At 44.0% G+C, this 54,810-nt stretch carries 58 protein-coding genes and 1 tRNA gene; 9 read left to right on the top strand and 50 right to left on the bottom strand.

Annotation, left to right across the window (positions count from 1 at the left end; translation table 11 throughout):
• Positions 1-152 precede the first annotated feature (152 nt).
• From msbA to Q7V32_RS03280, 6 genes are all read right to left on the bottom strand, one after another.
• Positions 153-1,919, bottom strand: coding sequence for a lipid A export permease/ATP-binding protein MsbA (gene msbA, locus Q7V32_RS03305; protein WP_304895559.1), 1,767 nt, complete (start codon positions 1,917-1,919; stop codon positions 153-155).
• Positions 1,920-2,210: 291 nt separating this feature from the next.
• Positions 2,211-2,783: a YceI family protein gene (locus tag Q7V32_RS03300; protein ID WP_304895558.1), complete on the bottom strand. Its 573-nt coding sequence runs from the start codon at positions 2,781-2,783 to the stop codon at positions 2,211-2,213.
• 53 nt (positions 2,784-2,836) lie between these two features.
• Positions 2,837-3,622, bottom strand: coding sequence for a hypothetical protein (locus Q7V32_RS03295; RefSeq protein WP_304895557.1), 786 nt, complete (start codon positions 3,620-3,622; stop codon positions 2,837-2,839).
• A gap of 43 nt (positions 3,623-3,665) precedes the next feature.
• Positions 3,666-3,974, bottom strand: a complete 309-nt coding sequence (locus Q7V32_RS03290; RefSeq protein WP_370691409.1) for a YqaA family protein — start codon at positions 3,972-3,974, stop codon at positions 3,666-3,668.
• Between the two features lie 183 nt (positions 3,975-4,157).
• Positions 4,158-5,015, bottom strand: coding sequence for a copper oxidase (locus tag Q7V32_RS03285; protein WP_370691408.1), 858 nt, complete (start codon positions 5,013-5,015; stop codon positions 4,158-4,160).
• Positions 5,016-5,564: 549 nt separating this feature from the next.
• Positions 5,565-6,158: a hypothetical protein gene (locus Q7V32_RS03280; RefSeq protein WP_304895554.1), complete on the bottom strand. Its 594-nt coding sequence runs from the start codon at positions 6,156-6,158 to the stop codon at positions 5,565-5,567.
• Between the two features lie 307 nt (positions 6,159-6,465).
• Here Q7V32_RS03280 and pgi point away from each other — a divergent pair, with 307 nt between their 5' ends.
• Complete coding sequence (gene pgi, locus Q7V32_RS03275; protein WP_304895553.1) at positions 6,466-8,100, top strand: glucose-6-phosphate isomerase; 1,635 nt, start codon at positions 6,466-6,468, stop codon at positions 8,098-8,100.
• A complete protein-coding gene (gene mltF, locus Q7V32_RS03270) occupies positions 8,100-9,548 on the top strand; it encodes a membrane-bound lytic murein transglycosylase MltF (protein ID WP_304895552.1) in 1,449 nt (482 codons plus the stop codon). Before pgi ends, mltF begins: the two co-directional genes overlap by 1 nt.
• Before the next feature lie 21 nt (positions 9,549-9,569).
• Here mltF and tadA read toward each other — a convergent pair whose 3' ends face one another.
• From tadA to guaB, 3 genes are all read right to left on the bottom strand, one after another.
• Positions 9,570-10,034: a tRNA adenosine(34) deaminase TadA gene (gene tadA / locus Q7V32_RS03265; protein ID WP_370690788.1), complete on the bottom strand. Its 465-nt coding sequence runs from the start codon at positions 10,032-10,034 to the stop codon at positions 9,570-9,572.
• Positions 10,025-11,614, bottom strand: coding sequence for a glutamine-hydrolyzing GMP synthase (gene guaA, locus Q7V32_RS03260; protein WP_304895551.1), 1,590 nt, complete (start codon positions 11,612-11,614; stop codon positions 10,025-10,027). Before guaA ends, tadA begins: the two co-directional genes overlap by 10 nt.
• A gap of 72 nt (positions 11,615-11,686) precedes the next feature.
• Positions 11,687-13,153, bottom strand: a complete 1,467-nt coding sequence (gene guaB / locus Q7V32_RS03255) for an IMP dehydrogenase (protein ID WP_304895550.1) — start codon at positions 13,151-13,153, stop codon at positions 11,687-11,689.
• A 278-nt stretch (positions 13,154-13,431) separates the two neighbouring features.
• Between guaB and Q7V32_RS03250 the strand changes: the two genes are divergently transcribed.
• Positions 13,432-14,160, top strand: a complete 729-nt coding sequence (locus Q7V32_RS03250; protein WP_304895549.1) for a heme-binding protein — start codon at positions 13,432-13,434, stop codon at positions 14,158-14,160.
• Between the two features lie 276 nt (positions 14,161-14,436).
• On the opposite strand, the gene Q7V32_RS03245 is transcribed toward Q7V32_RS03250, so the two are convergent.
• On the bottom strand, positions 14,437-15,228 hold the full coding sequence (locus Q7V32_RS03245) for a sulfite exporter TauE/SafE family protein (RefSeq protein ID WP_304895548.1): 792 nt from the start codon (positions 15,226-15,228) through the stop codon (positions 14,437-14,439).
• A 165-nt stretch (positions 15,229-15,393) separates the two neighbouring features.
• Between Q7V32_RS03245 and Q7V32_RS03240 the strand changes: the two genes are divergently transcribed.
• Together Q7V32_RS03240 and Q7V32_RS03235 are read left to right on the top strand one after the other, a co-directional pair.
• On the top strand, positions 15,394-16,620 hold the full coding sequence (locus Q7V32_RS03240; protein WP_304895547.1) for a multifunctional CCA addition/repair protein: 1,227 nt from the start codon (positions 15,394-15,396) through the stop codon (positions 16,618-16,620).
• Positions 16,621-16,673: 53 nt separating this feature from the next.
• The gene (locus tag Q7V32_RS03235; RefSeq protein WP_304895546.1) at positions 16,674-17,156 is read left to right on the top strand and encodes a YajQ family cyclic di-GMP-binding protein; all 483 of its coding nucleotides are present in this window, start codon (positions 16,674-16,676) and stop codon (positions 17,154-17,156) included.
• Position 17,157: 1 nt separating this feature from the next.
• Here Q7V32_RS03235 and Q7V32_RS03230 read toward each other — a convergent pair whose 3' ends face one another.
• The 10 genes from Q7V32_RS03230 to rpsU form a co-directional block, all read right to left on the bottom strand.
• Positions 17,158-18,036: a type II CAAX prenyl endopeptidase Rce1 family protein gene (locus Q7V32_RS03230; protein WP_304895545.1), complete on the bottom strand. Its 879-nt coding sequence runs from the start codon at positions 18,034-18,036 to the stop codon at positions 17,158-17,160.
• On the bottom strand, positions 18,033-18,782 hold the full coding sequence (locus Q7V32_RS03225; protein WP_304895544.1) for a 16S rRNA (uracil(1498)-N(3))-methyltransferase: 750 nt from the start codon (positions 18,780-18,782) through the stop codon (positions 18,033-18,035). Before Q7V32_RS03225 ends, Q7V32_RS03230 begins: the two co-directional genes overlap by 4 nt.
• 111 nt (positions 18,783-18,893) lie before the next feature.
• Positions 18,894-19,745, bottom strand: a complete 852-nt coding sequence (gene metF, locus Q7V32_RS03220; protein ID WP_304895543.1) for a methylenetetrahydrofolate reductase [NAD(P)H] — start codon at positions 19,743-19,745, stop codon at positions 18,894-18,896.
• 59 nt (positions 19,746-19,804) lie between these two features.
• Positions 19,805-21,097 (bottom strand): adenosylhomocysteinase, encoded by a 1,293-nt coding sequence (gene ahcY / locus Q7V32_RS03215; RefSeq protein ID WP_304895542.1) that lies wholly within the window; start codon positions 21,095-21,097, stop codon positions 19,805-19,807.
• Positions 21,098-21,117: 20 nt separating this feature from the next.
• The gene (gene metK, locus Q7V32_RS03210; protein ID WP_304895541.1) at positions 21,118-22,278 is read right to left on the bottom strand and encodes a methionine adenosyltransferase; all 1,161 of its coding nucleotides are present in this window, start codon (positions 22,276-22,278) and stop codon (positions 21,118-21,120) included.
• A 60-nt stretch (positions 22,279-22,338) separates the two neighbouring features.
• Positions 22,339-22,415: transfer RNA gene (locus Q7V32_RS03205), tRNA-Ile, on the bottom strand.
• 11 nt (positions 22,416-22,426) lie between these two features.
• Positions 22,427-24,241: an RNA polymerase sigma factor RpoD gene (gene rpoD, locus Q7V32_RS03200; RefSeq protein ID WP_304895540.1), complete on the bottom strand. Its 1,815-nt coding sequence runs from the start codon at positions 24,239-24,241 to the stop codon at positions 22,427-22,429.
• An 84-nt stretch (positions 24,242-24,325) separates the two neighbouring features.
• Entirely contained in the window at positions 24,326-26,056 is a 1,731-nt protein-coding gene (gene dnaG / locus Q7V32_RS03195; RefSeq protein WP_304895539.1) for a DNA primase, read from the bottom strand.
• A 206-nt stretch (positions 26,057-26,262) separates the two neighbouring features.
• Positions 26,263-26,712: a GatB/YqeY domain-containing protein gene (locus Q7V32_RS03190; protein WP_304895538.1), complete on the bottom strand. Its 450-nt coding sequence runs from the start codon at positions 26,710-26,712 to the stop codon at positions 26,263-26,265.
• A gap of 21 nt (positions 26,713-26,733) precedes the next feature.
• Positions 26,734-26,967, bottom strand: coding sequence for a 30S ribosomal protein S21 (rpsU, locus tag Q7V32_RS03185; protein ID WP_125217524.1), 234 nt, complete (start codon positions 26,965-26,967; stop codon positions 26,734-26,736).
• Positions 26,968-27,068: 101 nt separating this feature from the next.
• Here rpsU and tsaD point away from each other — a divergent pair, with 101 nt between their 5' ends.
• Positions 27,069-28,109: a tRNA (adenosine(37)-N6)-threonylcarbamoyltransferase complex transferase subunit TsaD gene (tsaD, locus tag Q7V32_RS03180; protein WP_304895537.1), complete on the top strand. Its 1,041-nt coding sequence runs from the start codon at positions 27,069-27,071 to the stop codon at positions 28,107-28,109.
• Here tsaD and plsY read toward each other — a convergent pair.
• A complete protein-coding gene (gene plsY / locus Q7V32_RS03175; RefSeq protein WP_304895536.1) occupies positions 28,089-28,661 on the bottom strand; it encodes a glycerol-3-phosphate 1-O-acyltransferase PlsY in 573 nt (190 codons plus the stop codon). The two genes, tsaD and plsY, sit on opposite strands and share 21 nt — an antisense overlap.
• A 91-nt stretch (positions 28,662-28,752) precedes the next feature.
• Here plsY and folB point away from each other — a divergent pair, with 91 nt between their 5' ends.
• Both folB and folK read left to right on the top strand, forming a co-directional pair.
• Positions 28,753-29,106, top strand: coding sequence for a dihydroneopterin aldolase (folB, locus tag Q7V32_RS03170; RefSeq protein WP_159656800.1), 354 nt, complete (start codon positions 28,753-28,755; stop codon positions 29,104-29,106).
• 1 nt (position 29,107) lies between these two features.
• Positions 29,108-29,608: a 2-amino-4-hydroxy-6-hydroxymethyldihydropteridine diphosphokinase gene (gene folK, locus Q7V32_RS03165; protein ID WP_304895535.1), complete on the top strand. Its 501-nt coding sequence runs from the start codon at positions 29,108-29,110 to the stop codon at positions 29,606-29,608.
• A 25-nt stretch (positions 29,609-29,633) separates the two neighbouring features.
• Here the strand turns inward: folK and Q7V32_RS03160 are convergent, their stop codons facing one another.
• Positions 29,634-30,365 (bottom strand): pteridine reductase, encoded by a 732-nt coding sequence (locus Q7V32_RS03160; protein ID WP_304895534.1) that lies wholly within the window; start codon positions 30,363-30,365, stop codon positions 29,634-29,636.
• Between the two features lie 6 nt (positions 30,366-30,371).
• Between Q7V32_RS03160 and Q7V32_RS03155 the strand changes: the two genes are divergently transcribed.
• On the top strand, positions 30,372-30,977 hold the full coding sequence (locus Q7V32_RS03155) for a GDSL-type esterase/lipase family protein (RefSeq protein WP_304895533.1): 606 nt from the start codon (positions 30,372-30,374) through the stop codon (positions 30,975-30,977).
• A 24-nt stretch (positions 30,978-31,001) separates the two neighbouring features.
• On the opposite strand, the gene tatC is transcribed toward Q7V32_RS03155, so the two are convergent.
• The 28 genes from tatC to Q7V32_RS03015 all read right to left on the bottom strand — a co-directional run bounded on the left by tatC (position 31,002) and on the right by Q7V32_RS03015 (position 54,375).
• A complete protein-coding gene (gene tatC, locus Q7V32_RS03150; RefSeq protein ID WP_304895532.1) occupies positions 31,002-31,775 on the bottom strand; it encodes a twin-arginine translocase subunit TatC in 774 nt (257 codons plus the stop codon).
• Positions 31,768-32,088 carry a Sec-independent protein translocase protein TatB gene (tatB, locus tag Q7V32_RS03145; RefSeq protein WP_304895531.1) on the bottom strand — a complete coding sequence of 107 codons (321 nt, stop codon included), beginning with the start codon at positions 32,086-32,088 and terminating at the stop codon, positions 31,768-31,770. The genes tatC and tatB overlap by 8 nt, the downstream gene beginning before the upstream one ends.
• An 8-nt stretch (positions 32,089-32,096) precedes the next feature.
• Entirely contained in the window at positions 32,097-32,315 is a 219-nt protein-coding gene (gene tatA / locus Q7V32_RS03140; RefSeq protein ID WP_304895530.1) for a Sec-independent protein translocase subunit TatA, read from the bottom strand.
• Positions 32,316-32,349: 34 nt separating this feature from the next.
• Positions 32,350-32,670 (bottom strand): phosphoribosyl-ATP diphosphatase, encoded by a 321-nt coding sequence (locus Q7V32_RS03135; protein ID WP_304895529.1) that lies wholly within the window; start codon positions 32,668-32,670, stop codon positions 32,350-32,352.
• Positions 32,663-33,055, bottom strand: coding sequence for a phosphoribosyl-AMP cyclohydrolase (hisI, locus tag Q7V32_RS03130; RefSeq protein ID WP_304895528.1), 393 nt, complete (start codon positions 33,053-33,055; stop codon positions 32,663-32,665). The genes Q7V32_RS03135 and hisI overlap by 8 nt, the downstream gene beginning before the upstream one ends.
• Positions 33,055-33,828, bottom strand: a complete 774-nt coding sequence (hisF, locus tag Q7V32_RS03125) for an imidazole glycerol phosphate synthase subunit HisF (protein ID WP_304895527.1) — start codon at positions 33,826-33,828, stop codon at positions 33,055-33,057. The genes hisI and hisF overlap by 1 nt, the downstream gene beginning before the upstream one ends.
• A 2-nt stretch (positions 33,829-33,830) precedes the next feature.
• The gene (hisA, locus tag Q7V32_RS03120) at positions 33,831-34,565 is read right to left on the bottom strand and encodes a 1-(5-phosphoribosyl)-5-[(5-phosphoribosylamino)methylideneamino]imidazole-4-carboxamide isomerase (RefSeq protein ID WP_304895526.1); all 735 of its coding nucleotides are present in this window, start codon (positions 34,563-34,565) and stop codon (positions 33,831-33,833) included.
• 59 nt (positions 34,566-34,624) lie between these two features.
• On the bottom strand, positions 34,625-35,290 hold the full coding sequence (gene hisH, locus Q7V32_RS03115; protein WP_304895525.1) for an imidazole glycerol phosphate synthase subunit HisH: 666 nt from the start codon (positions 35,288-35,290) through the stop codon (positions 34,625-34,627).
• 12 nt (positions 35,291-35,302) lie between these two features.
• On the bottom strand, positions 35,303-35,896 hold the full coding sequence (gene hisB, locus Q7V32_RS03110) for an imidazoleglycerol-phosphate dehydratase HisB (RefSeq protein WP_304895524.1): 594 nt from the start codon (positions 35,894-35,896) through the stop codon (positions 35,303-35,305).
• 340 nt (positions 35,897-36,236) lie between these two features.
• Entirely contained in the window at positions 36,237-38,054 is a 1,818-nt protein-coding gene (gene typA, locus Q7V32_RS03105; protein ID WP_304895523.1) for a translational GTPase TypA, read from the bottom strand.
• Positions 38,055-38,176: 122 nt separating this feature from the next.
• Positions 38,177-38,767: a bifunctional 2-polyprenyl-6-hydroxyphenol methylase/3-demethylubiquinol 3-O-methyltransferase UbiG gene (locus Q7V32_RS03100; RefSeq protein ID WP_304895522.1), complete on the bottom strand. Its 591-nt coding sequence runs from the start codon at positions 38,765-38,767 to the stop codon at positions 38,177-38,179.
• Positions 38,755-39,675, bottom strand: a complete 921-nt coding sequence (locus Q7V32_RS03095; protein WP_304895521.1) for a LysR family transcriptional regulator — start codon at positions 39,673-39,675, stop codon at positions 38,755-38,757. Before Q7V32_RS03095 ends, Q7V32_RS03100 begins: the two co-directional genes overlap by 13 nt.
• Before the next feature lie 499 nt (positions 39,676-40,174).
• On the bottom strand, positions 40,175-42,163 hold the full coding sequence (locus tag Q7V32_RS03090) for a nucleoside-diphosphate sugar epimerase/dehydratase (protein WP_304895520.1): 1,989 nt from the start codon (positions 42,161-42,163) through the stop codon (positions 40,175-40,177).
• Between the two features lie 118 nt (positions 42,164-42,281).
• Positions 42,282-43,838, bottom strand: coding sequence for an ATP-binding protein (locus Q7V32_RS03085; RefSeq protein ID WP_304895519.1), 1,557 nt, complete (start codon positions 43,836-43,838; stop codon positions 42,282-42,284).
• 55 nt (positions 43,839-43,893) lie between these two features.
• On the bottom strand, positions 43,894-44,916 hold the full coding sequence (locus Q7V32_RS03080) for a glycosyltransferase family 4 protein (RefSeq protein WP_304895518.1): 1,023 nt from the start codon (positions 44,914-44,916) through the stop codon (positions 43,894-43,896).
• A 309-nt stretch (positions 44,917-45,225) separates the two neighbouring features.
• Positions 45,226-46,194 carry an NAD-dependent epimerase/dehydratase family protein gene (locus Q7V32_RS03075; protein WP_304895517.1) on the bottom strand — a complete coding sequence of 323 codons (969 nt, stop codon included), beginning with the start codon at positions 46,192-46,194 and terminating at the stop codon, positions 45,226-45,228.
• 213 nt (positions 46,195-46,407) lie between these two features.
• Complete coding sequence (locus Q7V32_RS03070; protein ID WP_304895516.1) at positions 46,408-46,539, bottom strand: hypothetical protein; 132 nt, start codon at positions 46,537-46,539, stop codon at positions 46,408-46,410.
• 80 nt (positions 46,540-46,619) lie between these two features.
• Positions 46,620-47,075 (bottom strand): HipA domain-containing protein, encoded by a 456-nt coding sequence (locus Q7V32_RS03065; RefSeq protein ID WP_304895561.1) that lies wholly within the window; start codon positions 47,073-47,075, stop codon positions 46,620-46,622.
• 43 nt (positions 47,076-47,118) lie between these two features.
• Complete coding sequence (locus Q7V32_RS03060; RefSeq protein WP_304895560.1) at positions 47,119-47,328, bottom strand: HipA domain-containing protein; 210 nt, start codon at positions 47,326-47,328, stop codon at positions 47,119-47,121.
• Positions 47,329-47,685 (bottom strand): HipA N-terminal domain-containing protein, encoded by a 357-nt coding sequence (locus tag Q7V32_RS03055; RefSeq protein ID WP_304895515.1) that lies wholly within the window; start codon positions 47,683-47,685, stop codon positions 47,329-47,331.
• A 112-nt stretch (positions 47,686-47,797) separates the two neighbouring features.
• The gene (locus Q7V32_RS03050; protein ID WP_304895514.1) at positions 47,798-47,998 is read right to left on the bottom strand and encodes a hypothetical protein; all 201 of its coding nucleotides are present in this window, start codon (positions 47,996-47,998) and stop codon (positions 47,798-47,800) included.
• A 316-nt stretch (positions 47,999-48,314) separates the two neighbouring features.
• Positions 48,315-49,073 (bottom strand): glycosyltransferase family 2 protein, encoded by a 759-nt coding sequence (locus Q7V32_RS03045; RefSeq protein WP_304895513.1) that lies wholly within the window; start codon positions 49,071-49,073, stop codon positions 48,315-48,317.
• The gene (locus Q7V32_RS03040; RefSeq protein WP_304895512.1) at positions 49,070-50,338 is read right to left on the bottom strand and encodes a glycosyltransferase; all 1,269 of its coding nucleotides are present in this window, start codon (positions 50,336-50,338) and stop codon (positions 49,070-49,072) included. The genes Q7V32_RS03045 and Q7V32_RS03040 overlap by 4 nt, the downstream gene beginning before the upstream one ends.
• Complete coding sequence (locus Q7V32_RS03035) at positions 50,335-51,177, bottom strand: bifunctional 2-polyprenyl-6-hydroxyphenol methylase/3-demethylubiquinol 3-O-methyltransferase UbiG (RefSeq protein ID WP_304895511.1); 843 nt, start codon at positions 51,175-51,177, stop codon at positions 50,335-50,337. The genes Q7V32_RS03040 and Q7V32_RS03035 overlap by 4 nt, the downstream gene beginning before the upstream one ends.
• A complete protein-coding gene (locus Q7V32_RS03030) occupies positions 51,177-52,097 on the bottom strand; it encodes a glycosyltransferase (RefSeq protein WP_304895510.1) in 921 nt (306 codons plus the stop codon). The genes Q7V32_RS03035 and Q7V32_RS03030 overlap by 1 nt, the downstream gene beginning before the upstream one ends.
• A complete protein-coding gene (locus tag Q7V32_RS03025; RefSeq protein WP_304895509.1) occupies positions 52,081-52,764 on the bottom strand; it encodes an FkbM family methyltransferase in 684 nt (227 codons plus the stop codon). The genes Q7V32_RS03030 and Q7V32_RS03025 overlap by 17 nt, the downstream gene beginning before the upstream one ends.
• 1 nt (position 52,765) lies before the next feature.
• Positions 52,766-54,118: a flippase gene (locus tag Q7V32_RS03020; protein ID WP_304895508.1), complete on the bottom strand. Its 1,353-nt coding sequence runs from the start codon at positions 54,116-54,118 to the stop codon at positions 52,766-52,768.
• A gap of 23 nt (positions 54,119-54,141) precedes the next feature.
• The gene (locus Q7V32_RS03015; protein WP_370691407.1) at positions 54,142-54,375 is read right to left on the bottom strand and encodes a hypothetical protein; all 234 of its coding nucleotides are present in this window, start codon (positions 54,373-54,375) and stop codon (positions 54,142-54,144) included.
• Positions 54,376-54,810: the final 435 nt, after the last annotated feature.

Raw genomic sequence — 54,810 nt, 5'->3', positions numbered from 1 at the left:
GTTTAGCCTGACTATTATACAGACTCGTTTTTCGTTGTCAACACCTTGTTTGGCTTTTCTTCCCTCCCTGACCCCTCACCGTCGTCCTGACCGCTGAAGAGCTGCACATTCTACAATGTTTATTTACTCTGTCAAGCTTTTGTTTGGGTTGTTTACTCAACTTGGCTGGCAATGGCTAAGCCATCGCTTTTATCTTTAAATTGCATATTATAAAGCTTGGCATAGACTCCCCCTTTCCTTAGCAATTCTTTGTGACCGCCCTGTTCTGCGATTTGTCCATTAGCCAACACAAGGATAACGTCTGCGTTTTCTATGGTTGATAATCGATGCGCTACAACGATAGTCGTCCTGTTTTTTAAAACCTGATTCAAGGCCGCCTGTATGTAATGTTCGGATTCCGTATCCAGTGCAGACGTCGCCTCATCCAATATCAAGACCGGCGCATCTTTCAAAAGTGCTCTAGCGAGGGCTAATCGTTGTTTTTGCCCGCCTGATAATTTAACGCCATTTTCACCAATTTCCGTATTAAGTCCATTTGGCATCTTTTCAATAAAGTTCATGGCGTAAGCTGCTTCCGCTGCACTTGTTATTTTTTCCAAGGCAACTCCTTCTAAATGCCCATAGGCTATGTTATTTGCTACCGTATCATTAAACAGCGTGACGTGCTGAGTCACCAAAGCAATGTGCTTACGAAGATTTTCCAGCGTGTATTGCTTGATATCTACGCCGTCCAATAATATCTGCCCCTCTAAATAGTTATAAAAGCGGGGCAACAGATTGATCAGCGTACTCTTTCCTCCACCCGATGCCCCTACCAGCGCTACCGTTTGCCCCGGCATGACGGTAAAACTTATATTTTTTATGGCATAAGTCTCCGAACCTTCGTATCTGAAGCTGACGTTTTTAAAATCGATTCTACCTTCACAATGATCTATGCTTAAAGGCCCTTCATTTGATTCAGGAGGCTCGTCCAGGATTACAAACAATGACTCAGCAGCAACCATTCCCTTTTGAATTTTCGAATTTGCATCGCTTAATTGCCGAATCGGCCTCGGCAGTAAAAATGCCGTCGTTAGAAACGCTACAAATTCTCCCGCAGTCGCAGTCTGCATCATTATCAACGACATATACATGAGACCGGCTAGTGCAATGCCAATAATCAATTGCATCAACGGCCCGTGAATTGCTGATGTAGCTTCTAATTTCAAGCTTTGACGCTTATGGTATTGACTACTTTTTTTAAACCGCTCCTTTTCGTATTCTTCCCCACCATAGCTTCTTACAATTCTGTGACCACTCACCAACTCGGAAGTGATATGCGTCATTTCTCCCACTGTGTCTTGAATCTTTCGGCTTAACGCTCTCAACCGTTTACTGACATAGGTCACTAGCCAGGCAATAAAAGGCGTTACCGACATAAATGCAAGTGCCAATAACCAATCTATATAGATAAGGTAACCAATGAGCCCAATGGTTGTTAACCCTTCTCTGATTATTGTTTTTACCGAATCAGTTGCCGCCTGAGTCACTTCTCCGACATTATGAGTAATTCGCGACATCATGTAGCCGCTATTATTTGAATCGAAATACGCGGTAGGCAACAGCGTGTAATGATCAAATATCTTACATCTGAGGACATGCACAACTGTGGTCGATACTTTTGCTATGAAAAAATTCCCCAAATAGGCTCCCACTCCCCTCACCAGCATGAGTCCAACAAAGATTAGCGGCATAACATGAATACTTTCGCGCGCGTTACCTTGCAGAGAATCAATAATGTGCTTTAGGATCGCGGCAAACATGGGTTGAGTCGCAGCATAAAGCATAAAACCGAAAACACTGATTGCGAACCAACGCCAATAAGGAATGACATAAGTTAAAAGTCTTTTATAAATCTTCAGCCCGCTTCTTTGCTTCATGTTTCCAGCTTTAGTTTGTGTCTTTGCCAAAATTGAGTGTCTCTTTGTGACGTAGGGATATTAGGAACCAGTTCTTTATTGTTGAGTAAAAAGCCAGATTAAGCCTAGTTCGACAGAATTTCGCTGGAATAAATTTATTGCTCGCTGATGGGGTCGGCTTAAAGCAATACGGACTTTACGTTAAATATGAATTAAGTCTTTTTGATTTATGAAAACTCGAAGATGAGCACCCATAATTTATGAAGCCAGGGAGAGCTCAAGTGAGTTCTCCCAATAAATAAAAAAGTATCTTTATTTTTTTTCAAATACCAGACTAAATGTAACAGGCACCGAATTGGTAATACTGTTTAGTTTGGCGATCTCCATTAACTTTTTAAGACCCGGTTCCAGGCCGAAATCACCCGGAATCAATAATATTGGTTCTAATGTGGAGGCAACAAACTTGTTATCGGCCAATTTAATAATTCTCAATTTCGCACTAATTTCTTTTTTCATGCCATGCAGACCTAAATTAGCCTTAACGGGCAGATCTGTCATTGATCCTGCTTTTTGCAACGATTCAAATACGTTGGGGGCGAGGTTAAGTTCAACGGTTGCTTGAGGAAACTGTTTAGTATCGAACAAATGTTCTTTCATTCGATCGTTTCTAATGGGTATCTGAGTTTCAACACTGGCTAAATCGATATTTAATTTGCCTTTATCCCCGTTTATTTCTCCTGATATATTCTGAAATGTATGCAATTCAGTCACTGCTGCATTTTTTGTGCTCATAAAATTAAATGTCGATTCTTTCGAACTCAACGTCCAATCAGCAGCAAAAAGCGGTGATGCAGTCAACAACATCAATATTAGTAATTTTTTCATCTCATATCTCCAGTCACTTGATTATTCCGAAATTTGCAAAAACCAGTTTTGTTTCATTCACTTTCCGTACTTTGACAGGCCTCAGGTGGTGACTTGCTCAAAAACGCGTACCCAAAGCATGCTTTTAACGCTCTCAATACAGGCGGAGCGCCCATCATTGCCACCGCATCCACCAAACAATACCATGCAGCGACCCCGCTTGGCGGATTACCTTGGGGCAAACTCAACACTGGGTCAATCGGCGCCCAAACCCAAGTACCCATAGCAGTTCCGATTAATTCCAGCCAAGTGGTTATAAAAAATGCCGCCAGATAAACCATTGGTGATCGGCCTTTAAACAAATAGCCTAAAAACACGCAGTACAATAAAGCACCTACCGAATCACCTTGCTCTGGCAAACCGCTAACGCCCCATACCGACCATAAACCACAAACGACAACAACAAAAGCTGCAATTTGCCTCGCAAAATACTGAAAAAAACCGGATCGGGCCAACGCCACCGCCGTTAGGTAAACCATTCCATGCCCCGGAGGAACATAGGCGGGTACATTTTCAAAACGATAGGTATAACCACCCATAAACGGTGAGGCGAAATGTTCGCCAATGGTAGCGAAAATGACTGCTATAAGTACTTGTATCCTGACTTCGTGATTCTCACCCAACAAAAGCCCTACTAAAAATACCCAGCCGCAAACACCCAAGGCATTCTGCTTTTCCAAGGTAGCGCTGGCGTCTGATATTAGACAGACGGCCACACAAAAGAAAGTAAATCCCGCTATGAAATAATCGCGTGTTCTATGCTCATAAATCACACCTGTTTTAGGAAAGTGTCTTAACATTTTTGACTCTAATTTTTTTACAACCTGGGGACAAACCAAAACATCACCCCTCGACAAGCAGCCAAGCAATTAACGCATAGCGGCAAAATTTACCCACAGTTACAAACAACACAAAAGTAATCAATGGATATTTCAACCAGCCGCTTGCAAAACAAAAGCCATCACCAACAACAGGCAGCCAAGAAAACAATAGAGACCATTTACCCCAGGATCTCATCCAATCAATTGCTCGCTGCTTGTTTTTTGGAAGTAAATTTTCCAATGGGAATTTTTTGGCGGCGCACAAGCCTAGAAACCACGTTGTTATTGCACCTAACGTATTTCCTATTGTTGCTATCAGGACCAACACCATCACATCGTAACTGCTGCCCAATACCAAATAACCAAGAACAATCTCTGATCCCCCTGGCGCGAGAGTGGATGAGATAAACGCGCTAAAAAAAAGACTTAACAACTCCAATAATAACGTCCCAATATATCGCCCATAAAAAAACCCCTGACAGTCCATGTAGCAGGGGTCTAATCGAATTAAAACTTATTTCTCAGGTAGTGACTTGTTTTTACTTGATGAAATAACATTAAGAAGCTTAGTCATCAATTTTGTTATAAAACCGATACCTTGCCCGATTAATTCAAACAAATAGGAAACCACCTCTGAAACACTCATTCCTTTAAATTTACGAGCCATAAATGGAGCAATCAGCAATCCTGCAGCCAAGCCGATAACCAGAACACCTGAAATTAAGGAGTCGTTTTGGTCTTGGGCAGGTGCTGTAGTTGACGGTTTAGATTCTATAGCTGCATTAGGATTGATATTCGGTTGCTGACTCACTGGAATATCAACTTTTGCCAACCCATAGTCATCGGGTATGACGTATGCTGTAACCCCCGGGATGCTCGGCAAATCACCGCTTCCTTTTCCAACCTTTAACTGGCCTTTCATGCCTTTTTCCATATGCTGAGCAATATCGCAATGAACCAGGTATGTTTTATCGCCTGGCGGCAAAATCAAAGTTCCGGAAATTTTGCCGGGTCCAGTCACCTCTAGGTGAAACATACCTTTAGGATATAAATATTTAGGTAAGCCATGCATCATCCATTGATGACGAATGCTGTCTTCATTAATGAAATGTACGGTCAACTTGGTACAAGGCTCGAACTGGTATTCCTGCGTATCAAAGGCAAACATACGACCTGGAAATTTTTCAGCATACTTATGACCAGCATGAACAGTAATTTCTTTTGTCGCAGCAATTTTATCGCAGCCACCAGGAAGGGTCTCTGTATTCTGCCCCATCACCATGCCACCACCCATATCCATAAGGTGACCACCGCCGTGATCCATAAGATTATTATGTTCTTCTATTTCCTTGGCATTACTCAAAGTTGCCATCAGCAACAAACTTAATGCCGAAACCGTCAAGATTCCAGACTTCATTATTACCACCTAATCGAATTTAAACTTCTTGGCCCATCTTATCAGTGACTTACACGATGTCCACAAGTATATATTTTGTAACTGAAGCACTATTCGCTTCACTGACTCATTATTAAATAATACAGCGATAGAAAGCGTAAAATTTTAACGCCTCTATTAGTCACAAGATGAATTAATAACACCTCACGTTGACCTAAGCTGCCCAGGGTAGTTCCCGCTCTCATTAGTATTTATTGGGGGTCGACTACATGATCATTCGCTAAAAGCTGACGCTTTTGTATTCTTCGTCACTTTTTTGTAGCGGGGTTATTTTGTTACTTAGGTACAGCTTAACAATGTTGGCTAAACTGCATGTTTATTCATCATCAATAAATATTAGTAATACTATTTTACTGGTTTTTTTATAAACAGCGATCAATTATCACGCATTGGGATGGCTTAATTTGACAGCACCCATGCTTTATTTAAAAGGGTGCTGTCAGAAAAAGCTAAATTGAATACTGATTAGGCGTTTTTCAATTTTGTTATTAGATCGTCTATTTTTTTCTTGAAGCCCGCATTAGACAGGTAAAAAACATACAAGCCCGCTAACAAGAAAAATGCGTATAGACCAATGCTTCCTTTACTTGCAGCCTTACCACCGCCCGCTGTAAAGCTCATGTGAGCATCCAGTCTTTCGCCTTCATCAGGAACCAAAGTAATATGAATCAGATATTTGCCTGGTTCAGGCACACCATTTTCCAAAGACAACACAACCGTTCCTGATTTGTGCTTTGCGGCTTCTTGAAAGAATACGCGTTTACCTTCAGGCTCTTTTGTTACTTCGAATTCAATTGACATGTTCCGGTAACGGACATCCTGATAATCAAAAACCAGCTGCGTCAAAGTACCGGTGCTGGGAATGTTTCCGCAAAAGTCTTCAGCAGGAAATGCTTTTGGCTGATAAGCAGTGTAATGAATCCAATGTGATGGCTCTAATTCAAATTTACACTGATCCGTATCGGTACCCGCTGCACCACCATGCGCCCACAACGTAGCAGAAAAAGCTAACCCTATAATAGTCAGCAGACCCTTTCTTACTAAACCTGATTTATTCATAGTACCTTCCAGTTGTAGTAGTTAATTATTATTGTCGATAATCGCTTTATGCTATTCTCAGACTTAATCTTAAAAATGGGGACCGAGATTAACAATTGTCATAAAACTTAAGTCCATCATGTATAATTTCGCCCCATAACGGCAATGAACTCTAACATATCACCCTATACAAATAAAGTTAATGCTATACGCACACCCATCGTTTAAAGCAAGTACATTACCAAAATCTAATATACTGGCAATCGTACCGATATGCATCTGTTTTTGAATTTTTTTTGACCACCTACCCACTCTGGAGCCAAAATAAATGCCTTCTCCTACAAGATCCCCTGCCTGGAAAGCACTGCAAAATCATTATTCATCGCTGCAGAACTTCCAACTCCGAGAAGCTTTTGCGTCAAACCCCAGAAGATTCAATGAACTTTCAATTCAGTTCAACGATATATTGTTCGACTTTTCTAAAAACCTGATTACACCCACAACACTTGATTTATTGGTTGAACTGGCAATCGATTCAAACCTGACCGAGAAAACAGAAGCCATGTTTTCCGGCCAAAAGATTAATCATACCGAACAACGGGCCGTACTTCATACAGCGCTTAGAAACCGGAGCAATTACCCGGTTTATGTTAACAATCAGGACGTCATGCCAAAAATTAATGCCGTCTTGAAACAGATGCGGCATTTCACCGACGAAGTCCGAAGTGGGAAATGGCTGGGATATACCGGCAAACGAATTACCGATGTGGTTAACATCGGCATTGGCGGCTCTAATTTAGGCCCCAAAATGGTATCAACGGCATTGACACCGTATGCATCCAAGTCACTTAAAGTTCATTTTGTTTCAAACATCGACCAAGCGGATTTGATTGAAACACTTAAACCTTTATCACCCGAAACCACATTGTTTCTTGTCGCCTCCAAGACATTCAACACACAAGAAACGATGACTAATGCACGCTCCGCAAGAAACTGGTTGTTGCAACATTCCAAAAATGAAAGTGCGATCAGCCAGCATTTCGTCGCCATTTCCACCCATACCGAGAACGTGACCGAATTTGGCATCAACCCTGATCACATGTTTGAATTTTGGGATTGGGTCGGTGGACGCTACTCCTTGTGGTCAGCCATAGGCTTATCTATTGCGCTAAACGTAGGCATGGATAATTTTGAGGAACTTCTACTGGGCGCTCATGAAGTCGATCAGCATTTCAGGACCACCCCTTTTGACAAAAATATTCCGGTAATCATGGCGCTGCTGGGTATTTGGTATAACAATTTTCATAATGCCGAATCTTATGCCATCCTTCCTTATGATCAATCCATGCGGCACTTTTCAGACTACTTGCAACAAGGTGATATGGAAAGCAATGGTAAAAGCACCGATATGCACGGCAATAGGGTTGATTACAGCACAGGGCAAATCATTTGGGGACAACAGGGAACGAATGGTCAACATGCTTTTTATCAGTTGATGCATCAAGGCACCAAATTGGTTCCTTGTGACTTTCTTGCCGCAGCCTACAGTCATTACGACTTACCTGACCATCATGAAATTTTAATTTCAAATTTTTTAGCTCAACCAGAAGCGTTAATGCGCGGTAAAACTGCAGAAGAAGTAAAAGCCTCTCTTTCTGATTCAGATAGAGAAAACGAAGCTTTAGTCGCATCAAAGGTATTTTCTGGCAATAAACCTTCCAATTCCTTTCTGTTCAAAAAACTGACCCCTAAAACGCTTGGCTCTTTGATTGCTTTCTACGAACATAAAATTTTTGTACAAGGCGTTATTTGGAATATCAATTCCTTTGATCAAATGGGTGTTGAGCTTGGCAAAGTACTCGCCAGAGCCATATTACCCGAGCTTCTATCGGATGAACTAAGCACTAGTCACGACAGCTCGACTAATAACCTGATTAACACGTACAAAAAATTACGTAGCTAGTGCGTATCATTGCAAGACTGTTAATTTGTTTCAGTTGGATTGCGCTTTTATCGACCTGTGATACGAACTTTTCCATGCTCAACAGGCTGGAACAAATTAAACAAAAAGGTGTTATCAAAGTCCTCACCCGCATCGACCCAACGACTTATTATGAAGGGCCTGATGGTTATACGGGACTGGAATACGATCTGGCGCTTTTATTTGCTGAGCATCTGGGCGTTAAAGCCCACTTTGTCATACCCGAAACTTTTGATGGGATTCTGGCCCGAATAAGCAGGGGAAAAGGTGATATAGCAGCGGCAGGCCTGACAATTACCAAGGAACGCCAGGAAGTTATGCGTTTCAGCTTGCCCTATGACGAGATTACCGAACAGCTTATTTACCTAGGAGACAAAAGACGCCCAAAAGATATTCCTAGTCTTAACGGCGGTGTCTTTGAAATTGTCAAAAGCACCAGTCACGAGCAAACGCTGCTTGATAATCAACTGACCTTCCCCGAATTAAAATGGGATATCAACAGCTATCTTGATACCAACGCTCTGCTCTACCTGGTCAATGAAGGACTTATCGACTATACCCTCGCAGATTCCAATCAGTTACAGTTGCTGCAGCGCATTTATCCCAAATTGGAAATCGCCTTTGATATTTCGGAGCCTCGACAGCTGGCCTGGGCGCTTGAAAATAGCCACGATTCAAGCCTTTATGACGAGGTCAATTCTTTTTTTAGCCTGATCAAACAAAATAAAACCCTGGAGCAGCTGTTGGAGCGTCATTATGGTCACGCCAACGTCTTGTCCTACCAAGGCAATTGCACCTTTCGTCGCCACATCAGGCAACGCCTCCCTAAATATCAGACGCATTTCATGAATGCAGCGGACCAGTATCATCTTGACTGGCGGCTATTGGCAGCCATCGGCTATCAGGAGTCTCATTGGCTTAAAGACACAACCTCACCTACTGGAGTCAAAGGCCTGATGATGCTGACCAACATAACGGCTTCGGAAATGGGCATCAGCAATAGAACCGACCCCTATCAAAGCATCGAAGGCGGCGCCCATTACTTTTCGTTAACCATTGACAAGATCCCAACTCCGATTCCTGAGCCGGATCGGACCTGGTTTGCTCTCGCCGCTTACAATGTCGGTAAAGCACATGTTGAAGATGCAAGAATCCTGACCGCTCAGCAGGGAAGCAACCCGGATAAATGGGTGGATGTCAAAAAAAGGTTACCTTTACTCAGCCAGCCCAAATGGCATAAAAAAACCCGGCATGGCTACGCACGAGGTAATGAGGCAACGCGTTATGTGGAAAATATCAGAAGTTATTACGACTTGCTGGTGTGGCTGACAGAAGAAAATATCATTGAGAAAAATGCCATGCAGATAGAAGCCCCCGAACCTGAGTTTCAAACACCTCCTATTATGCCGTTGCTGCCGCAAGCATTATAAATCGCTTAAATCGCGAAAAATTCAGCGTCTAGCCTTAAAAAAATCTTTTAACAATCCGGAACAAATATCCTCCAGAACACCTCCCGACCAATTTACTTTATGATTCAAAAAAGGGGCTTCAGCCAAATTCATGGCGCTACAAACGGCCCCCCTTTTTTCATCTCTTGCTCCAAAAACAAGCCGGCCAATTCGTGCATGAACAATTGCACCCATACACATCACACAGGGTTCCAGGGTCACGTATAAAGTGGCATCGATAAGCCGGTAATTTTGCAACTGTTTTCCTGCCTCGCGAATTACCAAAATTTCAGCATGGGCCGATGGGTCATGCGTCGAGATAGGGCTGTTCCATGCCTCTGCAATACAACGATCACCTTTGACAATGACGGCCCCGACAGGCACTTCTCCCAAAGTTTCGGCCCGCTGGGCCAACCTTAGCGCATGCCGCATCCAGGCCTCATCGGCTTCATTTATTTCTATTCCCACTCTATCGTTGCCGGAGGCTTTCCGGAAATATCATAAGTTACGCGCGAGATACCGGATACTTCATTGATGATTCTTCGCGAAACCAAATCAAGAAAATCATATGGCAAATGAGCCCAACGCGCGGTCATAAAGTCAATTGTTTCGACGGCCCGCAATGCAATAACATAATCATATCGCCGTCCATCACCCATCACGCCTACCGATTTGACCGGCAAAAAGACGGCAAATGCCTGGCTGACTTTTTCGTAAAGCTCGTGCCGGTAAAGCTCTTCAATAAAAATGGCATCCGCTTGACGCAGCAAATCAGCATAGCTTTTTTTGATCGCGCCAAGAATCCTGACACCCAAACCAGGCCCCGGAAAAGGATGTCTGTAGACCATTTCATAAGGCAAACCCAATTCCACGCCTAATTTTCTGACTTCATCCTTAAACAATTCACGCAGCGGTTCAACCAGTTTCAATTTCATATTTTCAGGCAAACCACCCACATTATGATGCGATTTGATTAAATGGGCTTTACCGCTTGTTGCCCCCGCTGATTCAATGACATCCGGATAAATTGTGCCTTGTGCCAGCCATTTGGCATCCTTAAGCTTGGCGGCTTCTTCATCAAAAATATCAATGAACAAATTACCGATAATTTTCCGTTTTTGCTCGGGATCGTCTATGTTTTCGAGCGCCGACAAATAGCGTTCTTCCGCATTGACTCTGATAACTTTGACACCCATATGTTCGGCAAAGGTTGCCATCACCTGATTACCTTCATTTAATCTCAACAGGCCGGTATCGACAAAAACACACGTCAATTGTTCACCAATGGCCTGATGCAGCAAAGCAGCTACCACAGAAGAATCCACGCCTCCGGAAAGACCTAAAATGACATGGTCAGTCCCCACTTTTTCACGTACTGCACGGATACTGTCTTCTATGATATTACCAGCCGTCCATAGCACTTCACAGCGGCAAATTTCATTCACAAACCGCGATAAAATCCGCCCACCTTGCCGGGTATGCGTAACTTCGGGATGAAACTGCAACGCATAAAAAGATCGAGCTTCATCGGCAATACCGGCAATGGGTGCGCCTTCCGAGCTTGCGATCAAGGCAAAGCCATCCGGCAATTCCACAACACGATCACCATGGCTCATCCAGACATCCAGCAACCCGTAGCCTTCCGGTGACAAATGATCTTCAATACCTTTTAATAATTTGGAATGGCCGCGAGCCCGAATTTGGGCATAACCAAATTCTCTATGATCAGAAGACTCAACTCTTCCGCCTAGCTGTTCGGCCATCGTTTGCATGCCATAACAGATACCGAGAACAGGCACACCTAACTCGAAAACAATTTGCGGCGCTCGTGGCGTATCATGCTGAGTAACTGTTTCCGGTCCGCCCGACAGAATTATTCCTTTCGGCGCAAATTTACTTATTGCATCCGCAGCGGCATCACAAGAAAAGATTTCACAGTAAACACCGATTTCTCTGATGCGGCGGGCAATCAATTGCGTATATTGAGAGCCAAAATCAAGAATTAAAATTTTATCGGAATGAATATCGGGTGTTTGTTGCGTGGTCACTTTATAAACTCGGATTGTAAATGGTTAGCATGTAAATACGGGGCAAACGGCTTCAGTCCTCTTTATGCACTTTTAATCCATATGATAATTAGGCGCTTCTTTGGTAATAGTCACATCATGAACATGGCTTTCGCGCATTCCAGCGGTTGTGACTCGTACAAACTCGGCTCGCTCATGCAAATCAGTAATGGTACTGCAGCCCGTATAACCCATACTGGATCTGACGCCGCCGAGTAACTGATGGATGATTGCAAACAAACTGCCTTTATAAGGCACTCTTCCTTCTATGCCTTCCGGTACCAATTTCTCAACTGTATCGGTTCCTTCCTGAAAATAACGATCACTGGAACCTTGCTGTTGCGACATGGCTCCCAATGAACCCATGCCACGATATGATTTGTAGGAGCGGCCTTGATATAGCTCAACTTCGCCGGGCGCTTCCTCGGTGCCGGCAAACAGTCCGCCCAACATCACGCAATAGGCACCGGCAGCGAGCGCTTTAGCAACATCTCCGGAATAACGGATTCCCCCATCGGCAATTAAAGGCACACCTGACGATTTAAGTGCCTCTGCTACATTGCTAACCGCAGTAATCTGAGGTACACCAACACCTGCGACGATTCGAGTCGTGCAGATTGAGCCGGGGCCAATACCGACTTTAACCGCATCGGCTCCTGCCTCTACCAAGGCCAATGCGGCCGCAGCCGTGGCAATATTACCGCCGATCACTTGGACGTGAGGGTAGTTTTGCTTGACCCAGCGTACTTTATCTATAACACCCTGAGAATGACCATGAGCCGTATCGACGACTATTACATCAACGCCAGCATTGACCAGCGCATCAACGCGCTCCTCCGTACCTTCCCCGGTTCCTACAGCGGCTCCGACTCGCAAGCGCTCTAAATGATCTTTGCATGCTTGAGGATAATCCTTGGCTTTCTGAATATCCTTAACCGTTATCATGCCCTTCAGATGAAAATCCTTGTTCACCACAAGTACTTTCTCTATGCGATGTTTATGAAGCAGCGCAATAGCCTCTTTGTGATCGGCATTTTCATTGACGGTAACCAGCCTGTTTTTAGGCGTCATCACCGTTGACACGGGCTCATCAAAACGAGTTTCGAAACGCAAGTCCCGGCTGGTAACAATGCCGACCAGTTCATCACCATCAACCACCGGAACGCCGGAAATATTTTTTGAACGGGTTAATGCCAGTACTTCGCGAATACTGACATCGGGGGAAACGGTTATCGGATCTTTAATGACACCGCTTTCGTATTTTTTTACTTTTCTGACTTCACGCGCTTGCTGCTCTGCCGTCATATTCTTATGAATGATGCCGATGCCTCCTTCCTGGGCAATCGCGATAGCGAGCCTTGCTTCCGTCACGGTGTCCATAGCGGCTGCAACCAGAGGAATATTGAGCGTAATCCCTTTTGTTAACTTTGTTTTCATTTCTACATCGCGCGGAAGCACCGTTGAATGGGCAGGCACCAGTAAAACGTCATCAAACGTGAGAGCTTCCTGAATAACTCGCATAACCACTCCTTAAATTACCTAAAATAACCTACGATTATACTATTAAATTTTTTTTAAGCGAATCAAGGCGTTCATCACTTTTCTGTTCTCAGCAAATCAGTACCAATAGGTTGATATCACCCTTAAAAACGAGCCCTGTTCAGCACAGGGGCATTTGATAAAACTGAATCGTCTTTAATAGCTGACAAATACAAATGCCTCTCCTTGTATTATGATAATGCCGGGTTAAGAAAATAACCCATTGATAAACATAACTAACAAAAATGAAGGGGAAATTTATGTCAACACACTTAAAATCCTTTGCTACTTTTAGTGCCTTTGCTATTGCATCAAACCTTGCCTTTGCCGGTTGCGATGAGCTGCCTAATCAAGCCCAACTAAAAAACGCCCTGGATGTGGCACAAAGTCAAAACAACGGCGGCTTTGGTCTGGATATGTGGGCAACTATCGTCGACAGAGACGGCATTGTTTGCGCTGTCGCGATGACGGGTAATGACCGAGGAGATCAATGGCCCGGCAGCCGAGTTATTTCTGCGCAAAAAGCCAATACCGCAAATGCCTTCAGTTTACCCGGACTGGCGCTATCAACCGCCAATTTGTATACTGCAACTCAACCCGGCGGTTCTCTTTATGGCTTGCAACATAGCAATCCGGTTGATACAGCAGCGGCTTATGCCGGTCCATCAAGCAATTACGGATTGGAAAATGACCCTTTGGTCGGTCAAAAAATCGGGGGCGTTAATGTGTTTGGCGGTGGTTTGGCCTTGTATAAAAAAGAAGGTGATCAATTCACCGTCCTTGGCGCTTTGGGTGTCAGCGGCGACTCATCCTGCGCTGATCACAATATTGCTTGGCGTACACGCGAAGCGCTAGAATTGAATCTTGTCCCCGGCGGTGTTGGCCCCAATAATACGGACGGAATAGTTTACAAAAAATCCAGCGGCTGGGCGCACCCAAATTGCTCCAAAGAGGCCGAAACGGTAGCAAAAGCCATCGGCGCAGGCTAATCATCTGTAAATCGTAACTTCTCGCCCGCTTGAAATAGAAGGTGTAGGTGATTGATTGAAAAGGCTTCTGCAACAGGGATGTTGCAGAGAACTACAAGGATGTATTCATGCGTCCTTTGAAATCAAGCACCTACACCCAATAAAATAGGAAGGGGTGAGCAGATACTGTAAATCTATTGAAATCACTGCTGAAGCGCTGAATTTTTTTCAGCGCTTCTTTGAGATTCATGCCTGTAAAAACAAGGTGAATTCAATTCATCATTTGCCGCTGCGCTTTTATTGAAAAAGTAATTTTGCCGCCATAAAAAAAATCAATAGCGAAAAATATCGCTTTAAATGCTTTGCCGGTAATTTATAAGCCCACTTGGCGCCTAATCGGGCGGCCGGCATACTCAACAAAACGATACCGACAAACGCGGGAAGATAGATATAGCCCAGGCTCCATGCAGGTAACCCCTCGGCCTTCCAGCCCAATACCAGATAGCTCAATGCTCCGGCTAGTGCGATTGGAATTCCACACGCACTTGATATGGCGACAGCATTTCGCATTGGATAACGGCAACTGACCAAGTAAGGTACTGTCAAACTGCCACCTCCAATTCCAACCAAAGACGAAACTAAACCAATCACCCATGATGCCACAAAATCAAGCACCCCGGATTTTTTGACCGAACCTTGCTTGGGCTCAAGCTGAAAAGCCATCTGCAAGCCAACCATTATCAGGAAAATAGCGTAAACGGTTTCCAGCCAATTCGAAGCCAAAAGTTCTGCCAGCATAGCTCCGCTCAAAACCCCGATCACTATCCCTGGAACCATCTGTAACGCTTTGTCCCAATTCAATGTACCCAAGCGATGATGCGCCAATGATGATGCTATTGCTGTAAAAATGACGGAGGCTAAAGAGGTCGCTACCGCTATTATCATGATGATTTCTTGTTCAAAGCCCTGATGTTTGAACAACACCAGCAAGACAGGAACGATAATCAAACCGCCGCCAATGCCAAATAGCCCACCTAAAAATCCGGCAAAAAATCCTGTCAACATGCTGATCACAATGATTTCTGTCACTTTAACTCCTGAAATGATGAGTGCAATTTTGGCGAGCTCCCGCTTCACCGTTATACTAGCCGGGAAATTATTGATATTCTTTTGTTGCGGCAACCCAAAAATGAAACTCTCCTTCCATCCACTTTCACCAAGCCCTCATAATTTTAAAAGAATGACCGCATCCGCATGAAAACCTTTTTAGTTGGCGGCGCTGTTCGCGATGAACTTTTGAACTTTCCTGTAAGTGAGCGGGATTGGGTCGTGCTGGGCGAAACACCCGAATCCATGCTGGCAATGGGTTTCATGACGGTAGGCAAGGATTTTCCAGTTTTTCTTCATCCCATAACCCGCGACGAATACGCGCTTGCACGGACGGAAAGAAAGATTGGCCCCGGTTACAAAGGTTTTTGTATTCATGCAGATCCTGAGGTCTCGTTGGAAGAAGACCTTTTGCGCCGTGATTTAACCATCAACGCAATCGCTAAATCGGATACCGGTGAAATTATTGATCCATTTGGCGGCCGTCAGGATCTTGATCAACGGATCTTCCGGCATATTTCTCCCGCATTTTGCGAGGATCCGGTCAGAATTCTGCGAATCGCCCGCTTCGCCGCACGCTATGGCCATCTGGGCTTTAAAATCGCAGACGAAACGTTTGCCTTAATGCAAACCATGGTAAGGAACGGCGAAGTTGACCACCTGGTTCCTGAACGGGTTTGGGCCGAGCTTTATAAAGCTCTCTGCGAAAAAACACCGACGCTATTTTTTGAGGTATTGAAAGATTGCTACGCTCTACCGATCCTGTTTCCGGAGCTAAATACTTTGTTTGGTGTTCCGCAGCCCGAACACTATCATCCCGAAATTGATACCGGCATCCATAGCCTGATGTGCCTGGAACAGGCGGCTCGGCTGACACCCAAACCGGAAGTGCGTTTTGCTGCGCTGATGCATGACCTGGGAAAAGGCATTACACCCAAAGATAGACTTCCCCATCATCATGGTCACGAACACAGCGGCCTGCCTCTGCTGGAAAACTTATGTTTACGATTAAGAGTGCCCAATCCTTTTAAACAGCTAGCTAAACAAGTCATGCAGTATCATACACATTGCCATCGGGTATTTGAATTGCGACCTTCAACGCTGACCGATATGCTGCATAGACTTGGCGCGTTTAAAAACCCTGCAGGCTTAACCGATTTTTTATTGGCCTGTGAAGCAGATGCCAAAGGCAGGACTGGACTTGAAAACAGGCCTTATCCTCAAGCAGCACATGTCATGATGGCTGCGGAAGCGGGCGCTTCTGTGGATATTTCTGCTGTATTAACAGGGAGCTTGCAAGGCACCCAAATCGGAGACGCGATACGTCAATTACGTATTAAAGCAATAAGTGATGCCTGTAAAAGGACATCTTGAATAATCAGATCTGAATACTTATAGTGTTGATTTTTTCCTGAGCAGCCTCTTTTATGCCTTCATTTGACATCGTTTCCGAATTTGATTCTCACGAGGCCACCAATGCGGTCGATCAAGCCAATAGAGAAGTCACCACCCGCTTTGATTTCAAGGGTTCCGGAGCAAACTATGCATTAAAAGACGGACTGGTTACGATGAGTGCAAGCTCCGAATTTCAATTGCAGCAAATGCTGGATATCCTGAACATGAAACTGACCAAACGCGGCATAGATATCAGCTGCCTGGAAGTAGCCGAGCCAAAGATTACCGGCCGGACAGCTCAACAAATTGTGACCTTGAAACAAGGCATAGAATCGGATTTAGCTAGAAAAATTGTTAAATTGGTCAAGGACAAAAAGTTAAAAGTCCAAGCTGCCATTCAGGGTGATAAAGTCCGTGTCACCGGTAAGAAGCTTGATGATTTACAGGACGTTATCGCCATGCTTAAACAGGAGGAACTGGATATGCCGCTACAGTTCAATAATTTTAGGGATTAAGTCAATGGGCCTTATGATAGCGGGTATAAAGCCAATAACCGCTCATCACCAACGCCATCCATCCGGTAACTAATGGACCGATGACCCCATCATAACTACTGACCAAATAGAGGTAATCAGAATCCGGATTCACATTGAACAAGGATTTGCTCATTTTTATCTGCCATACCCACGCGGTATGGCAACCAATAACCATTCCCAGACTATAACCCAAAACGACCCTTACAAATCCCAGAAACAGGCCGACCATGAGCAGCGCAAGAAATGCCTGGAAATTTTCCGGATTGATTACATTCAGCAGCGCCTCACCCAGCAGCATAAAACCGTCCGGGATACTCATGTCCTGATAACCTACAACTGTATGGCTTTTTAAAAAATGCAACGATGCGTAATAAGTCGAACTGATCAAAATGGCGGCCATCACCGGCATTTTGATGTTTAAACCGGATAACAGAACACCCCTGAATAAGGGTTCCTCAAGCAATGAAATCAGCAACGCCAGCGCTAAAGCAATGGCTGTTTTTTGTATCAGGCTACCCAGTGTCCATATCCTGTCAGGATCAAAAACATTAACTTCCAAAGCAAATAAGATCAGAAAAACGGGCAATAGCGTCATAAATCCCAAACCTAAACCCATCGTAATCTGAGAAAAAAACGTTTTAGCCCGGACAAAGCCCAATTCGCTCCAGCTCAAATTAAGGTAATGTTTTATAGGAAAAATACTGATTATTAAAAAGACCTGCGTCACTTTATTGGTCAGTTTCGACAATAGCAGCACATCGCCCAATACCAATAACACGCCATAACTGAAAACAATGGCCAATGAGGCTGTTGCCAATAAAATGCCCAACGGCATCAAAGAATACAATAAATATTTCATGAGCGAGGATGATTGATTGCCGCAAAATCGCCCCATAGCGTCTGGATAGCCGCCAGCGCAGCGAGGGCCGCCGTTTCGGTTCTTAATATACGCATGCCTAATTTAACAGGAATAAAGCCTGCTGATTTCGCCAAAATACGTTCATGTTCGGCAAATCCGCCTTCAGGACCAGTCAACAACGTAACTCGCTGCGCTTGCGGTTGCAAATTGCCTAATGAATTTTCGGCATAAGGATCCAGAAACAGTTTGAGGCCGGTTTGTTTATTTAGCCATTCGTCCAATTTCATAACCGACGTTAATTGGGGCACAAAGGTTCTACCGCATTGCTCGGCAGCATGCTCGGCAATCTTTTGCCAATGCTTGATGCGGGTTTCTACTTTATCGGCATTTAATTGCACAACGCAGCGCTCAGTCACTATCGGAGACAACTCGGTTACCCCTAATTCAATGGCTTTCTGAACAGCAAAATCCATGCGATCCCCACGCGAAATGGCCAATCCCATTGCAATACACAAGGATGATTCTGCATCCTTTCCCTGCCATTGATGGAGTTGAACTCTGACATTTTTCCGGCTGACTTCACAGAGATTGCCGATATATTCTCCGCCCTGACCGTTGAATAAAATAATCTCGGCGTCCTGTTTAAGCCTTAAGACTGTTTTGACGTAGTGAGCCGCCTCATCATCCAACACTATCATTTGCCCTTTTTCCAGTAAGTTGGGCACATAGACTCTTGAAACTCTCATTCGACTTTCTCTCAACAATTAACTACCGGCAGCTAAAACCAAAAATTTACCGTTTTTTCACTATAAAAAAAGGGGCTTTCGCCCCTCTTTGCCAACTTATTGTCACTTAATTTATGCACTAAAGTTAAGATTATCTAGAATAGCTAACGTTGGATCAGCTTGGTTCATCGTATAGAAATGCAGGCCTGGTGCGCCATTGTCGAGAAGTTGCTGGCATAGCCGTGTGACAATTTCATTGCCGAAAGCAATAATCGATGCCCTGTCATCACCAAAGCATTCCAAACCTTTGCGCATCCACCTTGGGATGTCGGCGCCGCACATATCCGAGAATCGAAATAACTGCGAGTAATTGGTAATCGGCATGATTCCTGGAACTATCGGTAAATCTATACCCAATTTTTCGCAGGCATCCACAAAATAAAAATAGGCTTCCACATTATAAAAATATTGCGTGATGGCGGCATTTGCACCTGCATCAATTTTTCGTTTGAAATTACGCAAATCTTCTGTTGCACTTTTTGCCTGAGGGTGCACTTCCGGATAGGCTGCAACATGTATTTGAAACGCATTGCCGGTTTCAGTACGAATAAAATCTACCAGTTCGTTGGCATAACGAAATTCGCCTGCAGACATCATACCGGAAGGTATGTCGCCTCTCAGTGCCACAATTTTGGTGATCCCTTTTTGCTGATAACTGGACAAAATTTGTCGGATATTGTCTTTGGTTGAGGCCACACAAGACAAATGAGGAGCCGCTGAAATTCCCTGCTCCTGGATCTTGACTACAGTATCAAACGTTTTATCCCGGGTTGAGCCGCCTGCACCAAATGTTACCGAAAAGAAATCCGGTTTCAATTTTGCCAGCTTCTGATGCACACCTTTTAAATTCAAAGCCCCTTCTTCAGTTTTGGGCGGATAGAATTCGAAACTAAGCAGCTGCTGGTATTTTTTTTGTGTTTGCATCAGTCTGGTTATAGTGAGTCTGGCCGTGGCAGACCCGATTGGGCCTGCCTGCTTAAGTCTTAGTAGCGGTAATGTTCAGGCTTGAAAGGACCTTCAACCGGCACGTTGATGTAGTTTGCTTGCTCCTCGGTTAATCGAGTCAGTCGCACGCCTAATTGTTCCAAATGCAATGCGGCAACCTTTTCATCCAGTTTCTTGGGTAAGACATAGACTTTAGTTTCATATGAATCCGCATTTTTCCATAATTCAATCTGCGCCAGCACCTGATTACAGAACGAGTTGGACATGACAAAGCTGGGATGACCCGTTGCGCAACCCAAATTCACCAGTCTCCCTTCCGCCAAAACGATCAGACGCTTGCCGTCAGGAAAGATCACATGGTCGACTTGAGGCTTAATGTTTTCCCACGTGTATTGACGCAATGCAGCAATTTCAATTTCAGCATCAAAATGGCCAATGTTACACACAATAGCCTGATCTCTCATCGCTTTCATATGATCGTGAGTAATGACGCCGGCATTACCGGTCGCTGTCACAAAAATATTGGCAATAGGCGCAGCATCTTCCATGGTTACCACGCGGAAACCTTCCATTGCCGCTTGCAGTGCGCAAATAGGATCAATTTCAGTAATCCAGACTGTCGCCCCCAATCCACGCAGTGATTGTGCACAGCCTTTTCCAACATCACCATATCCGCACACTATTGCGATTTTTCCGGCAATCATCACATCGGTGGCTCGTTTGATACCATCGACCAGTGATTCCCTGCAGCCGTACAAGTTATCGAATTTGGATTTGGTAACTGAATCGTTGACATTGAAAGCAGGCACCTTAAGCGTACCGTTGGCGACCATTTCATTCAATCTGAGCACGCCGGTAGTGGTTTCTTCAGATAAACCTTTTACATCAGCCATTAATTCAGGGAACTTCTGGTGCATCATCACGGTTAAATCGCCGCCGTCATCCAGAATCATATTCGGACGCCAGCCATTAGGTCCTTCAATAGTCTGTACAATACACCATTCAGCTTCTTCTTCGGTTTCCCCTTTCCAGGCAAAAACAGGAACGCCGCTTGCTGCTATTGCCGCGGCCGCATGGTCTTGGGTTGAGAAAATATTACATGACGACCATCTTACATCAGCACCTAATGCTGTTAATGTCTCGATCAGAACTGCTGTCTGAATCGTCATATGCAGACAACCGGCGATACGAGCACCTTTCAGGGGTTGTTCGGCACCAAATTCCTTTCTTAAAGCCATCAGGCCCGGCATTTCGGTTTCGGCAATATTAATTTCTTTCCTGCCCCATTCCGCTAATCCGATATCGGCAACTTTATAATCATGGTTATTCATTAGCTTTTCCTGTGGCTGTTTTATAATTTTGCGGCATTTTTCAATGCGTCGACTTTGTCCGTTTTTTCCCAACTGAAGCTATCTTCAGTTCTGCCGAAATGCCCATAAGCAGCGGTAGTCTGGTAAATAGGTTTTAACAAATCCAACGCGGCGATCAATCCTTTTGGCCTTAAGTCAAAATTGTCTCTTACAATCTGGACAAGTCGGTCTTCACTTATCTTTCCAGTACCAAAGGTTTCAACGCTAATAGACGTGGGATCGGCAACGCCAATTGCGTAAGACACTTGAATCTCGCAGCGCTCAGCCAAACCTGCTGCAACGATATTCTTTGCAACATATCGCGCCATATAAGCGGCTGAACGATCGACCTTGGATGGATCTTTACCTGAAAACGCACCGCCGCCATGTCTCGCCATGCCGCCGTAGGTATCAACAATGATCTTCCGGCCAGTCAAACCGCAGTCGCCAACGGGGCCGCCGATCACGAAATTACCGGTGGGATTGATAAAATATTTTGTGTCTTTATGTAACCATTCTTTAGGCAGCACCGGCAGAATAATTTCATCCATGACGGCTTCATGAATCTGTTTAGCGCCGATTTCAGGAGAATGCTGTGTCGACAAAACTACGGCATCAATCGCCACAGGCTTATTATTCTCATAGCGGAAGGTAATTTGACTTTTCGCATCCGGCCGTAGCCAAGGCAATGTTCTGTTTTTGCGAACTTCGGCCTGTCTTTTCACCAGTAAATGAGAATAGGTAATAGGAGCCGGCATCAGCACGTCAGTTTCATTGCTGGCATAACCGAACATCAACCCTTGATCGCCTGCGCCTTGTTCATGGTCTTCCTTTTCATCGACACCCATCGCAATATCGGATGACTGTTTACCGATCGCATTGAGAACCGCGCAACTTTGCCCATCAAAACCAATATCGCCATGATCATAGCCGATATCGCACACGACCTTTCTTACCAGAGCCTCAGTATCAACCCAGGCATCAGTCGTAATCTCACCGGCAAGAATGACCATGCCTGTTTTTACCAGTGTTTCACACGCTACTCTTGATTTAGGATCTTGTTTCAGCAATGCATCCAGAATCGCATCTGAAATTTGATCTGCTACTTTATCCGGATGACCTTCCGAAACCGATTCTGATGTAAAAATGAAGTTATTGCTCACGGGCCTGCCTATTATCAAATTCTTAGAAAAACAAAAGGCTGCAAATGCAGCCTTTAATTCTGGTGGGCCCTGTAGGACTTGAACCTACGACCTGCCGATTATGAGTCGGACGCTCTAACCAACTGAGCTAAGGGCCCAAAACTTTTAATTATTCGCCATCAAGAAAACATCTTAGCTGTTCAGATCTTGAGGGATGTCTCAATTTTCTCAACGCTTTCGCTTCAATCTGACGGATTCTTTCACGAGTCACGTCAAACTGTTTACCTACTTCTTCTAAAGTATGGTCGGTATTCATATTAATACCAAACCGCATTCTTAAGACCTTGGCTTCTCTTGCTGTCAAACCAGCCAACACATTTTGTGTAGACTCTCTGAGACCGGCGATGGTAGCCGACTCAATTGGGGACAGTACTTTAGCATCTTCTATGAAATCCCCCAAGTGCGAATCTTCATCATCGCCTATCGGAGTTTCCATTGAAATCGGTTCTTTCGCTATTTTCAATACCTTACGAACCTTGTCCTCTGGCATTTCCATACGCTCAGCCAACTCTTCAGGGGTCGCTTCCCGCCCTAATTCCTGCAGAATTTGCCTGGAAATCCGGTTCAATTTATTGATTGTTTCAATCATGTGAACCGGTATGCGGATTGTTCTGGCCTGATCAGCAATTGATCGAGTTATGGCTTGTCTTATCCACCACGTTGCATAGGTCGAAAATTTATAGCCCCGACGGTATTCAAATTTATCAACTGCTTTCATTAAACCAATATTGCCTTCCTGGATTAGATCCAAAAACTGAAGGCCTCTGTTGGTATATTTTTTTGCAATAGAAATGACTAATCGTAAGTTGGCTTCAATCATCTCTTTTTTGGCGCGCCGCGCTTTAGCTTCACCGATTGACATCCGACGATTGATATCTTTGATGTCACTGATCGACAAACCGTACTCAGCTTCAATTTCCGCCAATGTTGTCTGAGCTTTCTTGATATCCTTTTCTGCTGCTTTCAGTATCTCTTTTCGTTCCGGTGAGGCCGATTTTATATAATCACCGAACCATTCAGTACTGGCTTCACTGCCGAGAAAAGATTCAACAAATTCTTTTTTTGGCATACCTGCGCTGTTAAGGCAGATAGCCATAATTATTTTTTCCTGTTCTCTGATGCGTGTTAACGCATTAGGAATAACAGCTGTCAATTTTTTTAAGTATTGCGGAGCCCACTTAAACTCTATAAAGCTCTCGGTCAGTGCATCAAAAGCAGGAATTACTTTTTCATGAGTATAGCCATGCGCATTAATCGCGCTCGATACCGCATCATATCGCTTCCTTAACTCTTCTACTTTAACTTTAACTTCTTCAAAGTCGATTCCTTTGATTTCATCTTCTTCGGCTTCCTCAGTAACGCTGTCATCATTTGCGGCCGCGCTACTTAAAAGCTGCTCGGAAGGCTCGCTTAAATCAACAAAGCCACTGATTAAATCTGATAACCGAGTACCACCTTCTTCATCCGTTATAGAATCGAAAGAAGTTAAAAAACTTTCAACCACTTTGCATGAACGGGCAATCGCTCTTACGACTTGTTGCTGACCGTCCTCAATCCGTTTGGCAATTTTCAGCTCTTCTTCCCTGCTTAACAACTCGACTGAACCCATCTCGCGCATGTACATGCGGACCGGATCAGTTGTTCGGCCGAATTCACTATCAACCGACGCTAGAGCCGCAACCTCCTCATCATCATCTTCATCATCGGTTACCGCGCTATCCGTGATCAGTGAGTCATCGTCTGGTGCAACTTCGTATACCTGTATCCCCATATCATTGATCATGCCAATGATATCCTCTATTTGCTCCGGATCGACTATGTCACTTGGCAAATGATCATTCACTTCGGCATAAGTCAGGTAGCCCTGTGCCTTGCCTTTAGTTATTAATTGTTTTAATTGGGATTGCTGTTGTTCTTGGTTCATCTTTTGCTCACAGAAAACATCCAGCTCAACACCGCTGAACCGTCGATTATAATACAACTAAATCCTTATGTTAAGCTTACATTGCTAATTTGAGCTGGAGAGTAATTTTTTTAACAACGCTCGCTCGCTCGCATCCAATCCTTCGCTTTGCTCCTTATCAATCAATTTTTCAATCCGAATCGTTCTGGATCCGCTAACTATTGCTTTTACTGCCCCCAGAAATTCGGCTTTTATCCCATCGTCAGGGACCAGTAATTCCATCGTGGCCAGCTTAGTGACCAGCCTTTCATCCTGATGACCTCTAAGTTGCTCCAACAAAACGGATACATTTGATGGATTCTGCCGGAGGATAATTGACATAATTTCTCGAAACATCTCGCAACCTGGAAAATCCAAATCGCTCCAATCCAGCTCCTCTTGCTCTAGCAAATCCGCTAATTCGGGATTTTGTACCAGCAAGGCCAGCGCGACCCTCGACGGCGAAGTGCGCCTTACTTGTCCCATGCCTTTTCTCGGTCGACTGGGATTTAGTTTAGCTTTATTTAATGAAACATCCAGAGCAGCCATGCCTGACATTGTTTCAAGCTTGGCAAACATCATTTCCCTAAACACGCCATGAGGCAGCAACTCAAGGTATCGCCTGGCTTTTTCGACCAGTTGCGCCCGGCCTTCAACAGTTGCCAACCCCAAATCAGCCGTCAATTGTCCGAAAAAATAATCCGATAAGGTCGCCGCTTCTGCCATCCTTTGCTCGAATTGTTCAACACCTTGCTCACGCACCAGCGAATCAGGGTCATGCGGCTGCGGCAAGAGCATTATTTTCACCACTCTGCCGTCTTTAATGCTGGAAAATACCGATTCCATTGCACGCCACGCAGCCTGACGTCCCGCCGCATCACCATCAAGGCAAAACACAAGCTCTTGGGAAAAGCGAAATAAAAGCTCAACGTGCGTCTTGGAAATGGCTGTTCCAAGCGCTGCAACTGCGTAATTAATACCAAATTGAGCCAAAGCAACCACATCCATGTAACCTTCGACTATCAATATGCGGGCAGGTTTTTGCTTGGCATTTAACAGCTCATAAAGACCATAAACTTCATTACTTTTACTAAATAAGGGCGTTTCCGGTGAATTCAAGTATTTAGGCAAAGAATCATCTAAAACCCGGGCACCAAAGCCAACCACATGGCCTCGTTTATTCCTGATTGGAAACATGATTCGCCCGCGAAAACGATCGTGCGTCCCACCACCATCCCTGGCAACCAGCAAACCTGTTTCGAGCAGATCCTTTGCATCGTATCGGTCGGATAATGAATTCCAGTCTTTTGGAGCATAGCCCAACATAAATGACTTGGCGATTTCGCCGCTAACCCCTCTTACCTTAAGGTAGTCAACTGCTTTTTTTGCTTCGGGATTCTGTTTCAGTTGCTCGGCATAAAAAGCTGCCACACTGCCCATCAAATTATAGAGATGACTGATATCTTTTTTTTCCGGCAGACCAGTGCCGACATCACTTTCTCTTTGCACTTCGATGCCAGCGAAAGCAGCAAGATCTTCAACCGCCTCGACGAAATCAAGATGATTGTAATCCATCAAAAAAGTTATCGCATTGCCGCTGGCTCCACAGCCGAAACAGTGGAAGAACTGTTTTTTTGCACTGACTGAAAAGCTGGGCGTTTTTTCTGTATGGAAGGGACAGCGAGCAACATAGTTGCTCCCCGTTTTTTTTAGAGGCACACGAGAGTCAATCAAATCAACGATATCAACCCGCGCCAGAAGGTCATTTATAAACGAGGAAGATATCCTACCCGACATCATTCACCTTAAATATCGAATGAGTTAAGAGGTTTTCCCTTAATAAACATATACAAATACCGCACGATCTTTGCCGAACCGTCACCCACTCATTATGGAATTCTATAATACAAGTAAACCAATTCCGAGCAACAAATGACCAGCCTTCAGTGTGGCGAATTGTGTAGATTTTATGCGAAACTCTGCCTGAGGCAAGGATGGCGGAATTATCCCGCCAAAACACTTTTTATTTTTATACTTACCTGAGCCATATCCGCACGTCCCTGCATTTTTTCCTTAAGCGCATTCATCACTTTGCCCATATCTTTAATAGATACCGCTCCTTGTTTTTCGACTTCCTCTCGAATCATTGAATCGATCTCTTCGTCTGATAATGCCTGAGGCAGATAGTCTTGTATGACAACAATTTCAGCCTCTTCTATTTCAGCAAGATCGATTCTTTCTGCGGCACGAAATTGTCGAATGGATTCTCTTCTCTGCTTGACCATCTTGTCCAGCACCAGAATAACCTGCTCATCATCCAATTCTATTCTTTCATCAACTTCGCGCTGCTTAATTGCAGCCATAATCAAGCGTATAACACCCAGCTTAACTTTGGCCCCGCTTTTCATAGCGGCCTTCATGTCTTCCCTGATCCGGTCTTTTAATAAATCCATCTAGCCTGCTCCCGCTAAGGATTAAATTTGTGGACGACCGCGACGCAAGTTTTTCAATGCATAACGTTCACGAGCCAATTTTTTCAAATGTCTTTTGATCGCCGCTGCTCCTTTGCGCTTACGCTCGGCAGTGGGTTTTTCATAGAATTCACGACGACGAACTTCAGACAAAACACCCGCTTTTTCACACGCGCGTTTAAAGCGGCGGATTGCGATATCAAATGGTTCATTTTCTTTTACTTTAACTGACGGCATTTTACTAACCTGTATAATAATATCGAAAAATAAGACCCCAAAGAGTCTTCTGACACAAGGAAACTCTCAATTATACATTTTTTATTAATTATTTCAAAAATATGTACACTCTAGGCATAGAAACATCCTGTGACGAAACCGCCGTTGCAATTTATCATTCAAAATTAGGCCTTTGTCATCACCTTGTTTACAGTCAAGTCGAAATGCATAGCGAGTACGGGGGGGTCGTTCCGGAACTGGCTTCCAGAGATCATATTAGAAAATTAATACCTCTCATCAACCAATGCCTGGATGAAGCAAACCTGGACAAACATGATATCAACGGTATTGCCTATACAGCCGGTCCAGGACTCATGGGATCACTGCTTGTGGGTGCAACTACTGCTCGCAGCTTGGCATGGAGCTTGGAAATCCCTGCAATTGCCATTCACCACATGGAAGCTCATCTTTTAGCTCCTTTACTGGAAAAAGATCCTCCCAGCTTCCCTTTTTTGGCATTATTGATTTCAGGCGGACATACCTTACTGGTGGCCGTAAAAAGCCTGGGCCACTACATTTTATTGGGTGAGTCCCTGGATGATGCTGCGGGTGAGGCTTTCGACAAGACGGCTAAAATGCTGGGCCTGCCCTATCCAGGCGGTCCCCGGTTAGCTAAATTAGCAGAGCAAGGCCAGCCGGTTTATAGCTTTCCGAGACCCATGACCGATAGACCCGGCCTGGATTTTAGCTTTAGCGGATTAAAAACATTCACGATGAATACCCTACTCGGCACTTCTCAAACAGGCCAGGATAAAGCCAATATTGCTTATGCTTTTCAAAAAGCGGTAGCAGGAACCTTAAGCATCAAGTGCAAACGTGCATTGCAGCAGACCCAATTGAAAAAGCTGGTCGTAGCCGGCGGCGTTAGCGCTAATTCTACTATTCGCGATGAACTCTCGGCAATGGCAAAAAAAGAAAATGCCGCCATTTATTTCCCCCGGCTTGAGTTTTGTACCGATAATGCCGCTATGGTTGCCTACGCCGGCTGCCAAAGGCTTTTAGCCGGTCAGCACGACGACCTATGCATTCAGGCCAGGCCTCGATGGCCCATCAACGAATTAACCGGGGTTGCTAATGAACTATCAGGCTTCTTGCCCGGCTAAAAGCCTTTGGATATTGCTTTTATGCCGCCAAAGCAAAATTACTGTCATCACTAAAGCAGCAAATAACAGATAAATTTCTTTGGTAAGGTACCAGGTTACGACTGGAGAAATGGTGGAGGCAACTAATGCCGACAAGGAGGAAATTTTTGAAATCTTGTAGATGGCAAACCAGATCACCATAAAAATCAGGCCTAACCACCAGGAAAAGCCAAGCAATACACCTATTGATGTTGCCACTCCTTTTCCCCCTTTAAAACCAAAAAAAACGGGGTATAAATGACCTAAGAATGCAGCCAGGCCAGTCATTGCCACAATCTCGGGAGACACCTTCAACAGATTTGCAAAATAGACCGGCAGCAATCCTTTCAACAGGTCGCCGAGCAAGGTAATGGCCGCCGCTTTTTTGCCGCCTATCCGCATCACATTGGTCGCACCGGGATTGCCTGAGCCTTGATCTCGCGGATCCGGCAAATTCATTAGCTTGCACACCAAAATCGCACTCGAAATAGAACCCGCCAAATAAGCTAATGGAATAAATAACCATTCAAACATTGTTTACCTCTCGACAACGTCAAACTTGTAACCCAGAGTCAATTCCCTGATACTTACCTTTTTAAAGCGCACATGATAACCGGAAAAGACAATGGATATTATTTTTTTAGGCGGGCTAGAGATACAAACAATCATTGGTATTTATGACTGGGAACGAACCACAAAACAGACAGTGGTTCTAGATATTGAAATGGCCTTCGACATAAAAAAAGCGGCTGAGACCGATGATATTAGCTATACGCTCGATTACAAAACCGTATCGAAACGCGTGATCGCTTTTGTCGAATCTAGCCAGTTTTTTCTAGTCGAAAAATTAACAGAGGAGATTGCGCAGCTTATTCTTAACGAGTTCAATATCAGCCGGGTTAAAATTACGCTGAATAAAAAAGGCGCGATTCGTGGCGCTAATGACGTTGGCATTATTATCGAACGAGGACATCAATAGTATGGCTCTTTGCTTCATAAGCATTGGCAGCAACATTGATAAAGACATCAATATTCCCTCCAGCTTACATGCGCTACAACAACTGTTCGGTAACTTACTGATTTCCAGTGTTTACCAATCCAGGGCCGTGGGCTTTGAAGGCGAGGATTTTTACAATTTGATTGTCGGATTCAATACCGACCTGGATGTTAACAGCGTCTCTCAGCGCCTCAGAGAGATTGAACTAAATCACGGCCGATGCAGGAACAGTAAAAAATTCTCGGCAAGAACCCTGGACCTCGATCTTGTCCTTTATGATGACTTGATACTTAATGATGGCCGCCTGCAAATCCCTAGAGCTGAAATCGAGGACTATGCTTTTGTATTGGAACCTCTTGCCGAAATTGCGCCCGGTCTCCGCCACCCCATCAACCACCGAACTTACGCAGAAATATGGGAAAGCTTTGACAAAAGCCTTATAAATCAAGAGAAAGTCGTGCCTGAATGGTTAAAGAGTATATAAACAATCATAAGCGGACAATGATCACTCAGCAAAACAGCGTCCGGCCACCATCCACCTTAATCTCCTGCCCGGTAATGTAATCAGCATCCTGAATTAAAAACTTCACTGTCCGCGCAATATCTTCCGGCTTTCCGCAATGACCCAATGGAATTTTTTCTATAATATTTTTTTGCTCGGTTTCGGAACTGTCATGCTCAGGCCATAATATTGCTCCCGGAGAAATGGTGTTGACTCTGACGTCAGGACCACACTCTTTAGCCAGCACCTTGGTCATAGCAACCAATCCTGCCTTGGCAATACTGTACACAGGATAGCCTTCCAGGCCACGTTCTGCATGAATGTCTGCAATATTGACAATGCAACCCTGACGACGGCGAAGCTCCGGCAGCAAAGCCTTGGCCAGGAAAAAAGGCGCTTTCAGATTTGTGCCCAGCAAATCCTCCCAAGCAATCTCTGTCACCGTATCCAAAGGTGTGGGATAAAATGACGAAGCATTGTTTACCAGGACATCCAGCGCCCCCCAAACGGTTACCGCCTCCTTGGCCAAAGCATTAATAGCTTGAATATCCAATAAATTGCCGGACAAAGCCACTGCTGAATCGGGCCGAAGATCGTTCAGTTCAGCACAAAGGCTTCGCGCATCATCCCCCGAAGACCTATAATGCAAAATCATTTTAAAGCCCTGTTGATGTAACAACCGGGAACAGACTGCACCTATTCTTCTGGCCGCACCGGTAATCAGTACAATTTTTTGCATAAACCCATGAACCCCATTAAAAACGCTTTTATTTCAATCTGCCTGCTGCTGTCGGCTTGCGCACACTTTCAGTCATCGTCTATAAATCTGCCGAGAAATGCCAGCATTCTGGCTTTTGGGGACAATCTGACCTACGGCACAACGCTGAGCGACCCGAATGCTTACCCGAATATTCTTAGCGAGCTCACTCTGCTTCCTGTAACGAATGGCGGTAAAACTAAAGAATTGACTCGCGATGCTATTGCCAGACTCATCGAATTATTGGATCAGCAGCACCCCGACTTTGTCATTCTGGCTCATGGGGGCAGTGATATGCAAAACAATATTGAGCCAGAAGAAACGATGGCTAACCTGGAAAAAATGATCATCGAGATTAAAAATCGCAATATTAAACTGTTGCTTCTCGGCCTGCCTTCCCAGCCTCAAAGCGGTTTCAGCGCATCGTTCTACCAAGAAGTTGCGACTCGCCAGAATGTGCCTGTCGAATTGGACTTAGTGCCTGACTTGATGAAGGATCCCTCGCTGACCGCCGATACCTTGCGCCTCAACGAAACAGGTAACGAAAAGCTGGCAGAATCGCTGAAAAACTTGATTTTTATATCGGAAGAATAGATTTGAAGCTGACTGAGTGAATGATTACTCATCTTCCCCGGTCGTGGTTTGCAAGCCGTTATCCTGTTTGCGTACGAACAAACGCGAGAACAATAGGCCGACTTCAAACAACATCCACATTGGAATAGCCAGTAAGGTCTGTGATATTGCATCGGGCGGAGTCAGCAACATCCCGATAATAAAAGCCCCAACAATCACATAAGGACGCTTTTCAGCTAAATCAGCCGGCGATGTCAAACCCGTCCAAACCAATACTATTGTGAATATCGGCACTTCAAAGCAAATGCCGAAAGCAAAAAACAGGGTCAGCACAAAATCCAGGTATTTACTGATATCCGTCATTACCGCAACCCCTTCCGGTGCCGCGGCCGTTAAAAACCCGAAAATTAACGGAAAAACGACGAAGTAGGCAAAAGCCACGCCCAAGTAAAACAGAAATGTGCTTGCAACGAGCAAAGGCAGGATCATTTTCCGTTCATTCTTATACAAACCCGGCGCTACAAAGGCCCAAAATTGATACAGGATAATAGGCACTGCTATGAATACTGAAAGAACCAGCGCCAGCTTAAACGGGGTGAAAAAAGGCGATGCGACATCAATCGCAATCATCGTACTATTTTCCGGCAAATGCTTTAACAGCGGACCAGCCAGATAGCTGTATATCTGATTTGCATAGGTCGCTAAGCCCAGAAACACAACCAGCACACAAAGAACGACTTTTAAAATCCGATTTCGTAGCTCAATTAAATGCGAGATGAACGGCAGTTCTTCTTGGTGATCAAAAGTATGTTTACTCATCGACGGGCTTTGTTTTTCCGCTCAATTGTTTGGGGACGTTATCAATTGATTCTTTCAGGTTTTGAGAAGCCTGCTTAACTTCTGAAATAGTCTCGTTCAGATCTTCAAGTGACGCATGTTCCCGCAAGGTTTGCCGAATCTCTTCGGCCTGTAATTCCTCTTTGATTTCAGCCTTTACAGCCGCGACCATACTGCGTGTTTTGCCCAACCAGTAGCCTGCAATTCGGGCAGCTTTGGGAAGCCTTTCCGGCCCAATCACCAGCAGACTGACCAAACCCACCATGCAAATTTCCCAAAAACCAACGTCAAACATAATGTTGTCTAAACTTTTTTGTCATCTTTAGATTCGACATGACTGACAATATCGTCTTCATCATCTTTGTCCGGCAAGTTTTTGCCAGCCTCGCCATCTTTCATCGCTGAACGAAAGCCTTTGATGGCACCGCCCAGATCGGAACCGATATTGCGCAGTCTTTTTGTACCGAACAACACAATGACGATAGCTAAAACAATGAGTAATTGAGTAACACTGATGCCCATTTTTGACTCCGAATCGGCTTATGCCGAAATTATGTTAATTTTTTGAGCGTTGTGCTTTTTCCTCTAATCCGGATAAACCAAAGCGCCGCTGTAATTCTTGCAGCACCAGATCCGGTCCCAGCCCCTGTTGAGCCAACAACACCATACAATGGAACCACAAGTCCGCTGTTTCATAAATAATTTGCTCTTTATCACCGTTTTTAGCGGCAATAACCGTTTCCGTAGCCTCTTCACCAATTTTTTTTAAAATGGTGTCCAAACCTTTTGCGTAAAGACTGGCAACATACGATTTTTCTTCCATCGCCTGTTTGCGCTGTTCCAGTATATCGGCTAATTGTTGCAAAACATCATTCATGATTGTATATCGCTTTAGGGTCTTTTAAAACCGGATCAACTGCCTGCCATTGACCATCGACCAGTTTTCTGTAAAAACAACTATGCCGTCCGGTATGACAAGCGATACCTCCGTGCTGATCAACGGCTAATAAAATAACATCCTCATCACAATCCAGATAAAGCGAAATGACTTTCTGTCTGTGCCCGGATTCTTCGCCTTTGCGCCAAAGCCGGTTTCTTGATCGGGACCAATAGACCGCATGGCCTTCCTCTACCGTCAATGCCAGCGACTCACGATTCATCCAGGCAAACATTAACACTTTACCGGTATCGGCCTGCTGTGCGATGACCGGGATTAGACCTTCGCTGGTCCAGCGTATTTCATCCAACCAATCGCCTGTCACTATAAACGTACCTCAATACCGCGTAAAGCCATATGTTGCTTGGCCTCAAGCACACTGTGTTCAGCAAAATGAAAAATACTTGCGGCCAAAACTGCATCGGCTTTACCTTCCAGAATACCTTCAGCAAGATGCTCCAGATTACCAACGCCGCCGGATGCAATGACCGGAACAGAAACCGCTTCACTGATCGCTCGAGTCAAGATCAGATCGAATCCCTCACGTGTGCCGTCTCTATCCATACTGGTCAATAAAATTTCACCCGCGCCATAGTCAACCATTTTCTTTGCCCATTCAACCGCATCGATACCGGTTCCTTTTCGGCCTCCATGAGTAAAAATCTCCCACCGGTTGGCTTCATTTGGAGCACTCACCTTTTTGGCATCTATAGCAACAACTATGCATTGCGAACCAAATCTTTGCGCTGCCTGCCTGACAAAATCCGGATTAAATACCGCCGCGCTGTTAATGCCGACCTTATCAGCGCCAGCATTCAACATGCGCCGGATATCGTCCAGAGTTCTTATACCCCCGCCCACGGTCAAAGGGATAAAAACTTCACTGGCTACTTGTTCGACAACATGGACAATGGTTTCCCGATTATCGTGTGTGGCCGTTATATCCAGAAAGGTAAGCTCGTCTGCGCCCTCGCGATCATAACGTCTCGCAATTTCAACAGGATCACCGGCATCCCTGATATCGACAAACTTTACACCTTTGACCACCCGGCCATTATCGACATCCAGACAAGGTATGACGCGTTTTGCTAAGCCCATAATTAATCGAATGTCTCGGCTAACAGTGCCGCGGAAGCAAAATCAAGAGTCCCTTCATATATTGCGCGACCGGTGATGGCACCCATGATGCCATCACCGACATATTTGCCCAGTTCATGAATGTCGCTGATATCGGTGATACCGCCCGAAGCAATAACAGGAATATTGATTGACCGGGCTAATTTTGCCGTGGCTTCTACATTGACGCCGTTCATCATGCCGTCCCGTGAAATATCGGTGTAGATAATGGCTTCAACCCCATCGGCCTCAAATTTTTGAGCCAAATCAATCACATCGTGATGTGATAATTTAGACCATCCATCAATCGCCACTTTTCCTTCTTTTGCATCCAGACCGACAATAATATGTCCGGGAAACTCAATCGCAACATCTTTTATAAAATGAGGCGCGCTGACCGCTTTGGTTCCTATGATGACATATTGAACACCCGCATCGAGATAGCTTTGAATCGTATCCTCATCGCGAATACCGCCCCCGATTTGAATAGGAACATCCGGATACGCCTGAACAATACGATGGATGACTGCCGCATTTTTTGGTTTTCCGGCAAAGGCGCCGTCTAAATCAACCAAATGAATCCGCTTGGCTCCGGCTTCCACCCATTTTCCGGCAACAGCCACCGGATCATCAGAGAAAACCGTATCTTCGTCCATCCTGCCCTGCCGCAAGCGGACGCATTTTCCTTCTTTTAAGTCAATTGCAGGTATCAGCAACATAATAATAGCTTCCTAAAGATCTTACTGAATGCCGGAAAGGTGACCGGACAAAACTTAGGTTAAACACGCCCATCCCAATGTAAAAAATTGCGCAATAACTGTAAACCAGCCGACTGGCTTTTTTCGGGATGAAATTGAACCGCGAATATATTTTCGCGCGCTAAAGCACAGGCAAACGCATCGGGGTAATTGGCCGTGGCAGAGATCACTGATTCATCATCAGGGACCGTAAAATAGCTATGGACAAAATAAAAACGACTCGCCTGAGTAATGTTTTCCCATAATGGATGAGAATTAAAATGCACTTGATTCCAGCCCATATGCGGCACTTTCAAAATATTTCCGTCCCGATCTTTTAAACACTCAGGGAAACGGACTACATGCCCGGCAATCAAGTTTAAACCTTGTGTTTTAAGGTTAGTTTGATCTGAATCACCGCGGCTTTCCTCACTATCCGTCAGCAACGCCTGCATGCCCAAACAAATTCCCAGAAAAGGTTTAAGGCCTGCAACCGTTTTTATGATCTCGATAAGACCGCTTTCCTGTAACGCATGTATGCAATCGCCGATTGCACCCACACCTGGAAAGACAATACGATCGGCATCAAGAATGGCCTGATGGTTACTCGTGATATTGATATCAATTTGGGAGTCTGCGTGTTGCAGAGCTTTAGCGATGGAATGCAAATTACCCATTCCATAATCAATGACAGCGACTGAAGACATAATAGTGTGAAATTAGAGAACGCCTTTGGTAGAAGGCATGATGCCCGCCATACGAGGATCTAAATCTACGGCCATACGAACGGCGCGTCCCATTGCTTTGAATATGGTCTCAGCGACATGGTGTGCGTTGACCCCTTTCAAATTATCGATATGCAAGGTAACACCCGCATGATTAACAAAGCCCTGAAAGAATTCCCGGAACAGATCAACATCAAACCGGCTGATGCTGGCTCTGGGAAATTTGACATCATAAACGAGGCCGGGGCGTCCTGAAAAATCGATCACCACCCGGGATAATGCTTCATCCAGAGGAACATAAGCATGTCCATAGCGGTAAATGCCTTTTTTTTCACTCAATGCAGCAGCAAAAGCCTGGCCTAGCGTGATACCGATGTCTTCGACAGTATGATGATCGTCAATATGCAAATCGCCTTTGGCATCAATGGTCATATCAATCAGCCCATGTCTGGCAATTTGATCCAGCATGTGTTCAAGAAAAGGAATACCTGTTGAAAATGATGACTTTCCTGTCCCATCCAAATTAATCTTAACTTTTATTTGCGTTTCAAGCGTGTTGCGCTCGATTTCCGCGGTGCGTGATTCCATAACAACTATTAGGCTAAATGTTAATCAAGGCATTCTACTATGAAAGTTTCTAGATGCCGTCCATTATGTTGAGAGTACAGCAATTCCCAGTTTGATATTTTCAGCGTCATTTTGGGCTGGGAAAAGCTTTTCGAGGAACGTCTTAAACCCTTCCTTGGGTGCCTGACAGCAGCATTACTGATGCCGACATCCTCAAAAAGCATCCCCCTACCCTTTTTCCCCTTCAAATTGAGAATTGCTGGTTGATTGAGAGCATGCACTTCAAAAATTGTTAACAATTTTCTACTGTGCAACTCTCCTCATTATTCCTATCTAATTTTCAAAAATACCAGACAGATTTTTATACGCCTGAACGTGATACCCGCTTTCTGTCATTTTCGGTCAAAAGCCTTTTACGCAAGCGGATCGATTTAGGTGTTACTTCCACCAACTCATCTTCATCAATAAATTCCAAAGCTTGTTCCAGCGTAAATTTTTGAATTGGACTTAATGTCAACGCCTCGTCGCTTCCGGATGCACGCATATTCGTCAACTGCTTGGCCTTGGTTGGATTGACCACCAAATCATTAGCTCGAGAATGTATACCCACTAACATTCCCTCGTAAACTTCATCACCATGCACCAGGAATAAATCACCACGTTCCTGTAAGTTGAACAAACCGAATGAGACCGCCTTGCCTTGCAGCATTGAGATTAGCACGCCTCGTTGGCGTTTACCTACTGTTCCCGGTCTGAGAGGCCCATAATTTTCAAATACATGATAAAGAAGGCCTGATCCTGATGTTGCAGTCAGAAACTCGGATTGAAAACCAATCAAGCCTCTTGACGGAACGATATATTCCAAACGAACCCGGCCTTTACCATCCGGTACCATATTCTGTAAATCGCCTTTGCGGTCACCCATTTTTTCCATAATGGTGCCTTGATGAATTTCTTCAACCTCAATGGTCACCATTTCAAACGGCTCGCATTTTACGCCATCGATCTCCTTGATGATGACTTCCGGCCTGGAAACTCCGAGTTCAAATCCCTCACGCCGCATATTTTCAATCAGTACCGACAAGTGTAATTCGCCGCGACCGGAAACTTTAAATTTATCGGGATCTTCTGTATCTTCAACACGCAGCGCCACATTATGCTGCAACTCTTTTTCCAGGCGCTCACGTATCTGCCTCGAAGTTACATACTTACCTTCTCTACCGGCAAAAGGAGAATTATTGACTTGAAAGGTCATGGTAACGGTAGGCTCATCCACAGACAGGGGCGTCATGGCCTCAACTGCATCAGGATGGCACAAGGTTTCCGAAATTTCCAACTTGTCAATACCGGTAAATGCAATGATATCGCCCGCTCTTGCTTCAGGCACTTCCACGCGTTCCAAACCGTGAAACCCGAATATTTGCAAGATACGTCCTTTACGCGTTACGCCTTCGCGGTTGATCAAAGTCAGCGACATATTTGACTTCACTGAGCCACGCTGAATCCGGCCAATCCCAATAACACCTACATAGGAATTGTAATCCAGGCTGGATACCTGCATTTGAAAGGGCCCTTCCAAATCAACATTTGGCGGACTTACTTTATCCACAATCGTTTGGAATAAAGGCGTCATGTCGCCTTCGGTAGCGGTAGATTCCAAACTTGCATAACCGTTCAAGGCGGAAGCATAAACAATTGGAAAATCCAATTGTTCATCAGTTGCACCCAATCGATCAAATAAATCAAAGGTCTGATCAACAACCCAGTCAGGGCGGGCGCCAGGGCGATCAATTTTATTGATTACCACGATAGGCTTCAGTCCCAGTGCAAATGCCTTTTGCGTAACAAAACGCGTTTGCGGCATGGGACCATCGACGGCATCGACTAATAGCAGGACCGAGTCAACCATAGAGAGCACCCGCTCAACTTCACCGCCAAAGTCGGCATGGCCCGGGGTATCGACAATATTTATGTGATATCCCTCCCAATCTATTGCCGTGTTTTTAGCCAGAATCGTAATGCCGCGCTCTCTCTCAAGATCGTTAGAGTCCATCATCCGCTCAGAAACCTTTTCATGGTCTTTGAAAGTCCCCGATTGTTGCAGTAACTTATCTACCAGGGTTGTTTTGCCATGGTCTACGTGAGCAATGATTGCAATATTTCTTAATTGTTGGATCACTTAAAATGTACTCTAGTATTGTGTTGATTAAAATATGATTTTTTAAAGGCATTAGCTCAGCTATTCCTTTGTGTATTAATGCCTGTCTATTGGTCTTGAATGTTCTCAAACAGCTTTTATCCTTATTCTAAAGGCTTGGGCTGTTTCAGCCCTATGAATTGAGCTTCATTTCTAAGACCTTGAGAAGCATCGCCAATACGCTGATTATCCCTGTAATACAGCACATCTAACGGCGCAAAAAGCTTGAGTAATTCTGTATTTTCCAACAGAAAATCTCGATTCGATGGGCCCTTCTCATTCACCTTGGTCAGTGTAAACGTCTGATAAAAGAGCAAACCTCCCGGCACTAAGCTGGCTATTATCGCATCACACAGTGACCGGTCAAGAAACCTTGAGACTACTATGACATGAAAACGGGAGGGTACAAAACATTCTGCGCCTACAAAGCATTGTCGCACAGAAACATTAAGCTTTTTTGTCCCGGCGTACTGTTTTAATTTTGCCAGTGCCACACCCGAGCAATCCCATGCCTCTGTAACCAATCCCTGCGCTGCAAGAAAACAAGCATTTCCGCCCAGTCCGCAGGCCAAATCCAAAGCCAAGCCTTGACTCGGTAACAAGTAACTATTTTCGGCTAATACTGCACAAGGTTGAGCATTGACAGGATCACTATCAGCATAGGCACGATCCCATTTGACTGCTATTGACTCCACGTTCTATTGCCTTCAATACCTATCCGATGAGGCAGCCAATCTTGAAGAAAGTCCAAAAATCGCCGAACTTTTGCGGATAAATATTTGCGATGAGGGTAAATGACATGAATCTCCAGAGGATCCAATCCATATTCTTCAAGGACCGGTTTTAATTTACCTTTTTCAATATCGCGGCCAACAATGTACTTGGGCAGCATGACTAATCCTAATCCTTCAATTGCTCCTACCCGGATAGGATCCGCCACGTTTGACTGGATTCGCCCTGAAACCTTAACCATAAAGTCACCGTAAGCACCTTTAAATCGCCATTGGTCTCTGGGGGGTATGGCCCAATTGATCAAGCAGCTATGCTCGGCCAAATCTTCCGGTGATTTTGGTTCCCCGTATTTTTCAAAATAAGCCGGAGAACCGCATATCACCAAAGGGGAACTGGCAAGTTTACGGGCAATCATGCTGGTATCTTCCACCCCGCCTAAATGTATTGCCATATCTATGCCCTCATCGATCAGATCACCTATATTTCCCTGTAAAATCATTTCTACCGATAAATCGGGATGCAATTTAAGAAACTCAGCGATGGCCGGAGCAATTTGCGTTGCACCAATGACCTGTGGCGCGCTTATTTTCAGCAATCCCCGGGGCTCCGTCTGCAAGTGTGTCACCGCAGCTTCCATTTCGTCGACTTCCTCAAGCACCTGCTGGCAACGCTCCAAGTAAGAACCGCCCACTTCAGTCAAACTTAGACTACGCGTTGTTCTATTGAATAAGCGTGTACCTAAATGACCTTCCAGTTGCATGATATGTTTTGTCGCCATAGCTCTGGAAATTCCCAGATCACGAGCACCACCCGCAAAACTCCCTGCCTTTGCTACTTTTACGAAAACTGTCATGCTCGTTAGCTTATCCAAATTCCACTCCTAAATTTAAAGATCAGTCAGGCTAATGTTTATTTTGTGTGATATGCAATTTCGGCTTATCCTCTAAGCCGAACACAAATTGTAAAACTTTAAGCTTAAACTGTTTCAAGTTAACAAAAACCATAAAAATTTATTGACATTATGGTTTATTTAATTACAAGAAACAATCCATTTATCTTTTGAGCTATTGTAAGCAAATTATATGTCTGTATAGTAGCCAGCAAGTGTTGAATGATCGTTTTTTTTCTTAGCAGCCATTTCGAACTAGAAACAATTGATTTAACCAGTATTATCGAGATTAAATTTATAAGTCCTAAATTAAAAACTTGAAAGTACGGATTAAGCGCCTGACCAGGGTCTGTTTAATCAAAGAGATGTTTTTTTACCTTCTGGTGTAGTACCTGCAAGCAGTTCCTCCTCATAAACTCTGCTTGATCTTTCAACCTCCCCTTGCTTCGAAAGCATTGGGAGGTTTTTTTTGGCCCGAGATTCAATTGATCTGGTTTAGTTTCCGAATCTTTAACTCTTTTATCCCGGACAGTTTGCCAGTGCTTTCCGTCCAAATCCAATCCTCTATGCTGCATTGTGGCGCAAAACCCGACACAACCTCCTTGAAGATTTTTCTAACCTGCATGTAATCATCTGACAGAGTCGCTTTCTCTAATTCCTGCAATTTTTGATTGAGTATTTTCCACGGTACAATCTCTTCCTGAGCTCGCATAATGCGGGGATGAGTTGTCTCAGAAACATTCTCGCCAATTAGTAACTCCTCATACAACTTCTCGCCGGGCCGTAATCCGGTAAACACTATCTCGATGTCACCCGATGGCTGGATATTGTTCTTTTCCGTAAGACCACTCAAATGGATCATACGCCTGGCAAGATCCAAGATACGAACCGGCTCACCCATATCAAGCACAAAGACATCACCACCCCGCCCCAAAGCCCCGGCCTGAATCACTAGCTGCGAGGCTTCAGGAATCGTCATGAAATAACGTATTATTCTGGAATCAGTGACTGTAACCGGTCCTCCACGTGCTATCTGTTCTCTGAACAAAGGCACAACCGACCCTGAAGAACCTAATACGTTGCCAAACCTGACCATTGTAAAACGTGTTTTATGTTTATCGACGTGATCGACACTCAACGCTTGTAATATTAATTCGGCAAAACGCTTGGTCGCCCCCATGGTATTGGTAGGCCTTACCGCCTTATCTGTGGAGATGAGCACAAAGGTTTCCACTTTGCACTGAATGGCGGCCTTAGCCAGACTTAATGTACCAAATACATTATTTAAGACTGCTTCGCCTGGGTTCTTTTCCACCATTGGCACATGCTTGTAGGCGGCCGCATGATAAATAGTCTGAACACCGAAAACCGTACAAATTTTTTCCACCCGCTGCTGATTAAGCACCGAACCTAATACCGGTATTATCCGAAGCTGCTTATTTAAACGAGTTAAGCTGCAGAGTAATTCCTTTTCAAGGTCATACAGCGCAAATTCGTTCATTTCAAACAAAATGAGTGCGGACGGCTTGAGAGCAATGATTTGCCGACATAATTCAGATCCTATTGAGCCACCGGCACCGGTTACCATGACCACTTTACCGGAAATATTAGCCATCAACAGCTGAGGATCCGGCGTTACGGCATCCCGACCCAACAAATCAGCAATATCGACTTCTTGCAGCTCGTCAAATGTAACCTTACCTTGCGCCATGTCGGCCATGCCAGGCATTGTTCGAACGTGAACAGGATAAGATTCCAGGCGTGTGATTATTTCGCTTCTCCGGGCTCTGGTCGCTGAAGGAATAGCCAATAACAAATCAGCGGCTTTATGGCGCTCAATCAAGTAGGTCAGCGCACTCAAAGGGTAAATTCTTATCCCATTGATTTTTTGCTTATGCAATTTACTGTCGTCATCAATAAACGCAACAGGCCTATACTCTCTGCCATTGGTTAATGCTGCAGCCAACTGTGCGCCGGCACTCCCAGCACCGTAAATGATGACATTTTTTCTTCGGGTATTTTCCTGTTCAGTATTTGCCGTAAGCCGGGCATATAAATCTCCAAACCACCACCTCGCCATGAATCGACTTCCCGAGGCAAAAAATAACATGAGCAGCCAATTCAATGGCGGGACAGTTCTAGGAACGAGACCGAGTCTTAATTGGAAAACCAATGCAGCAAATATCACAGCATAAAGCGTAACGGCTTGCGTAATAGTTGCCAGAGCCCTAACCCCGATATAACGAATTATTGCTCGATACAAGCCCATCCGGATAAAAATCGGAATGACAATACAAGGGGCCACTAAAAAAAAGATCCAAACGCGGTCCTTAGGAACGTAGAATTCGCCCAACCGCAATGAAAACGCCAGCCATAGTGAAAAGACCGTAAAAAACACATCCGCACTCATCGTTATCAGCGCTTTTTTAGGACGCGATAATCTTAAAAACCAATGCGCTAAATTTTCCATGATTCTTACCTTTTCAAAGCTGAATTCTCCAAATCGCCAAGCTCTCTGATCACTTCTACGTCGAATCGAACTTGCTAACGACAGAAATTTCCCATTCTAATGCTTGCGTACCGATAGTTCATGAGTCCATGATCGTTTCAACATCGAAAGCAATCACCGTTCGGCTTTCCTTGCTGAATTCAACACCGATCAAATGCATCGGAACGCCTTCGGCTTTATATTTTTCGGCGTAGTTCTTTTCCTTCAATTGCCGGAGCGCCTTGCCCTCCGGCACCAGCTCCACGACTTTAAATTCGAATAGATAGATCTGCCTGTTGAAATGCACCGTCATGTCTATCCGCCCATGGTTCGTCGCGTCTTCGAGCGTGACGGTCAAACCCAACGCAGCGAAGTAGCTGTAAAAAACGCTGGCGTAATAACCTTCGTATTGCGCGATCGGGTTGTTGCGGTACCAGTCGTGCGGAATTCCGGCGTAAAAGGCCGTGAATAAGTTTTGAAGGCCTTCGAAATCGTTACTCTGCAATAGCCGATACAGCGATTTGCGATTGCGGACTTCGGCCTGCGCATCCGGCGTCCACGTTCTCAACAAGCGCCCGTAAAGGCTTTGATAAACCTCCCGGTTCGGGAACCTCAGCCGATAGAAATAAGCGTCGCCTAAATTTTCTTCGCGGTCGATCGTTAAATATCCTGCTTGAAACATCAAGGCCTCGGTCGGCATATCGTCGATATCAAAGGTCGACAGCAATTCAGCATCGGACTCCAGCCGTCCCAACTCGGGCAACCAGGCAAGGCGTTCAGTCAGAATATCGATTAAAAACGTCGGGGTACCGGTCTCGAACCAAAACGGCTTGAATTGTCTTTCGCGGAACAGCAGTAGCAAATCGAAAGGATTGTAAACCGACTCGCCGGTCCAGTTATAACCGTTGTACCAGTCCTTGATTTTATCGCGGTCCAAACCTTCAACTTCCGCCGCAAACACCGTATCGACATCGGTTTCGCTATACCCGCAAATAGCCGAATAAGCGGCATTGACGGTAATATCCTCGAGATTATTCAATCCCGAAAATAGACTGACTTTGCTGAATTTGGATACGCCGGTCAAAAACGCAAAGCGGATAAACGCATCACAATCCTTGATCACTGAATAGAAGTTACGCAAGCCATCAAGCATCTGTCTCGCAATATCCGGGTTTGTGATGTTGTCGAGTATCGGCTTGTCGTATTCGTCTATTAAGATGACGACACGCTGGCCGAATTTTTCGCTGGCTCTTTGTATCATTTGAGCAAAAAATCGTCGGTCCGAATATGCGTAGTCGCAGCTTATGAGCAAACGTTCGGAATTTATACGAAAAATTTCTTCCAGTTTTTCCTCTAAGCTAGTTTCACTTTTTATCAAGCCACCGCCAAAACTAATCCGAATCAGCGGATATTGCTTAGTCCAATCCCATTTATCATGGCAATAAAGCCCTTTAAACAACACTTCGTTGCCGGCAAACAGTTCGGCCAGCGTGTCAAGAAACAATGATTTCCCGAAACGTCTCGGTCGCGACAGAAAATAATATTTACCTTCCGTGGCCAACTTAAGCGCAAACGCTGTCTTGTCGACGTAGTAACAATCGTCCTCGCGGATCTCGCGGAAGGTTTGTATGCCGATGGGTAGTTTTTTGCGTGTCATTGGGTTAAGGAATATTCAATTAAAACATTTTCCTGCAACATTAACGTAATCTTTTCTAATCATTCGTCGTTCCGGCACCAATCATCAAGGCCGCAACAAACAATGGCGCCATCGCAATAACACAAATTAAGGGCGCCCATGTTGGTAATTTCGCCGTCAGATAAGCCCAAGGCAACAACCAAAAGACATTGATCATTAGCACGCCTTGCGTTACTTTTTTATGCGACATCAAACGTCTGGAAAGTATTTGATAGGCATGACTGCGATGCGCTTCGTGCCACACTTCGCCCATAGCAATACGCCGCAGCAACGTAACCGTTGCATCGACGATGAAAACCGACAACAGAATCCACCAACTCCAAACATTCAAGGCACCGGTAATCGATGTCGTCAAAGCCAGTAAACCTAATGTAAAACCTAAAAAACCGCTGCAGGCATCGCCCATAAAAATCTTAGCCGGCGGCCAATTCCAAACCAGAAAGCCGGCAACGGACAAGGCCAGCAATATCATCACTAAAGCCCAATCGTTTTGACTTTGCAACACTAAAAGCAAAGAAGCCGATGCCGCTGTCGTAATTACTTCAACTCCGGCAATGCCATCGATGCCATCCATGAAGTTATAAAGATTCAACAGCCAAACAAGCATGAAGGTATAAAAAGCAAACAACAATGACTTGCCGGATAAACTTATCGTGAAAAATTGTATCTCGGGTAATTCAGGGAAAATCAATAACACACCAGCCGACGCGATGAAATGCACCAAAAACCGCCATTTCGCAGAAATCGAAACATGATCGTCCCAAAAACCGATGGCCGCCACTAAGGCACCGGACAGAATCATTCCGGCAACATAAACGGATTCGATCGCAATTGAATCAAAAAAAGACAGCCCGCCAATCGCTGATAAAAAAACCAACACAACCGACAAGCCTCCGCCTCTCGGCGTCGGCGTCGCATGTGAACTACGAGCATTCGGTACATCCAACACGCTTTTATTCAAGGCATAACGCCTGATCCAGCCGGTCAAATAGTAACTTGCCGCAAAAACGAACAGGCACATCGCCGGCATAACTAACATAAAGTCCTTATACCCCAATCCGACGTGCACTCGGTTGTTGCCGCTTTGGAGTGCGCTTTGCGAACCATTTCCTGGCCTTAACGACCACAAAGCGATTACAAAAGGCTATGTTCGCATTGGTAGTTGAAAAAATATCGAAAGCGTCATCCCGGCAGGGACTGCCGGAATCCAGGCCACACGGACGTGAAAGCCCCTTCGTCATTGATGTCCTCCGCGTCCCTGCAGTCCACGCCGAGGCGACGCCAGTTATTAACACAAACATAGTCTTACAGAAGGGACACAATGCGCACCCTACAAAATATTTAACTGTCACCTGTTTCTCTCAAGATATCTGACAATCCCGGGTAAGGATCCCTGCAAATCATGTATAGATCGAAAACCTAATTCACGCTCAATTTTTGCCGATGAATACCAAGCCGAGCCGATTAATTTGTTCAGCGCATCAGTGTCAAAAAAAAATCGGCGACCGCGCAATCGACCTAACCCATCTCCAAGCTTAGCCAGAGCTTGCAGTAAAACCATCGGCACATTAAATGACGAAGGTGGTTTACCTAAAGCCTCACAAATCCAATCATACATTTCTCGGGTTGAATAGGTGCGGCCATCTGAAACAATATAAATCTGGCCTGCAGCTTTAGGATTTTCAGCTGTCAATAATGCCGCTTGCACCACATCCTCAACATGAACCATCGAACGTTTGTTATGCACCTCCGGAAAGGGAGGAAAGTAACCACTCCGGATAGCATTAATCATGCGAGGCAGATTACCTTTTTCCGTATTGCCATACACCAAACAGGGGCGAATAACGACCGAGTGTGGCACATAGCCGCCATGTAAAACGAGCTGTTCTGCTTCATATTTAGATTGGCCGTAAGGTTCATCAGCTGGTTCTGTTACCGTTTCATGCATTGGCTGATTTAAACTGCTTCCTACAGCCTTGACGCTGCTGAAAAAAATAAAACGCTGAACGCCCTCCCGCTTGGCCGATTCCAACAACTTGCGAGTACCTTCGGTGTTAACTTGGAAATATTCGGCTTCGTCTTGGTGAGTTTCCGTTAAAGCGTGAGCTTTCCCGGCCAGATGAAATATTGTGTCAATATCGGCACATAGATTTGATGGAACGTTATCCTCAACCAAATCGATTCGATATGAATCAATTTTATCGCTTTTCACTCGCCGATTTAAAACTCTGACCTTAAAGCCTTTTTGCGATAAATGCCAAGCAAGTCTTTCACCAATAAAACCACTAGCCCCGGTTACCAAGCAACTCTTTTTCATAAAACTCCATGTCACGACCCAATCAGTTTATTTGTACTACCCAACTAATCGGGCCCTACAGCAAATGCCGTTAAGTTAAGCGTATTTTTTTGTAGGAGCAGGCCATGCCCGCGAATAAACCACCTAAGTTAGGCATTGACCCTACTGGGCAATACCGTTAATTTAGGCTTCTTCCCCCTTTAAAAAAGGCTATGTTCGCTTTGGTAGTTAAAACTACGTCAACGCCGTCATTCCGGCATGGATTGCAGGAAACCAAGTCACAAGGAAGTGAAAGTCCAACGCCATCCATGGCTTCTGGACCCCGGCAATCCGTGCCGGGGCGACACCAACTATTAACGCCAACATAGCCTTAAAAATGGGGAATCGAGGGGGATTTATACAAAAAATCTCCCCAGCCCCTCTTTTTCAAAGAGGGGGACGGACGGTTAGCAAAATGCATAACTTATCGGGTTTGCAGACAACGCCTGCCCCATCAGCACCGACAAATGCTCAAGCACCTCTCGCTTTTTCGCTACCGACTCATCAAGCAAGCGCCGATTGACTAATTCCCGCACCTCGCCTAAAGCAACTCGGCACTCCTCAAGCAATCGATGTGCAATTTTAGCTGTCAGACCACAACTCACGACAGCAAAACGCAGCAAATAAGCCTGTTCCCACCATCTTTTACTCCCCAACAAAGTCAGAGCAGCAATATCCTGTTTTATATATACCTTGGTGCGCACCACATCATAGGCTGGAGCCAAGCGAATAGCGCTCAAATCATCATAGAGCAGGCCGAAATTTTTCAAATGCGCATCACCATTTTGCAAACAATTATTTAACACCACCATTTTAAAAAACTGCTGCAACGAACGCATCTTGTTAACGGGACTGCAAAACAGTTTGATTGTTTTGGCGATTTGTTCATAACTGCCAACATATTTATCATCTCGCTGTTTGTCCTATAACACACATATCCTCGAAACCGATAGACTCACCTCGATCGGTCGAATCAAAGCGTTTCATCACAAACAACGCATCATCATCAGACAAATAAAACACCGGCACATCGACACCGGCATGCTTTAACACTTGCATCCAAAAATACTCATTTAAGGCCAACTGTGGATAATCCGCTCCCCAAGCTTTAACAATTTAATCATTCAATTCTAATGAGGCTTTATCAACCACCTTGACCAAAACCTTGGGCTGAACGCCACTCAAGGCACTTTGCAAAGCAAATCGGCTAACCAGTTCGTCAAACAGGCCGTCCTGTTGACTATGCAGCAGCTCTTCTAGATGTAATGGCGTAGTCAAAACAGATGAATCCGCAAGGTAATGAACTCTGCCCCTTATCGATGGCGACAACAAACGCAACAAGCCGAAATCGTCTGTAGCCGTTAACTTGGCGAAGTGTTTTTTGATGATTGATAGCAAATAACCTTCAGGTAAATGCATCTCAAATAGGGGATGTAACCGAGAATACGCATAACTTTTAGTCCGGACCGGCATAGTCAAGGATATAAATTAATCACTATCCACATCGGCGTAATTAAAAATAAACTCCGCCTTTTCTTTTACCAAAAACCCGGCAGGCTGATTTTGCATATTAACACGCAAGCCCTCATTCTCCGGTTAACTCCTCCAGAGTCGGAAAAGGGGACTTTTCTCGCAACGTCAACTCATAACCCAGATAATCCAAAATACTCAGTACTTTCCGTACACCTACATCGCCAGACCGCCCTTTTTCTAGCGCATTAAAGTTGCCCGAGACATTCCCAAATTCGCAGCAATTTGCTGCTGAGAAATGCCCTGTTGACTTCATAATTTTCTTATCTGTTGTCCGAGCTCAACAATATCCATACTCAATCGTAATGACTAAAATGTTTTACATATTAATTAATTATAATTTGTAAAATATATTGGACTAACGGGGTAGTCAATTAGCGCCTCCTACCACAATATATTGTGATTGCTGATAACGGTCTGAATATTTCATACAGCACATGCAGACTGGATTTCAACCATTCTAAGTCAAATCCAAAAATACTACATGTAGTACCAGGAAGTTCTAATTGACTACCCCTTTTGGACTAAATCAAACCGCGAGCACAGTTAATTTGCTTAGCCACTCCTGTAAACTAGCGTAAATATTCAAATAATTTGAATGGATACTTTGAAATAATTTTTAACCAATTAGTACTTATTCCATTTTCACGACAAGCTCGCAACACCTCCTGGTTTAGCAGAATTGTATTACGCCATCCTCCCGTGCTAATTCCCCCGGTGCGCATTTTAACCATCACTTCCGGTAAATAACCATAGCGCAAGTTACCTCCCTTAAATATTCTGGCTACAAACTCGAAATCACCAGCTATTTTAAAATCGGTTTTATAAAAGCCATATTGTTCGAATAATGATCGTCTGATAAAAAGTGACGGATGTGCCGGCATCCAACCCCAGGCAATTTTTGAAGGTGAGAATTGCCCTGAACTGAAGCGACGTTTGATAACATTCGGCTTATAAGGCGAAAAAAAAACGACATCGCCGTATAACACATCGAGGCTATCTCGCTCCATCTTTAGCGATATTCGTTGTAATATTTCAGCATTAGCATAAACGTCATCGGCATTTAATATTCCTATCACATTCCCTGTAGCCATAGAAATACCCTTGTTCATAGCATCGTAAATCCCTTCATCTCGCTCTGAGACATACCGGGTTACACTCCGTGCATTTTTTACGATATCCAGGGTGCCATCTGAGGAGGCACCATCTACAATGATATGTTCGTAGTCACTGTATTGCTGAGATGCAACTGAAGCTATCGTATCCGCAATGGTTTCTTCACTGTTGTAGCAGACTGTAATAATTGAGATTGTTGGATAGCCATGCGTCATAATAGGCTTCTATATAAAGCTTTATACTTTTCAGCAATCACTTGGTAAGAAAAATTTTCCTCCGCATAAATCCTGCAATTGATGTTAATTGATTCCACTTCTGATTCTCTACTAACTGACTCGTTGTTAAGTTTTTTTTGTTCTAAAACCCAAACTATGCCAGCCGCCAAATCGCTGCAGTCAAATGCGCTTGCTAGGTAACCAGTTTTTTTGTGAACAACAATGTCTGACAAGCCCCCAATATCAAAAGCAACAACGGGTACGCCACATGCAATCGCTTCAAGCCCTGTATTAGGGAGATTATCTTGCCTAGAAGGGATTACTAAAAGATCAGCGGCATTGTAAAAATCTCTTAATTCATCCTGGGAAGATAGGTGCCCTGTAAATATTGTCGGTATCTGCCAATGAACATCCTTAGTTGGCTTTACTTGCCCAACAACCACTACCGTCAAATTCTTAATAGCACTGTAGTTTTGATGTAGCCTCTCTATAGCATCAATTAGTAGATCAAAGCCTTTCCTGGGGTCTTTGCCGCCACCCACGGCTCCAAACATTAAAACATCTTCGTCAGCTGACAACCCTAAATGCTGTCTACATCTCGATTTAGACAAAGGCTTCCAGAAATTAATATCAATCGGATTATGAATTACACTTACTGGCCAATTAGATGTCAATTTAGATTTTTTTACGCATCTTGCCAACCAATTACTTGGGGATACAATATGAATCGGCTTTTTCCATAATTTAAGTTTTCTGCTCAACGTCCACATTTCTAAATCGAATTGCTTATTGGATGCACGGCCGTCACTAGAATTTAGTTCTAGCTCCTTTTCATCAAAGTAGTGACTTGCCCCAGATACTAGCCACATATCATGCATGGTCCAAACCAAAGGCTTAGTAATTCGAGATATATCTTTTATTGACATCATTTCGCCATTAATCCAATGAAGATTAATGACATCCATATCTGAGTCATTCAGGACATCTGGCCAGCAAGAAGGAATCACTGCGGGTGAAAGAGTTGTTGAATCGTTACGCTTGACCATCTTAGCAAACCCTGTACCAATCGAGTTTCTAATGAATGAAATGAACTCAGAAAAACGCACACCAAATAGTCTTTTTTTTATATTTGGATTATCAATTTCACCGGAATCTATGTATTTATATACGGTAACGCCATCTGAGAGCAAAGCCTCAAACAAACGATCAGCAGCAATAGCTGCACCACCTTTTTTGTGGTGCTTGTTGACAATACCAATTTTCATCTGACGAATATTCTTCTTTTAACCTTAGATATCAAAGTACTCAATGGCAAATTAACCATTCCGCCAACTTTGCGGGAAATATTCTCTGCTGCACGGACACGATCAAGATTTGGTTCAGCAACTTTCCTATAAACCTGAGCGTGATATGCCCCTTTAATAACACCAAGATATTTCAGACCCAGATTTTTAGACACAAATGAAAATGTATGTCTTAAATGAAATGTGGATGGAAGGTGACAATTGATATACGGATAAAAGCAGTTAGCAAAAACAATTATTCCACTTTTTTTAACTGTTTCGGTTAACTGAAACGCAAGTAATACTGGATCTTCAACATGCTCAAGCACGTCCTGTGCAATTACCGCATCATATGAATTATTGGTTATCTCTTGAACTTGTCTAACCCTTGTAAAATTCTCGAGTCGGTAAATACCCAACTTGGACGGATATGGCTCTATTATTGAAATATCAGCATTTGGCAAGACTTCACTAAGTGTAATAGCCATTTCACCAAACCCGCCACCATAATCCGCAATGTTAACTACTCCTTGCTTTTCAAGAAATTTAGCAATTGCAAGTCTATGGCCTTTAGAGACCTTATCAAATTTTGTGAATAATCCATTAACTATCCATATTGGATGACCATAATAATCAGCTATCCGCTGATCAGATAGGGGCTTGGTATTATCTAGTTTGAGATCATTCCATACACGATCCATTTCCGACCAAATCCAATGGACGTCAGGAATATTTTTAGAGAATGTCGCTAGGTAATCGATCTCATACTGCGATAGGACTGAAAGAGGAATTTTTTCGCCCCAAATATCAATCGTTTCCATCAAAAATAAATCTCACTGACCATTTGAATTTTTCTTAGCCAATATAAAGCTTGACTTTGCCTTGCGTATTTATCCAAAAAGATTTTTATACGACATACAGCATCATCAGAGACTTTAACTAAGTCAGGCAAGACTATATCTTGTTTTTCATTAATGAACTGATACATCGAAAAATGATCAGAATTTCGGCAATTTTCGCCTGTGCCATCATGCCCTATATTCATGACATATGAAGATGTAGGATTAAGACATAAACCACCATGCGAAAAAATCGTCGCATACCAGAAAACTGCCCAAGTATTTATCTTACCTTTACGATTCAACTTTACTTGACGCCAAAAGTTATACGTCGCATCCAGGTTGAATGCATTGATTTTTTGCGGCGACCAGCCTCTGATCATCTCATCAGGTTTTTTGGAGAATTTATTCCATCTATTTGCCCATGTAGCCCAACCCCAGCAATTCATTGTTTTCCAGAAAAATGCATCCCCAAGCCCAGATGGATCAATGGGGTAATTCCACCCACTTATATGCCAAACCAGTTGATTATCCTCATACTTATTCAGTGCTGAGTTCATGTAGCCAAGAAAATGCTCACTAAAAATCAGGTCATCTTCAAGTACAATGACCCTACCATACTTATCACATATCGCTGTCACACCGTCTATGATTGAGTTTGCGAGACCCCAGTTTTTCTCGCGCTCTATAATCGTGATAGTCTTAAACCCGGTTATCTGGTGTATGAACGCCCTAACCTCATTGACTGCCGATCGATCACCTTCATGCTTTGCTGCGTCTGAGAAAATGAATAATTCAGAACTCGAAGCCTCTGGGTTCTTGAGCAAAGCCTCTACCGTTTTAAGGGTGTGTCTAGGCCGGTTGTAAACGAATAAGGCAATGGGACTATATTGATTTGTCATTATTTTTGTAAAAGAGAGTGTTAAACGTCTTTGCGAACAACACGTATCCTTTTTCTTTCATGAAATGATGGATTTCAAAATCCATATTGGATAAGTCACTCAACCCAAGTTGTTCTACTAATACCCAATTTGGCCTATATGCTACCCAATCATTAGATTTCAGTACTTCAAAATCCAAACCCTCGACATCAATAGTCATAAAATCTATCTGGGTAAATTCGTTTTTATATCTCGCAAGTACCTGATCCAATCTTTCAATTGGGACATGTCTGGTTTCCTTCAGACGATATTGAATAGACTCAAGCCTTTTTTGCGCCAATGCCTCATCAAAAGTATTCAACGCTGACTCGTTAAACATATAGTAGAGGAGCGTTGAAGGCTTCTTGCCGATTCCAATATTAAGATTGATATCTCTGGATCTAAACTTTTTAAATAAACCAATAACTTCTGGATTTGGCTCTATATTTATGCCACGCCAACCTCTTTTGTAAAATTTGTAGGTATTAGAAAAACGCATTGGATGATGCGCACCGACATCTACATAAAACCCGGATTTTCTGGCATTAAAAATTTTGGCAAGCACCAGATCTTCACCCTCTTGCGAACAAGTAGACTGCCACCATAGCCCGAGAAAATTCCTGGTTAAGTTTTTTAGTGATTGGATCATTTTATTTAAGGAAGAATTGATTAGGCTTAAGTCCTTTGAAGAAAAATGAATCAACTTTCATCCAGAAAATTTTTCTTGTTTTTGGATTGAAAATATCAAATAAGAACGCAACAAAAATATAACTTATTAAAGTTGCATACGTTGCCCCTATAATTCCATAGAAAGGTATTAGAAAATAATTCATTGTGATATTGATTACTGCCCCACATAGTGTCCTGTAGAACATCAGCCTTGTGAGGTTTTCATTCAAATACCATTTACCACTTGAGACTCCAAGACTAACAAAAATACCGGCCCATACATGTAATGCCAATACATAACCAGCTTCACCAAACTCCTGACCGTACATTGTCAAAATCAACCAATTTGAAATAAGCGACATAGGGATCGCAACTAAAATGGAAATCAGCACCATTAGGCTAAACAACTTTTGAAGCTGAACATAGTACTTTTCCTGGCCCTCCCCCTTAAATCTGATAATGGACGGAAAGACCGAAGAGACAATTGCCAGTGGAATAAAATACCACGCTTCACTTATCCTAACCGCTGCAGAATATATACCTACAGATTCATCACTCATCATTTGTGCGATCATGATCTGGTCAATTCTCATGTAGAGAATGACGGTCAAGCCAGACAAAATCAGGGGCCAACTTTCTTGTAATAATTTTTTGGCCCAGACAAATGAAAATCGTAATTTAAATAGATTGTCGGTCTTAAATTGATAAATAATGAGTACAAGCAAGGCTAAAGCCAAAGCTTCAACCACGGACACCCATGCAAAGTAAATCAAACTGAGTCCGGAATAGATCAGCGCTAATTTAATGCAGGTAAAAACAAAAAAAACAGCTGCCTCAACAATTACGACATACTTTGACTGGACTCTAGCCTCAAACCAATATTTGCTGACCTCCGAAAATTTGAATAGACAAGCAATACCTATTATTGAGACCACCCAAAAACTAATACTGTCAAATGGTCTAACAATCAAAATAGTTGCAAGAAGCAAACAAAAAGCAACCAGCCCACCAATTAGTTGCAGTACAAGCGACGTACCCATGATCAGATTAACTTCATTGGGCTCCTTAACAATATCTCTCACAACTGGGCCATTCAACCCAACAGTAGCTATGCTGGAAAATAGGGCTAAAAAAGCAAGGGCATAGTTAAAAATGCCAAAATCACTCGGGCCAAGGTGTCTTGCCATAAACACAAAAGTCACCAGCCCTAATAGAATTCTCAAAACTTTTTCAGATACCAACCACCCCATATTTGTAATTGCCATGTAGAGATTTGGTCGATGCTTTGCCAAGCCACTCCAATTCAAAAAAAGATTTTTGAGTGATTCAATCATTCAAAGCTCCAATCTAAACCAAACTAGTCACGGGTATATACCTTGGCTGCAACATCCTGAATTTCAGGGGTCATTATGTTGGCTACAATCTCATCCGCCTTGTTCTTGAATTCATGCAGATCACGACATATTCGTGAATCAAAGAAACCATCTTCTTTTATTACGGGCTCATAGATTATGATCTCAATACCTTTAGCCTTGATACTTTTCATGACCCCCTGCACGCTAGAAAAATGGGTCAGGTTCATTAAATGCATTAAATATTTTCCAGTTATTTCAATTAGTTCACTATAAACAATGCAGCCGTTACTGTTAACCTCATCAAGCAGAATATAAACCGGTTATCCATCAATTCAAAGGAGACAGAGTCATTGATTGTCAGCTCTTGCCATCGAACTATGAGGAACTAGGGGTCACTCATTAGCCTGCCGTAGTCAATAAGCCAAACCAACCCCTCAAGCCTATATTGGCTTTTTTTCGAATTAACTGTCTTTAAGATCAATCACTTTAACCTGTTATTGAACCGGCGGACTTTGTGGTCGCGAGGTCCAAGAGTGTGGATAAGTTGTGGTCAGCAGGGAGGCTGTCCATGACTTATCCACACGGCTCTGCTCGGACCGGTCCGCAGGACGCGTCCACAAGTCTGTCGGTTATTCCTCTAATGGTTTGCTCTGACAGTTAATTCTCATGCC

It is taken from the genome of Methylicorpusculum sp. (genome assembly GCF_030651835.1).
GTDB lineage: Bacteria > Pseudomonadota > Gammaproteobacteria > Methylococcales > Methylomonadaceae > Methylicorpusculum.
Note: the sequence above shows the minus strand (reverse complement) of the source record. Positions and strands in the feature narration are given on the sequence as shown.

Coding starts and splice junctions, on each gene's coding strand:
- Q7V32_RS03230 (WP_304895545.1), bottom strand. CDS start 18,036: ATGAAATATTTATTGTATTCTTTGATGCCGTTGGGCATTTTATTGGCA.
- tatC (WP_304895532.1), bottom strand. CDS start 31,775: ATGAGTAAACATACTTTTGATCACCAAGAAGAACTGCCGTTCATCTCG.
- ahcY (WP_304895542.1), bottom strand. CDS start 21,097: ATGAATAACCATGATTATAAAGTTGCCGATATCGGATTAGCGGAATGG.
- hisH (WP_304895525.1), bottom strand. CDS start 35,290: ATGTCTTCAGTCGCTGTCATTGATTATGGAATGGGTAATTTGCATTCC.
- Q7V32_RS03030 (WP_304895510.1), bottom strand. CDS start 52,097: ATGACAAATCAATATAGTCCCATTGCCTTATTCGTTTACAACCGGCCT.
- Q7V32_RS03290 (WP_370691409.1), bottom strand. CDS start 3,974: ATGGTGTTGGTCCTGATAGCAACAATAGGAAATACGTTAGGTGCAATA.
- Q7V32_RS03025 (WP_304895509.1), bottom strand. CDS start 52,764: ATGATCCAATCACTAAAAAACTTAACCAGGAATTTTCTCGGGCTATGG.
- tatA (WP_304895530.1), bottom strand. CDS start 32,315: ATGGGCATCAGTGTTACTCAATTACTCATTGTTTTAGCTATCGTCATT.
- hisB (WP_304895524.1), bottom strand. CDS start 35,896: ATGGAATCACGCACCGCGGAAATCGAGCGCAACACGCTTGAAACGCAA.
- Q7V32_RS03285 (WP_370691408.1), bottom strand. CDS start 5,015: ATGGCAACTTTGAGTAATGCCAAGGAAATAGAAGAACATAATAATCTT.
- Q7V32_RS03015 (WP_370691407.1), bottom strand. CDS start 54,375: ATGCATTTAATGAACCTGACCCATTTTTCTAGCGTGCAGGGGGTCATG.
- folB (WP_159656800.1), top strand. CDS start 28,753: ATGGATATTATTTTTTTAGGCGGGCTAGAGATACAAACAATCATTGGT.
- Q7V32_RS03045 (WP_304895513.1), bottom strand. CDS start 49,073: ATGACGCATGGCTATCCAACAATCTCAATTATTACAGTCTGCTACAAC.
- tsaD (WP_304895537.1), top strand. CDS start 27,069: ATGTACACTCTAGGCATAGAAACATCCTGTGACGAAACCGCCGTTGCA.
- Q7V32_RS03075 (WP_304895517.1), bottom strand. CDS start 46,194: ATGAAAAAGAGTTGCTTGGTAACCGGGGCTAGTGGTTTTATTGGTGAA.
- Q7V32_RS03070 (WP_304895516.1), bottom strand. CDS start 46,539: ATGTTGGCGTTAATAGTTGGTGTCGCCCCGGCACGGATTGCCGGGGTC.
- Q7V32_RS03295 (WP_304895557.1), bottom strand. CDS start 3,622: ATGTTAAGACACTTTCCTAAAACAGGTGTGATTTATGAGCATAGAACA.
- guaB (WP_304895550.1), bottom strand. CDS start 13,153: ATGCGAGTTATTCAGGAAGCTCTCACGTTTGATGACGTTTTACTGGTG.
- hisA (WP_304895526.1), bottom strand. CDS start 34,565: ATGTTGCTGATACCTGCAATTGACTTAAAAGAAGGAAAATGCGTCCGC.
- Q7V32_RS03050 (WP_304895514.1), bottom strand. CDS start 47,998: ATGAAGTCAACAGGGCATTTCTCAGCAGCAAATTGCTGCGAATTTGGG.
- Q7V32_RS03090 (WP_304895520.1), bottom strand. CDS start 42,163: ATGGAAAATTTAGCGCATTGGTTTTTAAGATTATCGCGTCCTAAAAAA.
- msbA (WP_304895559.1), bottom strand. CDS start 1,919: ATGAAGCAAAGAAGCGGGCTGAAGATTTATAAAAGACTTTTAACTTAT.
- Q7V32_RS03225 (WP_304895544.1), bottom strand. CDS start 18,782: ATGAGAGTTTCAAGAGTCTATGTGCCCAACTTACTGGAAAAAGGGCAA.
- Q7V32_RS03155 (WP_304895533.1), top strand. CDS start 30,372: ATGAACCCCATTAAAAACGCTTTTATTTCAATCTGCCTGCTGCTGTCG.
- rpoD (WP_304895540.1), bottom strand. CDS start 24,241: ATGAACCAAGAACAACAGCAATCCCAATTAAAACAATTAATAACTAAA.
- Q7V32_RS03085 (WP_304895519.1), bottom strand. CDS start 43,838: ATGACACGCAAAAAACTACCCATCGGCATACAAACCTTCCGCGAGATC.
- Q7V32_RS03300 (WP_304895558.1), bottom strand. CDS start 2,783: ATGAAAAAATTACTAATATTGATGTTGTTGACTGCATCACCGCTTTTT.
- Q7V32_RS03190 (WP_304895538.1), bottom strand. CDS start 26,712: ATGGATTTATTAAAAGACCGGATCAGGGAAGACATGAAGGCCGCTATG.
- Q7V32_RS03020 (WP_304895508.1), bottom strand. CDS start 54,118: ATGATTGAATCACTCAAAAATCTTTTTTTGAATTGGAGTGGCTTGGCA.
- Q7V32_RS03160 (WP_304895534.1), bottom strand. CDS start 30,365: ATGCAAAAAATTGTACTGATTACCGGTGCGGCCAGAAGAATAGGTGCA.
- Q7V32_RS03035 (WP_304895511.1), bottom strand. CDS start 51,177: ATGGAAACGATTGATATTTGGGGCGAAAAAATTCCTCTTTCAGTCCTA.
- Q7V32_RS03080 (WP_304895518.1), bottom strand. CDS start 44,916: ATGTTAGTTATGCCGGCGATGTGCCTGTTCGTTTTTGCGGCAAGTTAC.
- plsY (WP_304895536.1), bottom strand. CDS start 28,661: ATGTTTGAATGGTTATTTATTCCATTAGCTTATTTGGCGGGTTCTATT.
- Q7V32_RS03040 (WP_304895512.1), bottom strand. CDS start 50,338: ATGAAAATTGGTATTGTCAACAAGCACCACAAAAAAGGTGGTGCAGCT.
- metF (WP_304895543.1), bottom strand. CDS start 19,745: ATGCAAACACAAAAAAAATACCAGCAGCTGCTTAGTTTCGAATTCTAT.
- rpsU (WP_125217524.1), bottom strand. CDS start 26,967: ATGCCGTCAGTTAAAGTAAAAGAAAATGAACCATTTGATATCGCAATC.
- Q7V32_RS03135 (WP_304895529.1), bottom strand. CDS start 32,670: ATGAATGATGTTTTGCAACAATTAGCCGATATACTGGAACAGCGCAAA.
- Q7V32_RS03055 (WP_304895515.1), bottom strand. CDS start 47,685: ATGCCGGTCCGGACTAAAAGTTATGCGTATTCTCGGTTACATCCCCTA.
- tatB (WP_304895531.1), bottom strand. CDS start 32,088: ATGTTTGACGTTGGTTTTTGGGAAATTTGCATGGTGGGTTTGGTCAGT.
- folK (WP_304895535.1), top strand. CDS start 29,108: ATGGCTCTTTGCTTCATAAGCATTGGCAGCAACATTGATAAAGACATC.
- Q7V32_RS03250 (WP_304895549.1), top strand. CDS start 13,432: ATGTCAACACACTTAAAATCCTTTGCTACTTTTAGTGCCTTTGCTATT.
- pgi (WP_304895553.1), top strand. CDS start 6,466: ATGCCTTCTCCTACAAGATCCCCTGCCTGGAAAGCACTGCAAAATCAT.
- Q7V32_RS03240 (WP_304895547.1), top strand. CDS start 15,394: ATGAAAACCTTTTTAGTTGGCGGCGCTGTTCGCGATGAACTTTTGAAC.
- hisF (WP_304895527.1), bottom strand. CDS start 33,828: ATGGGCTTAGCAAAACGCGTCATACCTTGTCTGGATGTCGATAATGGC.
- Q7V32_RS03235 (WP_304895546.1), top strand. CDS start 16,674: ATGCCTTCATTTGACATCGTTTCCGAATTTGATTCTCACGAGGCCACC.
- Q7V32_RS03280 (WP_304895554.1), bottom strand. CDS start 6,158: ATGAATAAATCAGGTTTAGTAAGAAAGGGTCTGCTGACTATTATAGGG.
- dnaG (WP_304895539.1), bottom strand. CDS start 26,056: ATGTCGGGTAGGATATCTTCCTCGTTTATAAATGACCTTCTGGCGCGG.